Genomic DNA, 53,490 nt, shown 5'->3' on the forward strand with positions numbered 1-53,490 from the left:
AGTAATCGCCCGCTTTATTATGGGAGTGTCATCATGAAGGCCATGATCCTTGCAAGCCTGGGTTTCGCCACCATCGCCGTCCCCACGGTCGCCGAGGCACAGCGCTGGACCCCGATCGCGCAGCGCCAGGGCCAGTTGCAGCAGCGGATCGACCAGGGCATCCGCTCGGGCGCGCTCAACCGGCGCGAGGCGGGGCGGCTCCAGTCCGAACTGCGCGGCCTGAGCCAGCTCGAATATCGTTATCGCCGGTCGGGCGGTGGCCTGAGCGTCTCGGAGCGCAATGATCTGGACCGTCGCTATGCGATGCTGAGCCGTCAGGTCCGCTTCCAGAAGAACGATCGCAATTACCGCCGCTGATCGGTGACGGCCGCCCGGCTTGGCAAATTCGAGTTCGGAAGGTTCGGGCGCGGCGCATCGGGCCGCTCGATCGGGCGGCCGCTATCCTTCCATTTGTCCAGTATCTGGCCCGATGTGGCCAGCCGGTCGCTGATCCCCGTTTCGCGTGGCGGAGCGGGGGTCGGCGTTTCGCGAGTCTGGGCAGGGCGCGGCGGTACGGGCGTCGCGCCGGGCAGAGGCGGTACGGGCAGCGTCGCTGGCACGGGCGGCAGAACCTCGCTACTCGCCGTTTCAGTTGCCGGAGCAGGCGCGAGCACGGGAAGCACCTCTCCCCCCGCATAGGCGCGGCTCATCGCAGCGGCGGTGCCCCAATAGCCCTTCCAGCGATGGAAAAGATGCGCGCCGACCATGTCGGTCATCACCATGGCGCGGTTCCAGGCCGGGGCTACGGCAAAGGTATGGTAATGCGTCGCCAGCCCGACCGGCGCATAGACTCCGCCCGACAGCGCCGCCGCCGCGACCTGCGCCGCGCGCGACCAGCCGGTGACGGCGGGGGTACGGGACAGGGCGCCGTCGCAGGCGAAGCTGAACTGGCAATGCGCGCGCTCGACCCCCTGATAGACGACGCCGCATACCGTGGTGGGGAAGGCGGGATGCCGCGCGCGGTTGAGCACGACCTGCGCCACGGCGCGCTGCCCGTCGATGCTTTCGCCACCCGCTTCGTAATAGATGGCGGCGGTCAGGCATTGCATCGCGCGCGCGCGATCGATCGCGCCCGCGCGGCCCCATGCAAAGGGCCGGGCCGCCACCACGCCGCTATCGGCTAAGTTGGCCCCCGGCGGGATCGGCAAGGCAGGCAGGGCGACGGTGCCGGTGCTGCCGTCGATGGCGGGTAGGGCGTCGGCGACGGGAGCGGTGGCGGGTGTGGAGCGGCGTTGCGGCGTTGCGACGGCTACAGGCTTCGCCCGCCTGGCACCCTGGGCGGCCAGAATGAGGCCGAACGTCAGCATCAGGCCGAGCAGCGCCAGCCAGACCTGTATCATCCGCCTTACTGTCCGCTTCGCCACCCGCAATGTGGGGAATCCTCCAGCCCTGCCACTCTCGGGTTATGGTTATACCCGCGAGGGTTAAGGATTTTGCGTAGCGGCGGATCTGCCCCTCCACCATCCTTCGGATGGTCCCCCTCCCCAAGCAGAGCTTGGGGAGGAATGGGGGGTCAGCGTAGTTTCGGCGAGTCGAGATTGACCGAGGCGGCCGGGATCACCTCCACCTCGGGATGCGCCTGACGCAGCGCGGGCAGGAACTGTTTGGCGTCGCCGACCACGATGATGCTGGCCGCCTTGGGATCGAGAAGCGTGGCCGAAACCGACTCCACCGCCGCCGGGTCCACCGCCTGGACACGCGGGATATAGCGGCTCAGTTCCTCCAGCGGCACGCCTTGCAGCGTATAGTTGGCCAATATGTCGGCGATGCCGTCGGTCGTCTCGATCGTGCGGCCGAAATTGCCGACCAGTACCGCCTGCCGCGTCGCCAGTTCGTCCTGCGGCACGGGCGCGGTGCCCAGCTTGCGCATCTCGGCATCGATCAGTCCGACGACTTCGGCGGCCGAGGGGTTCTTGGTCTGGGTCCGCGCGGAGATCAGGCCGATGTCACGCCCCGTCGCCACCGAGCTGCCCGCGCCGTAAGCCAGCCCGCGCTTGATGCGGATTTCCTGGTTGAGCCGCGACGAGAAGCCGCCGCCCAGCACGGTATTCGCCACCGCCAGCGGGTAATAGCGGTCATCGGCGCGGCGGATGCCCGAACGAGCGACGACCACCCCCGCCTGTCCGGCATCGGGCATGTCGACGACGATGACGCGCGGCGCGGGGAAGGCGGGTTCGGGGGGCTTGGCCGTCGTCGTCGCGGCGGCTCCGGCGACCCGCCAATTGCCCAGATAGCGCTCGGCGACCTGTTGGGCCTGGGCGGGGGTCACGTCGCCGACCAGCAGCAGCGTCGCCTGACCCGGTTTCCAGCTGCGCGCATAGGCGGCGGTCAGGTCGGCACGGGTCAGCCCCTTCAGCGAAGCGGGCGTACCCGACAGCGGCTGGCCATAAGGACGCGCGCCATAGACCACGCGGTCGGCGACCATCGCCGACAGCTGTGCCGGATTCTGCATGGCGACGTTCAGGCTGTCGATCGACTGGGTGCGGGCGCGGTCGATCTCCTCCTGCTTGAAGGCGGGGTTGGTCGCGACATCGGCCAATATAGTCATCGCCGTGCCGAGCTGCGCCGAGGGGACGGTGAGGTCGATGGTCGCGCCGTCATCCGAGGCGCCCGCCGCAATTGATCCGCCCAGGCTTTCGACCGCGCGTGCGATCTCGGTCGCCGAGCGGGTCGTGGTGCCCTTGGTCATCAGCTCGGACGACAGGCTGCTCGCGCCCGCCTTGCCCACCGGATCGGTCGCCGCACCGCCCAGCGCCACCAGCGAGGCGGTGACGAGCGGCAAATCGTGCCGCTCGACCGTCACGACGCGCAGGCCGTTGGGCAGCGTAGTCGCGACCGGTTGCGGCAGGGTGGGGGCGATGGCCGCGCCGGGCGCCGGGGGCAGGATGCGCTGCCCCTCGGGGGCGGGCGTCACCACCTCGATATTGGCGGGCGGGGTCAGCGCCGCGGTCTGGACCGTCGGCGCGATCTCGATCGGCATCAGGCGGACATTCGCGGGGCGTTCGCTGTCGGGCAGGTAGCGGATGGTCGCGCCCTGGCTGTCCTTCAGATAGGCACGGGCGACGCGCTGGATATCGGCGGCCGTCACCTTCTGTACGGCGGCGATCTGTCGGTCGGCGGCGCTGGGGTCGCCGTCGACGATGACGCTGTTGGCGATCAGGTTGGCCTTGCCCTCGGCGGTTTCCCGCTGCTTGAGCGCGGCGGTCAGCAGTTCGTTCTTCGCCTCGGCCAGTTCGGTGGCGGAGACGGGGGCGTCACGCAGCCGGGCGACCTCCTTCTTCAGCGCCGCCTCGCCCTCGGCCACCGGCTTGCCGCTCGCCATCATCGCATAGAGGACGATGTTGCCGGTCGACTGCTTGGTGTCGAGAAAGGTCGCGGCCGACTGGGCCAGCTGGTCGCGGTACACCAGGTCCTCGTACAGCCGCGAGCTTTCGCCCGCCGACAGGATGGCGTTCAGCACCATCAGCGCGGGGGTATCGGCGCTGCGTTCGGGCGGGATGTGATAGCTGATCAGGACGGCGGGCAGCGGCGTGTTGGGCTCGTAGACGGTACGCGACACGGCTTGTGTCCGTGCCGGTTCCTGCACGGTGACGCGCGGGATCGCGGTAACGGGCCGCTTGATGTTCGCAAAATACTGGTCGACCCAGCGGTTCAGCTGCGCGGGGTCGAAATTGCCCGACACGACCAGCACCGCATTGTCGGGCCGGTAATAGGTGGCATGGAAGGCGCGGACGTCATCGATGCCCGCCGACTCCAGTTCCTCCAGGCTGCCGATGCCCGGCCGCGCATAGGGGTGCACGCTGTACGCCAGCTTGGGGTAATAGATGGAGAACAGCTTGCCGTATGGCTGGGCGAGGGTGCGCTGGCGCAGTTCCTCCTTCACCACGTCGCGTTCGCTGGCGAAGCTCTTGGGCTCGACGACCAGCGCGGCCATGCGGTCGGCTTCCGCGAACAGCAGGCGCTGCAGATGGTTGGCGGGCACCACCTCGAAATAATTGGTGTAGTCGTCGGCGGTGGAGGCGTTGTTATAGCCGCCGACATCTTCGGTCAGGCGATCCATCTGTTCGGGGACGAGGTTGCGCGTCGCCTTGAACATCAGATGCTCGAACATGTGCGCAAAGCCCGAGCGGCCCTTGGGATCGTCCTTCGACCCGACATCGTACCAGACCTGGACCGAGACGTTGGGCGTCGTCGTGTCGCGAATGGCATAGACGCGCAGGCCGTTGGGCAGGGTACGCGTGGTGAAGTCGATGGGCTTCACGCCTTCCGTGCGCGCCGGGCTCGGCGCGGTTTGCGCTCCTGCCAGCGAGGGAAGGGCGGCGACGCCGAGCAGAAGCGCGGCACGGAAAAGGCGCATGAAAACCCTCGTTTCAGTGGAAGCGGATTATTTGGACTTGTTGCGCGTGCCGTACAGCACCGCCGCCGCGATCGCGGCCGAACCGATGCCGACGCCCAGGCCGATCTTGCCCATCGGCCAGTTGCGCGTCTTTTCCTTGATCGACGTGGCGGTCGCCTCGGCGGCGGCGACGGCGTGATCCTTGGCCTCCTTGGCGGCGGCGAGGATTTCGTTGGGGGCGTCTTCGCTATGATCGGTCATGCTACTCTCCTACTCGACCCGAATTATTGACCGGCAGCGTAGCGCGCCCGGAAGTCGTCCGCAAAGGCCGTGAGGCGGCCTTCGGCGATGGCGGCGCGCAGATCGGCCATCATCTGCTGATAGAACCAGATATTATGCTCGGTCATCAGCATCGCGCCCAGGATTTCGCCCGCGCGGACCAGATGGTGGAGATAGGCCCGGCTCCAGGTCGCACAGACCGGGCAGCCACAGACGGGGTCGAGCGGGCCCTGATCCTCGGCGAAGCGCGCATTGCGGATGTTGATCGGACCCTGCCGCGTAAAGGCCTGCCCCGTGCGGCCCGAGCGGGTCGGCAGCACGCAGTCGAACATGTCCACGCCGCGCTCGACCGCGCCGACGATATCGGTCGGCTTGCCCACGCCCATCAGGTAACGCGGCTTTTCGACCGGCAGCTGGCCTGGCGCGAAGTCGAGGCAGCCGAACATCGCCTCCTGCCCCTCACCGACCGCGAGGCCACCGATCGCATAGCCGTCGAACCCGATGTCGATCAGCGCATCGGCGGAGGATTTGCGGAATCCCTCGTCCAGCGCACCCTGCTGGATGCCGAAGATCGCATTGTCCTCGGCATGTTGTCCGCCCGCGTCGAAGGCGTCGCGACTGCGCTTCGCCCAGCGCATCGAGCGTTCCATCGCGCTCGCCTGCACCTCGCGCGTCGAAGTCGTCGGGACAAGTTCGTCGAATGCCATGACGATGTTGGAGCCGAGCAGCCGCTGGATCTCGATCGAGCGTTCGGGGCTGAGCAGGTGTCGGGTGCCGTCGAGATGGCTCTTGAACGCCACGCCGTCCTCGGACCGCTTGGTCAGCTCGGCCAGGCTCATCACCTGATAGCCGCCCGAATCGGTCAGGATCGGCCGGTCCCAGCCCATGAAGCCGTGCAGGCCCCCCAACCGGTTCACCCGCTCGGCCCCTGGGCGCAGCATCAGGTGATAGGTGTTGCCCAGGATGATGTCCGCGCCGCTCGCGCGCACGTCGCCGGGCTTCATCGCCTTGACGGTCGCGGCGGTGCCGACGGGCATGAAGGCGGGGGTGCGGATCTCGCCCCGCTTCATGGCGATGGTGCCGGTGCGGGCGCGGCCGTCAGTGGCGTGGATGGCGAACGAAAAGCGGGGGGAGAAGCGGGCGGTCATTTTCTGTCTCGGGGCCGAAGCGGGCCGGTCGGGCCGTTGGCGTCAACGGGGGTGGTACGGATGGTCAGCGCCTCGGCGCGGCTGATCGCGCCGTCCTGGTCGCGATCGAAGCGCGAGAACAGGCGCGAGAAATGGGCCTGAAGTTCGGCCAGGGTGATGCGGTTGTCGCTGTTCTTGTCGACATCGAACGGGCTGGGCAGCGCGTTGCGATCCCCCAGCCAGCGCTCGGCCCAGTCGGCGAACTGGAGATAGCCGATCGATCCCTGATGCGTGGTGTCGATCGCGTCATAGCTACGCTTGACGCCCGCCTCCATCTCTGCGCGGCTGGTCTTGCCGTCGCCGTCGCTGTCGAGCGTCGCGATCATCATCGCCACCGGCTCGACCACCATGGTCGCGGGCGTCTGCGCGAAGGGTTTGGGGCGTGCGGTGACGACGACCGTATTGTCCGCGCCCGGCGTCGATTGCAGCAGAAGAGCGAGTAACAACATGGCCATGGACGCGGTAACGGATCAGGGCGGGCGGAGGCAACATGATAACGCCGCCCCCCCCGTTATCGCGCAGGTCAGCGGCCGGCTTCGGCCTTTATGACCGACGACGTCCGATGCGCCGGCATGAGCCATCGCCGAACGGCGCGGGTCAACGGCCCCTCGACGAACAGATGGACCAGGATACCCAGCGCGATCGCCGCGATGACCGAGAGCAGATGCGCCAGGCCGCCATGATGGGCGAGGACCGGCAGGACCCGGCTCGCCTGACCATAGGCCAGGGTGACGGCCTCGAACCCGAACTGCTGAAACAGATAGATGGAGAAGGACGCATTGCCGAGCAGGATGAGCCAGCGACTGTGCGGGACCCAGCACAGACGTTCGATGATGAGGGCCATTCCGACCACGGCGATGGCGATGGGGGCGAAGCCGAGGCGATCGTCCCAATAGCCCCAGATCGAGGAGAGGATGACCAGCGCTGCCAGCCAGGTGATCGTTTCCCGCCATGCCCGGCGCTGGAGTGTCGCCCCGAACAGGCGGCCCAGCATCGCTCCCGCCAGGAACTCCAGGATGATGGGATTGGTGTAGGTCTGCCAGACCGGCGCGCCGTGCGAGACGCCATAGCCCAATATGACGAACGCCAGGAACACGAGGCTCAGCACCATGATTCGCCGATGCGGCGGGGCCAGCAGGGTGACGGCGAACAGGGCGTAGAAGAACATCTCGAAATTGAGAGTCCAGCCCAGATACACCATCGGGTAGATGCCCGGCATGGCCGCATTATGCGTCGGAATGAAAAGCAGCGATTTGAGCAGGAATAGCGGACTGGCGATCGCGCCGTGGAAATGCAGGCCGACGGCGACGATGAGGTATGCCGTCAAGGTCGCGACATAATAAAGCGGAAGGATGCGCGTCGCGCGGTCCAGCAGAAAACGGCCCGGCGTCACGGCTCGGGCATCCGTCATGATGACCATGATAAAGCCGCTGATGACGAAGAAGATATCCACGCCATGGCTGCCCATGGCGAATAAGGGGCCATGTCCGCGAAACTGGTGGAACACCACCACCCAGATCGCCGCGATGGCCCGGAGATATTGGATCGCCCATATAGGAGCGACCCGTGCTGTTGCCCCCTGGTTCGTCATGCTGTCGACATAGCATACGATTGCGCAGCTTTTTGTACGTATTGCCCGTACAATATCGCTTTAGCTCGATTCCGTTTCAGATCGGGCCAGACTCATGAAAAAATTTTCATGAATCGCGTTTCAAGGCGTCGGGGTCGCCGGAGTGTCGCCCTGACACCCCGGCAATTCGGAGAAAGTCCAGCCCCTCAGGCCGTCGGCAGCAGCAGTGATGCGTCGCCGTAGGAATAGAAGCGATACGCGTTCGCGATCGCATGGGCATAGGCCGCCTGCATCCGGTCCAGCCCCATCAGCGCCGAGACCAGCATGAACAGGGTCGAGCGCGGCAGATGGAAATTGGTCATCAGCCCGTCGATGCCGCGAAAGCGATAGCCTGGCGTGATGAAGATCGCGGTATCGCCCTCGAACGGACGGATCACGCCGTCTTCGCCCGCCGCGCTCTCGATCAGGCGCAGCGAGGTGGTGCCGACCGCGATCACCCGGCCGCCGCGTGCCTTGACGGCGTTCAGCCGGTCGGCGGTGGCGGCGTCGATGCGGCCCCATTCGGCGTGCATCTTGTGGTCGACCGTGTCCTCCGCCTTGACGGGCAGGAAGGTGCCCGCACCGACATGCAGGGTCAGCGTCGCATGCTCGATCCCCGCCCCGGCCAATGATTCCAGCAGTTCGGGCGTGAAGTGCAGCGCCGCCGTGGGCGCGGCGACCGCGCCCGGCTCGTTGGCGAACATGGTCTGATAGTCGTCGGCGTCCATTTCCGTGACGCCCCGCTTCTGCGCGATATAGGGGGGCAGGGGCATGGTGCCCGCCCGCTCCAGCAGCAGTTCGACGGGTTCCTCGCCCGCGAAGTCGAGTGCGAAGCTGCCATCCTCGGCCCGGTCGCGCGCGGTGGCGGAGACGCCCGCGCCGAAGTCGATCACGTCGCCGTCGCGCAACCGCTTGGCGTTGCGGATGAAGGCGCGCCAACGTCGCGTGCCTTCGCGCTTGTGCAAGGTCGCGCCGATCCGCGCCTCTCCCCGCACGCCTTCCAACTGGGCGGGAATGACGCGGGTGTCGTTGAACACCAGCAGGTCGCCCGCGCGCAAGGCAGCGGGCAGGTCGCTCACCCGCTGGTCACGGGTGGCGTCACCGTCGAGGACCAGCATCCGCGCCGAGTCGCGCGGGGATGCGGGGTATAGCGCGATCCGCTCGGGCGGCAGCGCGAAGTCGAACAGGTCTACGTTCACTTGGTGGCCGTTGCCGCCTTCTTGGCGGGAGCCGCCTTCGGGGCGGGGCGGCGCGCGGGGGTGATGGTGACGGGCTTGGGCGCCGCGCCCGGCAGGGTCACGGGCGCACCCAGATTGGGGGCGGGGGCCTGGGGCATCGGCACATAGGCCGGGGGATTGTCCGCCGCGACATAGGCGTGGACGATCCGGCTCGGGTTCGCGGGCGGCTCGCCCCGCTCGATCCGGTCGACATATTGCATGCCGTCGATCACCCGGCCGAACACCGTGTACTTCTTGTCGAGCGCGAAGCGCGGCTGGAAGACGATGTAGAACTGGCTGTTGGCGCTGTTGGGATCGTCGGCGCGCGCGGCGGCCACCGATCCGCGGACGTGCGGCAGATAGTTGAACTCCGAGGGCACGTTGGGCAGGTCCGAGCCGCCGGTGCCGTCGCCCTTGGGATCGCCGCCCTGCGCCATGAAGCCGTCGATCACGCGGTGGAAGACCAGGCCGTCATAGAAATGACGGCGGGTCAGCGTCTTGATCCGCTCGACCATCTTGGGCGCGACATCGGGGCGCAGCCAGATCGTCACGCGACCGCCGGTCGACAGGTCGAGCAGCCAGAGATTCTCCTTGTCGGTGACGGGCGGCGGGGTGGCGCGGCCGGTGACATTGTCCTCCAGAACCTGCGCGGCCTTGGCGGGGGAGGTGAATTTCGGCTGGGCCTGGGTCTGAGCTTGCGCCTGCGCCGGAACGGCGATCGGGCTGGCCATCAACATGGCAAGAGCGGCGAGAACGCGCATCATATCTCTACGACAAGGGAAGGAATGGGCAGGCTGTAGAGCAAATCGCCCCTTGCGCCAATCTGAACCTTTGGATGTCGTCATCCTCCCCGGAACGGGGAGGGGGACCATGCGCAGCATGGTGGAGGGGGCCGTCGGCTGGGGATGTCCTATGAGGAAGCCCCCCTCCGTCAGGGCTTCGCCCTGCCACCTCCCCGCGAGCGGGGAGGATATCAGGATCCCTTGCGGCCCAGTTTTTCGACGCGCTGCACGACGTCCTCGCATACGGCTGGGGTCACGAACTTGGCGATGTTGCCGCCGTACATGGCGATTTCCTTGACCAACCGGCTGGCGATGGGTTGCAACGCGACATCGGCCATCAGGAAGACGGTCTCGACCCGCGGATTGATCTGCTGGTTCATGCCCGCCATCTGATACTCATATTCGAAGTCGGCGACGGCGCGCAGACCCCGGACGATGACCTTCGCGCCCTCGCGCTCGGCGAAATCCATGAGCAGCGAATCGAAGGCGACGACATGAATCTCGCCCGCGACATCGGCGACCTCGCGCCGGACCATCTCCATCCGCTCGTCCAGCGTGAACATGGGCGATTTGGACGGGTTGGTGGTGACGCCGATCACCAGCCGATCGACCAGCTTCGCGCCGCGCCGGATGATATCCATATGGCCCAGCGTGACGGGATCGAAGGTGCCGGGATAGACGCCGATCCGGGTCATCGGTCGCGCTCCACCACATAGGCCGCGATGGCGCGGAGCAGATCGGCCTCGGGGCCATAGTCGCGTAGGTGCGCGATCGCCTGATCGACCAGCATCCGGCATTGTTCGCGGGCGCGCTCGACGCCTAGCAGGCTGAGGAAGGTCGCCTTGCCCGCATCCTGGTCCTTGCGCAGTTTCTTGCCCGCCGCCGCCTCGTCGCCCTCGGCGTCGAGCAGGTCGTCGGCGATCTGGAAGGCCAGCCCCAGGTCATGGGCATAGCCGCGCAGATGGGTGCGGCCCTCGGGCGGCACGCGGCCCAGGATCGCGCCCGCCTCCACCGCCGCGCAGATCAGCGCGCCGGTCTTCATTTGCTGAAGCCGGGTGACGGTGGCGAGGTCGAAGACCTGCCGCTCCGCCTCCAGGTCCATCTGCTGGCCGCCCGCCATGCCGCTGGGGCCGGAGGCGCGCGCCAGGTCGAGGATCAGCTCGGAACGGACGAAGGGGTCGGCATGAGTCGACGGATCGGCCAGAATCTCGAAGGCCAGCGCATGGAGGCAGTCGCCCGCCAGAATCGCCGTCGCCTCGTCGAACGCCTTGTGCACGGTCGGCTTGCCGCGCCGCATATCGTCGTCGTCCATCGCGGGCAGATCGTCATGGATCAGCGAATAGACGTGGATCGCCTCCAGCGCGGTCGCCACCCATCCCGCGCAATCACGGTCGACCGCGAACAGATGCGCGGTGGCGAAGACCAGCAGCGGGCGCAGCCGCTTGCCCCCGCCGATCGCGGCATGGCGCATCGCGGCATAGAGCGAGGCGCGCGGATCGCCCGGATCGGCGAGCAGCTCGGCAAAGCGGCGGTCGATATCGTCTGCGACTTCGGCCAGGGCCTCGGGCAGGGTGGTGGCGGCGAGCGTCACCCTCAACCCGCCTGAAACGGGCGGGTGCCCGCGGCCTTGCCCTCGGCGTCGAGACGGATCGCCTCGATCCGGGCCTGGGCGGCGTCGAGCCGTTCGGCGCAGCGTTGTCGCAGACGATCGCCGCGCTCATAGAGGCGGATCGATTCGTCGAGCGTCGCTTCGCCGCTTTCCAGTCGGCCGACGATCCTCTCCAATTCCTTGAGGGCGTCCTCGAACGTCAGTTCTTCGATGGGCGTATCCATGACGCCGCTATGCGTCACGCCCGGCGGGTTCGCAAGCAGCGTCGCGCTTAGCGCAGGCGGTTGACGGTCCAGGTGTAGAGAAACGATACACCGAACAGGCCCAGATCGAGCGCGGCCTGCACCCGGCGGGGCGAGCGGTCGGTGAGGTCGTGGGTGATGAGGCGGACATCGGCCGTGGGATGGCGATAGGCCAGCGCGATCAGCGCCAGCACCAGTCCAGCCATCATGATCCGCCGTTCGCGCACAGTCCCCTCCCCTTGCGCACCGTCTTACGATGCGGGCGGATCGCGGGCAATAGGCCGCTCGGCGGTGGCGCAAGGGGGATCGGGACACCCCAGCAGGCGCGGTCGCGCCCGCCGTCCTTGGCGGCGAACAGGGCCTGATCCGCCTCGCGGTACAACAGGCGCCAGTCCGATTCGTCGGCAATCGGGCCGGTGCACAGGCCGAAACTGGCGGTGACGGTCAGCCCCGAGGGATAGCTGGTGCCGCGCAGCCGGGCGAGCAGCGTCTCGGGGTCGGGCGCGCGTTCGGCATCGGCCAGCAGCGCGAACTCCTCGCCGCCGATCCGGGCGACCAGCATGTCGAGGCCCACCGCCTCGCCCAACGTCCGGGCGAAGATGCGCAGCACCTCGTCGCCGCCGTCATGGCCCAGCGTGTCGTTGATCCGCTTGAAATGATCGATATCCGCCAGGATCAGCGTCTGCGGCCCGCTGCGTCCGATCGCCTGTTCCAGGAAGGCGCGGCGATTGAACAGCCCGGTCAGCGGATCGGTATCGGCCAGGCGCCGCGCCACCCGCTCGTCGGCGCGCGCCAGATCGCGCTCGCGGCTGAGCAGATAGATGCGATAGGCGACGCCCAGGCTGGCGATCAGCGCCTCGACGCCCATCGACAACACGGTCGACTGGTCGATCCAGGGCCGCCACTCGATCAGGTGCAACGCATTGAGCACCCGGAACATCGCCAGCCCGATCGGCGTCCCCCAGGCGATGGCGAAGGCCCAGAGGAAATTGCTCCGCCGCCGCCAGGCCCGCGCCAGCACCGCGATCAGGAAGATCAGCAGCACCATGAAGCCCATCAGCACCGCCTGATCCAGCGCGATGATCCAGCGCGGGGCGAGCAGGGCGAAAGCGATGTTGGGAATGGCGATCAGGATGAAACAGATCACCGCCATGCGGTCGAGCCAGCCTGCGAACACCTTTCGTTCGAAGAAATGGCGCGAGAAGATGACCAGGGTCATCGCCACCCCGCCCAGCATGATCGCGTTCCATCGATGCCGCTCGTTATTGTCGAGCCAAGGCAGCCACTGGCCGATCAGCCCCGAGGAAGACAGGGTATAGCCGGTGATGAAGAACAGCAGCAGGCAATAGACCGGCTGGAGCGGCTGGCGGAGCGCTGGCCACAGGGCCATGTTATATACCGCCAGGCCGACCACGACGCCGATGATGACGCCATAGATCAGCCCGAGCGAGGATTCGACCGCCAGCATGTCGGCATGGATACCGATCCGGGCGCCGCGCACGACGCCGCGCATATTGGCCGCCCCATGCGCCTCCCACAGGATCCGCACGGGCCGGGTACCCTCATGGGGCAGGGGCACCGCGATCATCGGGCCGAGCAGCAGATAGGGGGCGGTCGTCGCGCTGGTGAAGGCGACGGTACGGATCTTCCCGTCGGCATACAGGATATGCAGCGCCGTCGCGTCCTGCCAGGTGCTGGCGAAGCTGACGGCCAGGCGGTCGCGAAGGTCGCCCGACAGCGGCGGCAGCGGTTGCGACAGGACCCAGAAATCGCCGACGCCATAGGCGGACTGGTCACCGGTGCAGTCGAAACCGCGCGGCTGGGTCAGTTGGGTGCGGGCATCGTCGCCGGCGTGGATCGGGCGAATACAGGTCGTCAGGCTCTGGCCGACCTGGGCCTGGGCATCCGCCAACGGCCACAGAACTGCCAGCACCGCCAGCAGCAACGCGCCTATCGTGATCGGCCAAGCGCCCTTCATGTGGTCCATCTGTATGCGAAAGGCCGAAAATAGAGTTAACGGCGGCGTAACACAGATTGCATGTATCACCGCGCCTCATGGATGAGACAGCCTAAAATGCACATGAAAAGGGCCGGGTGTCTCCACCCGGCCCTTCTTCAATCGTCACCATTTCGGTGCAGTCGATCAGCTCGCGTCGATCGCGGCAGGCTTGCCACCCTTCTTGCGCGGCTTCTTGGGCGCGGCCGGTTCGATTGCGAAGGACAATGCGCCGTCCTTCATCTTCACCGTCACTTCGCCGCCATGGACCAGCTTGCCGAACAACAGTTCCTCGGCGAGCGGCTGCTTGATCTTCTCTTGGATCAGGCGGCCCATCGGACGCGCGCCATACAAACGGTCATAGCCCTTTTCGGTGAGCCAGTTCTTTGCCGCCTCGTCCAAGCTGATATGGACGTGACGGTCGGCCAGCTGGAGTTCGAGCTGGAGGATGAACTTGTCCACCACCCGCGCCACGACTTCGGGCGGCAGGTAACCGAAGGGCACGATCGCATCCAGGCGGTTGCGGAATTCCGGCGTGAACATCTTCTGCACCGCCTGCTCGTCCTCGCCCTCGCGGGTGAGGGTGCCGAAGCCGACCGTCTCGCGCGCCATGTCGGCGGCGCCCGCATTGGTCGTCATGATCAGGATCGTGTTGCGGAAATCGACCGTCTTGCCGTGGTGATCGGTCAGCTTCCCATTGTCCATCACCTGCAACAGGATGTTGAACAGATCGGGATGCGCCTTCTCGATCTCGTCGAGCAGCAGCACCGAATGCGGGTTCTGGTCGACCGCATCGGTCAGCAGACCGCCCTGATCATAACCGACATAGCCCGGAGGGGCACCGATCAGGCGGCTGACCGAGTGACGCTCCATATATTCGGACATGTCGAACCGCTGGAGCGGAATGCCCAGGATCGTCGCCAGCTGGCGCGCAACCTCGGTCTTGCCGACGCCGGTGGGGCCGGTGAACAGATAGTTGCCGATCGGCTTGTCCGGATCGCGAAGACCCGCCCGGCTGAGCTTGATCGCCGAGGACAGGTTCTCGATCGCGGCATTCTGGCCGAACACCACGCGCTTGAGGTCGGTCTCCAGCGTCTCCAGCTGCTGGCGGTCGTCGGTCGACACGCTCTTCGGCGGAATGCGCGCCATGGTGGCGATCACGGCCTCGATCTCCTTGGGCGTGATCGTCTTCTTGCGCTTGCTGACCGGCACCAGCATCTGCATCGCGCCGACCTCGTCGATCACGTCGATCGCCTTGTCGGGCAGCTTGCGGTCGTTGATGTAGCGCGCCGACAGCTCGACCGCCGACTTGATCGCATCGGGGGTGTACTTGACCTGATGGTGATCCTCGAACGCCGAGCGGAGCCCTGCCAGGATCTTGATCGTATCCTCGATCGTCGGTTCGTTCACGTCGATCTTCTGGAACCGGCGCAGCAGGGCGCGGTCCTTTTCGAAGTGATTGCGGAACTCCTTATAGGTGGTCGAGCCGATGCAGCGGATCGTGCCGCCCGACAAGGCGGGCTTGAGCAGGTTCGACGCATCCATCGCCCCGCCGCTGGTCGCGCCCGCGCCGATGACGGTATGGATCTCGTCGATGAAGAGCACCGCGTGGGGCAGCTTCTCCAGCTCGTTGACGACCGCCTTCAGCCGCTCCTCGAAGTCGCCGCGATACCGCGTGCCCGCCAGCAGCGCGCCCATGTCGAGCGAATAGATGACCGCGTTGAGCAGCACTTCGGGCACGTCGCCCTCGACGATCTTGCGCGCAAGGCCCTCGGCGATGGCGGTCTTGCCGACGCCGGGATCGCCCACATAGAGCGGATTGTTCTTCGACCGGCGGCACAGGATCTGGACGGTGCGGTCCACTTCGGGCCCGCGCCCGATCAGCGGATCGACCTTGCCGATCTTGGCCTTTTCGTTGAGGTCAACGGTGAACTGCTTGAGCGCGCTCTCCGCCTTGCCCTTCTCAGGCGCTTTGGCGGGCTTTTCCTCCTCGACGCCCTTGGGCGGGGTGGATTCGCTCGTCGCGCCGCCCTTGCCGACGCCGTGGCTGATGAAGCTGACGGCATCCAGGCGGCTCATGTCCTGCTGCTGCAAGAAATAGACGGCATAGGATTCACGCTCGGAGAACAGCGCGACCAGCACGTTCGCGCCGGTCACTTCGTCGCGGCCCGAGGACTGGACGTGCAGGATCGCGCGCTGGACCACGCGCTGGAACCCGCTGGTGGGGGAGGGGTCGGTCGCCGCCTCGACCTTCAGCGCGTCGAGTTCGGTGTCGAGATACTGGGCGACCGTCGCCTTCAGCTCGCCCGTGTCGACATGGCAGGCTTCCATCACCTTGGAAGCATGGTCGTCGTCGATCAGCGCGAGGAGGAGGTGCTCCAGCGTGGCATATTCGTGGCGCCGCACGGTCGCGGCTTCCAGCGCCTTGTGAAGCGTGGTCTCGAGCGCGGGGGCGAAAGATGGCATCTACGATACTCCTTCCGAAGCGTCACGGACTGACGCCTCGTTTCGACCAATGTCGGGACGGGGAGGCCCGGCATCAAGCGGGTGTAACGCGCGGCCGCTGAACAAAGCGTATCGCGCGAAACAAAAAACATTGTGCGAAGAAGAGGGGACCGCCTCGGTGCGTGTGCGCCGGGTGAGGCCCATCCGCGTCACCGCTTGAAGAGCGCGTCGGCGCTGGCGCGGTGGAGCGTGGCGCGCTCCATGTGGCGGCGGGTCCGCGCGATCTCCTGCTCCAGCACCGCGATCCGCGTCTCCAGCTCGGCGAGCGACAGCGGATCGAGATCGGTCTGGACCAGCGCGGCCAGGGCGTCGGGAAGGCGGATCGGAGAATCGTCCTGTTCCATAATGGGATGCAGCGTTGACCCGGTCGCCGCCGATGTCAATAACGGTGGGACGAGAGCCGATGATGGGGGATGGCAGCCGGTGCACGCATTTGGCGAGGGAATGGGGATCGGCGATATCCCGAAGACGATGACCGCCATCGACCCCGAAGAGGCGGGCGGTCCCGAGGTGCTGGTGCCTGTCCGGCGCCCGACGCCCCATCCGGGCGAGGGCGAGGTGCTGATCCGCGTCGCCGCCGCCGGGGTGAACCGGCCCGACGTCATGCAGCGCCAGGGTCTCTACCCGCCGCCGCCGGGCGCGCCCTCGATCCCGGGACTGGAGATCGCGGGCCAGGTCGTCGCGGTCGGTGAGGGCGTCGGGCCCGAGATGCTCGGCCAGCCGGTCTGCGCGCTGATCGGCGGCGGCGGCTATGCCGAATATGCGGTGGCGGTCGCCGACCATTGCCTGACGGTCCCGCATGGCCTGTCGATGGTCCAGGCCGCCGCGCTGCCCGAGACGCTGTTCACCGTGTGGACCAACGTCTTCGAGCGCGCCTATGCCGACCAGGGCGACACGCTGCTGGTGCATGGCGGGACCAGCGGCATCGGCACCATGGCGATCCGGCTGGGTCGCCTCTTCGGGCTGACCGTGATCGTCACGGCGGGCTCGGACGAGAAATGCGCGGCGGCCGAGAAGCTCGGCGCGGCCAAGGCGATCAACTACAAGGCGGTCGATTTTGTCGAGGCGGTGAAGGACTTCACCGAGGGGCGCGGCGTCGACATCGTGCTCGACATGGTCGGCGGCGATTATGTGCCGCGCAACCTGAAATGCCTGGCCGAGGATGGCCGCCACGTCTCGATCGCGGTGCAGCGCGGCGCCAAGGCGGAAATCCCGATCTGGGAGATCATGCGCCGCCGCCTGATCCTGACCGGCTCGACGCTGCGCGGGCGCAACCGGGATTTCAAGGCGATGGTCGCCGACGAATTGTCGCGGCTGGTCTGGCCGCATGTCGAGGAGGGGCGGTTGCGCCCGGTCATCGATCGCAGCTTCCCGCTGGCCGAAGCTGCCGAGGCGCATCGCCGGATGGAGGCGGGCGACCATCTGGGCAAGATCGTACTGACGATGGACGGGGCGGCGGACGGGGCGGCGGACGGGGCCGCAGCCGACTGACCAGGACGCCGGTCTTGATCCCGCTGCAAAAGATTGCAACGGATCGAACGACCGGATCGGCCGTCTCCCCGTGCCGAGTCCATGGGGGATGGCGATGGTGCAGCATGGTGGCCGGATCGGGCTGGTTTGCATGGGTCTGGCGGCCGGATTGGCGATGGCGGCTCCGGCCCGGGCGCAATCGGCGCGCGAGCTGCTGACCCAGGCGTCGTTCGGCGATTCCGACGAGGCGAGCGCGCTGCGCCGCGTTTCGAGTGCTTATACGGTGGCGGCCAACGCCCTGAAGCGGACGCCCGACGATCACGAGTCCCTGCTGATGCGCGCCACCGCGCTCGGCTACCGCGCCAAGCTGACCGGCAATCGCAGCGACGCGATCGCTGCCCGCCGCCAGTTCGAGGCGCTGGTGGCGCAGAATCCGCGCGATGCCGAGGCGCAACTGGCGCTGGGTGCCTGGCATATCGGCGCGGTCAAGAAACTGGGGGCGATCGTCGGCCGCGCGGCGCTGGGCGCGCAGCGAAGCGTCGGCTTTGCCTCGCTCGACCGGGCGATCGCACTGGGCGGTGACCGGGCATTGTTTCCGGGGCTGTCGGCGCTTTTGCGGCTGGAGCTGGACCCCCGCGATCCGCGCGGCCGGGCCCTGGCGGAGGCGGCGGTGCGCGCCGGGACGGTGACGCCGATCGACCGCATCCTGCAACGCGCCTGTGTCGCCGTCCTGGCCTCGCTGCGCGCCGGGGACGGGCCGAAGACGCGCGCGCTCGCCTCGCAATCGCTGCCTTTCGGGCGATTCGACGATGACAACTGACCGGCTGGACGCGGGCGTCGCCAACGTCTATCGCGCCACGTCCCGGCAGTTTGTGGCAGCGCACCTTGCTCTCGGGGACGGCTTTCATTAGATTTGTCGCAGCTACGGCCGCTCCGGTGAGGGGCGGCCCTTTTATTTTCCGACTGGAGTGATCCCCGTGGCCCAGCCGCTCATGCCCCATGCGACCGCTTCCTGGCTGGTCGACAACACGTCGCTCTCGTTCGAGCAGATCGCGGATTTCTGCGGCCTCCACATCCTGGAAGTCCAGGCGATCGCCGACGACACGGCGGCGACCAAGCTGACCGGCCGTGACCCTGTGCGTGCGCACGAGCTGACCCAGAGCGAGATCGAGAAGGCGCAGGCCAACCCCGATTACCGCATGAAGATGACCAAGGGCCCCGAGCAGGTCCGTCGCACCAAGGGCCCGCGCTACACGCCGGTCAGCAAGCGGCAGGACAAGCCGGACGGCATCGCCTGGATCATCCGCAACCATCCCGAAATCTCGGACGGCGCGATCTCGAACCTGATCGGCACGACGCGCACGACGATCGCCGCGATCCGGGACCGCAGCCACTGGAATATCGCCAACATCACCCCGAAGGACCCGGTGACCCTGGGCCTGACCACCCAGCGCGAGCTGGACTCGGCGGTGGCCAAGGCGGCCAAGGCGACCGGCGGCAATGCCGAGGCGCAGCCGACCGACACCCGCCTGGAAGGCGACCGCGAAGCCCTGCTCGCCTCGCTGCGCGCCGAGCGCGAGCAGCAGAGCCGCGACGTCGACTCGGTCGGCCATCATGACGACGTGATCGACCCGCACTCGCTGTTCCGCAGCTGAGCGCAGGCGACAGCCTGACGAAAAGGGGCGTCCACCTTGGCGGTGGACGCCCCTTTTGCATTTGGGGGAACGGCGTCTCCCCAGCCCCGTTGAACGGGGCCAAAGGAGACCATGCATGTCCGAGCAGGAAAAGCCCTTCGACCATGATCGCGGCCATAGCGGCCAAGCCTATCACCGCGACGATGAGCAGGCGATGGGGCGTGCCGAACCGTCGGGCAGCGTGACGACCACCCCGCCCGCACCGGGGGACGGCAACGCGGATACGTCGCTGCCGGACGACAATGGCAAGCGGGCCACCGTCGATCCGAAGACGGGCGAGGTGCATGGCACCGGGGCAGGGGCCGGTGGCGGCAACCGCGGTGACGAAATCGACGAAGTGGACCCCGCGACTCCGCCGGGCGTAGGGCCGCGCCCGGTGAACTGATCCCTATTCCTCCCCTCGCAGGGGAGGTGGCAGGCCGAAGGCCTGACGGAGGGGTGTCGCCGCTTGATAGGTCATGCTGTCATCGCAGCCGGTTACACCCCTCCACCAGCTTCGCTGGTTCCCCTCCCCTTGCAGGGGAGGAAGGGGCGCACGCAGAAGAAGTCACCGCAAACGCGGTGTCACACATCCAACAATGTCATGAAAAGTGGCAGGAGTGCACGGACTCGAACCGTGGGCCCTCGGTTTTGGAGACCGATGCTCTACCAACTGAGCTACACTCCTGCGAGGCGGCCGCCATTAGCCCGGCTCAGCCGCCGGGGCAATAGCCTGTTTCACAATTTTCGTGATCGGCGTCGCTGAAGCCAGGCAGCCTCTCCCGCGCCGACATTGACCATCGGCCGACTCCCGCGTATAGGCCGCCGCTGCACGAAGGGGATTTCTCGGGATTCGGGACTTATCCGTCGGGCAAGCTTGAACATTGCTGGATGCGAATAGGGCCGGGCGAAAGCCACGATGGCCCCTTTTTGTATTCCGAAGTGCTGTGATGGCTCCAGCAAAGTAACCTCATGGAAAGGTGAAGGCTTCAATGCCGACGATCAACCAGCTGGTCCGCAAGGGCCGCGAACTGCAGAAGGCCAAGTCCAAGGTCCCTGCAATGGAGCAGAACCCGCAGAAGCGCGGCGTTTGCACCCGTGTCTACACGACGACCCCGAAGAAGCCGAACTCGGCGCTTCGCAAGGTGGCCAAGGTCCGTCTGACCAACAGCCGCGAAGTCATTTCGTACATCCCGGGCGAAGGCCACAACCTGCAGGAGCACTCGGTCGTGCTCATCCGCGGCGGCCGTGTGCGCGACCTTCCCGGCGTGCGTTACCACGTGCTGCGCGGCGTTCTCGACACGCAGGGCGTGAAGGATCGCAAGCAGTCCCGCTCGAAGTACGGCGCGAAGCGTCCGAAGTAAGCCGGTCGGGCCTCAGCCGAGGCTCCTCGACCATCAAAGGCTGAAGTTTTGTAAGGAAATACGAGAATGGCTCGTCGTCGTCGTCCCGAAAAGCGGGAAATTCTGCCGGACCCCAAGTTCGGAGATGAGGTCCTGTCGAAGTTCATGAATTCGGTCATGCTGGACGGTAAGAAGTCCGTGGCCGAAGCCATCGTTTACGGTGCTCTGGAAACCGTCGAGACGCGCGCCAAGCGCGATCCGATCGGCGTCTTCCACGATGCGCTGAACAACATCAAGCCGGGCATCGAAGTCCGTTCGCGCCGCGTCGGCGGTGCGACCTACCAGGTTCCGGTCGAAGTCCGTCCGGAGCGTGCCCAGGCTCTGGCCATCCGTTGGCTGATCGGCGCGTCGCGCGCCCGTTCGGAGAACACGATGGCCGCCCGTCTGTCGGGTGAGCTGATGGACGCCGCGAACAACCGCGGCAACGCGGTCAAGAAGCGCGAAGATACGCACCGCATGGCGGAAGCGAATCGCGCCTTCTCGCACTACCGCTGGTAAGGGTCTTGCGGCGGACCGGATTTATTTCCGGTCTGCCGCAACCTTTTCAGGGTGCGGTGCCGGCGGTCTTCCGCTGGTCACGCAAACAGCCTATATAAGGGGGAGCCGGGCCAACCGGCTCCCCCCTACGCTTGAGGAAGATCGATCATGGCCCGCAGCCATCCGCTCGAGAAGTATCGCAACATCGGCATCATGGCGCACATCGATGCCGGCAAGACGACCACGACCGAGCGCATTCTTTATTACACCGGCAAGTCCTACAAGATCGGCGAAGTGCACGAAGGCACCGCCACCATGGACTGGATGGAGCAGGAGCAGGAGCGCGGCATCACGATCACGTCGGCCGCGACGACCTGTTTCTGGAACGACAACCGCATCAACATCATCGACACCCCCGGGCACGTCGACTTCACCATCGAAGTGGAGCGTTCGCTCCGCGTGCTCGACGGCGCGGTCGCCTGCTTCGACGGCGTGGCGGGTGTTGAGCCGCAGTCGGAAACCGTGTGGCGTCAGGCCGACAAGTACGGCGTGCCGCGCATGTGCTTCGTCAACAAGCTCGACCGCACCGGCGCCGACTTCTACTTCTGCGTGAACTCGATCATCGAGCGTCTCGGCGCGCGTCCGGCGGTCCTGTATCTGCCGATCGGCATCGAGGGCGGCTTCAAGGGTCTTGTCGACCTGGTCGAGAACCGCGCGATCATCTGGCTCGAAGAGTCGCTGGGCGCGAAGTTCGAATATCAGGACATTCCTGAGGAGCTGGCCGAGAAGGCCGCGAAGTATCGCAGCGACCTGATCGAAATGGCCGTCGAGCAGGACGACGCCGCGATGGAAGCGTATCTGGAAGGCAATGAGCCGACCGTCGCCGAACTCAAGGCGCTGATCCGCAAGGGCACGCTGGAAATGGCGTTCGTCCCCGTTGTCTGCGGTTCGGCCTTCAAGAACAAGGGCGTGCAGCCCCTGCTCGACGCGGTCATCGACTATCTGCCGTCGCCGCTCGACGTTCCGGCCATCAAGGGCGTGAAGCTCGACGGCGAAACGCCGGACGAGCGTCCTTCGTCGGACACCGAGCCCTTCTCGGCGCTGGCGTTCAAGATCATGAACGACCCGTTCGTCGGTTCGCTGACCTTCGCCCGCATCTATTCGGGCAAGCTCGAGACCTCGTCGCAGGTCCTGAACTCGGTCAAGGACAAGAAGGAAAAGATCGGCCGCATGCTGCTTATGCATGCGAACAGCCGTGAGGACATCCAGGAAGCCTATGCCGGCGACATCGTCGCGCTGGCGGGCCTCAAGGATACCACGACCGGTGACACGCTCTGCGCGCAGAACGCCCCGATCATCCTGGAGCGCATGGAATTCCCCGAGCCCGTGATCGAGCTGTCGGTGGAGCCGAAGACCAAGGCCGACCAGGAGAAGATGGGCGTCGCGCTCAATCGTCTCGCTCGCGAGGACCCCTCGTTCCGCGTGACCTCGGACGCCGAGTCGGGCCAGACCATCATCAAGGGCATGGGCGAGCTCCATCTCGAGATCCTGGTCGACCGCATGAAGCGCGAGTTCAAGGTCGAGGCGAACGTCGGTGCGCCGCAGGTGGCGTATCGCGAATACCTCAAGAAGCCGGTCGACATCGACTACACGCACAAGAAGCAGTCGGGCGGCACCGGCCAGTTCGGCCGCGTCAAGGTCAAGCTGACCCCGGGCGAGCGTGGTTCGGGCTTCGTCTTCAAGGACGAGATCAAGGGCGGTAACATTCCGAAGGAATATATCCCCGCGATCGAGAAGGGCTTCCGTGAGACCGCGGAAACCGGTTCGCTGGTCGGCTTCCCGATCATCGACTTCGAAGTCCTGCTGTATGACGGCGCGTACCACGACGTCGACTCGTCGGCGCTGGCGTTCGAAATCTGTGCCCGCGGCGCGATGCGCGAAGCGGCCCAGAAGTCGGGCATCACGCTGCTCGAGCCGGTCATGAAGGTCGAAGTCGTGACCCCGGAAGATTATCTGGGCGACGTCATCGGCGACATGAACAGCCGTCGTGGCCAGATCCAGGGCACCGACACGCGCGGCAACGCGCAGACGGTCGAGGCGATGGTCCCGCTGGCGAACATGTTCGGATATGTGAACGCGCTCCGCTCGTTCACCCAGGGCCGTGCGCAGTACTCGATGCAGTTCTCGCACTATGACGAAGTGCCGCAGAACGTTGCGGACGAGGTCAAGGCGAAGATGGCCTAAGCGTTTCCCGCGCCCCCGGGCAACCGGGGGTGCGGACACGCTAGGGGCTGGCAATCGCTTCAAACACCCGCTATGGGGCCGCGTTCGCGTGGCCTCGGATGCGGCACCGAATTCGATTCAGAAGGTAGGAAAATGGCAAAGGCAAAATTCGAGCGGAACAAGCCGCACCTCAACATCGGCACCATCGGCCACGTCGACCATGGCAAGACCTCGCTGACCGCAGCGATCACCAAGGTTCTGGCTGACAACGTCGCCGGCAACGCGGCGGTGGACTTCGCGAACATCGACAAGGCGCCGGAAGAGCGTGAGCGCGGCATCACCATCTCGACCGCGCACGTCGAGTATGAGACCGAAGCGCGCCACTATGCGCACGTCGACTGCCCGGGCCACGCCGACTATGTGAAGAACATGATCACCGGCGCGGCGCAGATGGACGGCGCGATCCTCGTCGTGTCGTCGACCGACGGCCCGATGCCGCAGACCCGCGAGCACATCCTGCTCGCCCGCCAGGTCGGCGTGCCCGCAATGGTCGTGTTCATGAACAAGGTCGACCTGGTCGACGACGAGGAAATCCTCGAGCTGGTCGAGCTGGAAATCCGCGAGCTGCTCAGCTCGTACGAATTCCCGGGCGACGACATCCCCGTCGTCAAGGGTTCGGCGACCTGCGCGCTGTCGGGTTCGAACGACAAGTTCGGCAAGGATGCCGTTCTCGAGCTGATGAAGCAGGTCGACGAATACATCCCGCAGCCCGAGCGTCCGCTCGACAAGCCGTTCATGATGCCGATCGAAGACGTGTTCTCGATCTCGGGTCGCGGCACCGTCGTCACCGGCCGCGTCGAGACCGGCATCGTCAAGGTTGGTGAAGAAGTCGAGATCGTCGGCATCAACAACACCCGCAAGACGACCGTCACCGGCGTTGAAATGTTCCGCAAGCTGCTCGACTCGGGCCAGGCCGGCGACAACATCGGCGCGCTGATCCGTGGCGTGGCGCGTGACGAAGTCGAGCGTGGTCAGGTTCTGGCCAAGCCGGGTTCGATCACCCCGCACACCGACTTCCAGTCGGAAGTGTACGTCCTGTCGAAGGAAGAAGGCGGCCGTCACACCCCGTTCTTCGCGAACTATCGTCCGCAGTTCTACTTCCGCACGACCGACGTCACCGGCACCGTCGAGCTGCCTGAGGGCACCGAGATGGTCATGCCGGGCGACAACGTCGCTCTGGGCGTGAAGCTGATCGCTCCGATCGCCATGGACATCGGTCAGCGCTTCACGATCCGTGAAGGCGGCCGTACCGTCGGCGCGGGCGTCGTCAGCTCGATCGACAAGTAAGTCTCGGGCGAAAGCCTGAAACTTCTTAGGAAAGGGCCGGCCCCGGCGACGGGGTCGGCCTTTTTCGTTTGTAGGTGGAAGATAACGATAACACCCTCACCCTTCCCACCCGCCTACGGCGGGCGGGCCCCTTCCCTCTCCCAGCGGGAGAGGGGGGAGGCGCGTCAGCGCCGGAAGGGTGAGGGTGTTCCGATTGGCCCCTCCGTTCAACTGAGCGAAATCGAAGTGCACGTCAGGCGGGCCGGTCAAAGCATGACCTTCGACGTCGCTCAGGCCAAATTGAGCGGGAGATTTGCGGCGTTTGTCGCCGGTTCCATCCCCTCCAACAAAAACCGGCATCCGCCCCTTGCGGCCCCCGGCCCATATGCGTATAGGCACACGCCTTGAGGGAATCGGCTGGCACCGGAAACACCGGAGTCGGCCTTTTGCTTTTAGTGAGGGCAGGGTGGTTCGCCGCTCCTGTCGTAACCCAGAGTTTGTTTCGGCCCAGGGTCGCCTTCACGGCGGATGGGCAAGTGCTTGGTCGGATAGCCGATCGCACTTGTCCTTCATCGTGACCGCGAGCCGAAAGCCCGCTCTTTCGCATCGGTAGGGATCATGGACAGCAATATCCGCATTCGTCTGAAGGCGTTCGACCATCGCGTGCTCGATCAGGCCACTGGCGACATCGCCGACACCGCGCGCCGCACCGGCGCCCTCATCCGCGGTCCGATCCCGCTTCCGACGCGCATCGAGAAGTTCACGGTCAACCGTGGTCCGCACATCGACAAGAAGTCGCGCGAGCAGTTCGAGGTCCGCACCTACAAGCGGATGCTGGACATCGTGCAGCCGACCCCGCAGACCGTCGATGCGCTGATGAAGCTCGACCTCGCGGCAGGTGTTGATGTCGAGATCAAGCTGGCGTAAGAGGGCCAGCGTTCCCGTGGTCGACGATTCCGTCCCACGGGATTTTGGCGTTTCCCGGTTCTGAAGCTACCAGGAAACGCGCCGAGGTCGCTCCCGCGATCCGGCACTCTTTAGGGATACCGCCCGGTGGTTTCGCGGAAGCGAGATGGTGCCGGGGCAGCGTCCCCCGTCTGACCGGCTTGCCGGTCGCCAGCCCGGGACGGGGGCTCGTTTCGCTTTAATCGGGCTGGATATGCCCCCCTTGAATGGTTCTTGGGGGCCTCTGTCGAGGAAGGAACAGGATCATGCGTACCGGCGTGATCGCGAAGAAGCTGGGGATGACCCGCCTGTTCCAGGACGATGGTCGGCACGTGCCGGTCACCGTCCTGGCGCTTGAAGGCGTACAGGTCGTCGCTCGCCGCGAGATGGATCGTGACGGCTACACCGCCGTCCAGCTTGGTGCAGGTGTCGCCAAGACCAAGAATGTTGCCAAGCCGCAGCGTGGCCACTTCGGCAAGGCCGAAGTCGAGCCCAAGCAGGTGCTGGTCGAGTTCCGCGTGAACGAAGACGGCCTGCTGGACGTCGGCGCGGAAATCTCCGCCGACCATTTCGTCCCCGGCCAGTATGTCGATATCCAGGGTCGTACCCAGGGTAAGGGCTTTGCCGGTGCGATGAAGCGCTGGAACTTCGGTGGTCTGCGCGCGACCCACGGCGTCTCGGTCTCGCACCGTTCGCATGGTTCGACCGGTAACCGTCAGGATCCGGGCCGCGTCTTCAAGAACAAGAAGATGGCCGGCCACATGGGCGACAAGAACCGCACGCAGCAGAACCTCGAAATCGTGTCGACCGACGTCGAGCGCGGCCTGATCTTCGTCAAGGGCTCGGTGCCCGGCTCGAAGGGTGGCTGGCTGATCGTCAAGGACGCGGTCAAGGTTTCGCGCCACGCGGACGCCCCGTTCCCCGCCAGCATCAAGGCGGCCGCCAACAACAATGCTTCTGCCGAGCCTGCTCCGGAAGCCACCGAGAGCCAGGAGGGCTAAGTCGTGAAGGTCAAGGTTCAATCCTTCGCCGGCACCGACGCCGCGGACATCGAGCTCAACGACGAGGTCTTCGGCCTCGATCCGCGCGCCGACATCCTGCACCGCGTTGTGACCTGGCAGCTGGAAAAGCGTCGCGCCACCGCGCGCGGCACCCGTGAGCGCGCCGATGTCGCGCGTTCGGGCAAGAAGCTCGGTCGTCAGAAGGGCGGCGGTGTCGCTCGTCACGGCGATCGCCGGGCCCCCGTCTTCATCGGCGGTGGTAAGGCGCACGGCGCCCGCGTCCGCGACTTCAACCCGGGTCTGAACAAGAAGGTTCGCGCCCTGGGTCTGAAGATGGCGCTGTCGAGCCATGCCAAGGCGGGTTCGCTGATCGTGATGAACGATCTGGCGGTCGCTGGTAACAAGACGAAGACACTGCAGGGCGATCTGGCGAAGCTCGGCTTCGGCAAGACCGCGCTGGTCATCGATGGCGACGCCGTCGAGACGTCGTTCGCACTGGCCGCAGGCAACCTGAAGGAAATCAACGTCCTTCCGGCCGCTGGCGCCAATGTCTACGACATTCTGAAGCATGACACCCTGGTGCTGACGCGCTCGGCTGTCGAAAAGCTGGAGGCCCGTTTCCATGGCTAAGCAGCAGAAGGCGGTCGATCCGCGTCATTACGACGTGATCGTTGCGCCGCACATCACCGAGAAAGCGACGCTCCTGAGCGAGCACAACGCCGTGGTGTTCAAGGTCGCCCCCGGTGCTACCAAGCCCGAGATCAAGGCGGCGGTGGAAGCGCTGTTCGACGTCAACGTCACCGGCGTGAACACCATCGTCCAGAAGGGCAAGACCAAGAAGTGGAAGGGCGCTCCGTACCAGCGCTCGGACATGAAGAAGGCGATCGTCACCCTCAAGGACGGTCAGTCCATTGACGTGACGACGGGGATCTGAGCCGATGGCACTCAAGCATTATAACCCGACGAGCCCGGCCCGCCGCGGCCTGATCCTCGTCGACCGCTCGGCGCTCTGGAAGGGCGCGCCCGTCAAGGCGCTCACCGAAGGCAAGCGCAAGACCGGCGGCCGCAACAACAAGGGCCATGTGACCAGCCGCGGTATCGCGGGCGGCCACAAGCAGCGCTATCGCTTCATCGACTTCAAGCGTCGCCAGTGGGACGTCGAGGGCACCGTGGAGCGGATCGAATATGATCCCAACCGCACCGCCTTCATCGCGCTCATCAACTATGGCACCGACGAAGCCGGCAAGGTCGACCAGTCCTACATCATCGCGCCCCAGCGTCTCGCTGTCGGCGACAAGGTGATCGCGGGCAAGAAGACCGACGTGAAGCCTGGCAACGCCATGGAACTGGGCCAGATGCCGGTCGGCACGATCGTCCACAACGTCGAGATGAAGCCCGGCAAGGGCGGTCAGATCGCACGTTCGGCCGGCACCTATGTGCAGGTCGTGGGCCGCGACAAGGGCATGGTCATCGTCCGTCTGAACTCGGGCGAGCAGCGCTACATCCATGCGAACTGCATGGCGACCGTCGGCGCGGTGTCGAACCCCGACAACGGCAACACCAACCTGGCGAAGGCTGGTCGCAACCGTTGGAAGGGCCATCGCCCGCTGACCCGGGGTGTTGCGAAGAACCCGGTCGACCACCCGCACGGCGGTGGTGAAGGCCGGACCTCGGGCGGCCGTCATCCGGTCACCCCGTGGGGCAAGCCGACGAAGGGTGCGCGCACTCGTCACAACAAGGCGACGGACAAGATGATCATCCGTAGCCGTCACGCCAAGAAGAAGGGCTAACACGTAATGGCTCGTTCCGTTTGGAAGGGTCCTTTCGTGGACCTCCATCTCCTGAAGAAGGCCGAAGTGGCTCAGGATGCTGGCAACCGTGCAGGTCCGATCAAGACCTGGTCGCGTCGCTCGACCATCCTGCCGTCGTTCGTCGGTCTGACCTTCAACGTCTACAACGGTCGCAAGTTCGTTCCCGTCTCGGTGAACGAGGACATGGTCGGCATGAAGCTCGGTGAATTCGCGCCCACGCGCTACTTCCCCGGCCACGCTGCCGACAAGAAGGGTAAGCGCTGATGTCGAAGCCCGCATCCCCCCGCAAGGTCGGTGACAAGGAAGCGCTGTCGGTCGGCACGCAGATCCGTGGTTCGGCGCAGAAGCTGAACCTGGTCGCGGCGCTCATCCGCGGCAAGAAGGTCGGCGACGCGATGAACATCCTCGCCTTCTCGACGAAGGCGATGGCCGTCGACGCGCGCAAGATCCTGGCCTCCGCGATCGCCAATGCCGAGAACAACCACAACCTCGACGTCGACTCGCTCGTCGTCGCAGAGGCGTCGGTCGGCAAGTCGATCACCATGAAGCGTTTCGCGACGCGCGGCCGTGGCAAGTCCACCCGCATCCTGAAGCCGTTTTCGCGGCTCCGCATCGTCGTCCGCGAGCAGGAAGAAGCATAATGGGTCAGAAGAGCAATCCGATCGGCCTGCGTCTCCAGATCAACCGTACCTGGGACAGCCGCTGGTTCGCCGAAGGCCATGACTATGGCCGCCTGCTGCTGGAGGATCTGAAGATCCGCCAGTTCATCATGAAGACGCTGCCCCAGGCCGCGATCTCGAAGGTCGTCATCGAGCGTCCGGCCAAGCTGTGCCGCATCTCGATCTTCGCGGCGCGTCCGGGCGTGATCATCGGCAAGAAGGGCGCCGACATCGAAAAGCTTCGCAAGAAGCTCGGTTCGATGACCTCGTCCGACGTGTCGCTGAACATCGTCGAGATCCGCAAGCCCGAGATCGACGCCAAGCTCGTCGCCCAGGGCGTGGCCGACCAGCTGGAGCGCCGTATCGCGTTCCGTCGCGCCATGAAGCGTGCGGTGCAGTCCGCGCTCCGTCTGGGCGCCGAAGGCATCCGTATCACCTGCGGCGGCCGTCTGGGCGGCGCGGAAATCGCGCGTACCGAATGGTATCGTGAAGGCCGCGTTCCGCTGCACACGCTGCGTGCGAACGTCGACTATGCCGAAGCGCAGGCGCACACCGCTTATGGTGTGTGCGGCGTGAAGGTGTGGATCTTCAAGGGCGAGATCCTGGGCCATGACCCCATGGCGCAGGACCGGCTGATGATGGAGGCTCAGACCTCCGGCGTGCGCCCGGCGCGCGACGATCATCGCCGCTAAGGATCAAAGAACATGCTGCAACCAAAGCGCACCAAGTTCCGCAAGGCCTTCAAGGGCCGCATCCACGGCGATGCGAAGGGCGGCACCAGCCTGAACTTCGGTTCCTATGGCCTGAAGGCCATGGAGCCGGAGCGTATCACGGCTCGCCAGATCGAGGCGGCTCGCCGCGCGATCACGCGTCACATCAAGCGTCAGGGTCGTCTCTGGATCCGCATCTTCCCGGACGTCCCCGTCTCGTCGAAGCCTGCCGAAGTCCGCATGGGCTCGGGTAAGGGTTCGCCGGAATTCTGGGCCGCCCGCGTGAAGCCGGGTCGCATCCTGTTCGAACTCGACGGTGTCGACGGCCCGCTGGCCGCCGAGGCATTCGAGCGCGCCGCGATGAAGCTGCCCATCAAGACCAAGGTCGTTGCCCGCCTGGGCGACACCTCGCACCTCGGAGGCGAGTAATGGCCAAGACTGAATATACCGGCCAGAGCGACGACCAGCTCGTCGAGGCGCTGGGCAACCTGAAGCGCGAGCAGTTCAACCTGCGCTTCCAGGCGGCCACGAGCCAGCTCGAAAAGCCCAGCCGGGTCAAGGAAGTCCGTCGCGACATCGCGCGGATCAAGACCATCCAGGCGCAGCGCACCGCTGCGGCTGCCAAGTAAGGACCGAGACACATGCCGAAGCGCGTGCTGACCGGGGTGATTGTCTCGGACAAGACCGACAAGACGGTCGTCGTCAATGTGGAGCGGAAGGTTAAGCACCCCCTCTACGGCAAGATCATCCGTCGGTCGAAGAAGTACCACGCCCATGACGAGGCGAACGAGTACAAGGCCGGTGAGACGGTGCGGATCGAAGAGACCGCCCCGATCTCGAAGCTGAAGACCTGGAAGGTCGTCGAGCGGGTCGATACCCACATGACGCCGGAACGGGCCTCGGCCGAGGGCTGAACCCTTTGACTTCGGGCCCCGTCCCTCCGGATCGGAGGGGCGGGGTTCGGATTTGAGGGCGCCCTTCGGGGCAAAGAGCGGATTGGTCGAAAGCGGCGGGGCGACTCGCTTGCCTTTCGAGCCAGGAGTGGCTATGGGGCCTCTCCCCCTGGCGCGGACACCCGCGCCGGGGGTCGTTTTTTAAGGCGGGGTAGGGTCGGTATCCTCCCCCAGAAGAGAGAAGGAAGCGGATCCATGATCCAGATGCAGTCCAATCTCGACGTCGCTGACAACAGCGGCGCGAAGCGGGTGCAGTGCATCAAGGTGCTGGGCGGCTCGAAGCGCCGTACGGCATCGGTCGGCGACATCATCGTCGTCAGCGTCAAGGAAGCGCAGCCGCGTGGCCGCGTGAAGAAGGGCGACGTTCACCGCGCGGTGATCGTGCGTACCGCCAAGGACATCCGTCGCGCCGACGGTTCGGTGATCCGTTTCGACGGTAACGCCGCCGTGCTGGTCAACAAGAACGAGGAGCCGATCGGCACCCGTATCTTTGGCCCGGTCGTGCGTGAGCTTCGCGGCAAGAAGCACATGAAGATCATCTCGCTGGCGCCGGAGGTTTTGTAATGGCCGCTGCACGCATCAAGAAGGGTGACAAGGTCATCGTCCTGTCCGGCAAGGACAAGGGCAAGACCGGCACCGTGTCGCTGGCGATGCCGAAGGACGGCAAGGTCGTCGTGGACGGCGTCAACATCGCCACCCGTCACCGCAAGCCCACCCAGGCGAACCCGCAGGGTGGCCTGGAGCGCACCGCTGCTCCGCTGCACATCTCGAAGGTTGCGCACGTGACCGCCGATGGCAAGCCGACCCGCGTCCGTTTCGAGACGCAGGATGGCAAGAAGGTCCGCGTGGCCGTCAAGACCGGGGAGAAGATCGATGGCTGATTACAAGCCCCGCATGAAGGCTATCTATGATGATAGCATCGTCAAGGCGATGACCGACAAGTTCGGTTACAAGAACGTCAACGAGATCCCCCGGATCGAGAAGATCGTGCTCAACATGGGCGTGGGCGAAGCGACGCAGGACAAGAAGCGCGTCGACCAGGCCGCCTCCGAGATGGAGCTGATCGCGGGTCAGAAGCCCGTCATCACCAAGGCGAAGAAGTCGATCGCGCAGTTCAAGCTGCGTGAAGGCATGCCGATCGGTGTGAAGGTCACGCTGCGTCGCGAGCGCATGTACGAGTTCCTGGACCGCTTCATCACGATCGCGCTGCCGCGCGTTCGCGACTTCCGCGGCCTGAACCCGAAGTCCTTCGACGGTCGCGGCAACTATGCCTGCGGCATCAAGGAACAGATCATCTTCCCCGAAATCAACTATGACCGCATCGACAAGGTGCGCGGCATGGATGTGATCGTGACCACCTCGGCGAAGACCGACGACGAAGCGCGCGAGCTGCTCCGTCTGTTCGGCTTCCCGTTCCCCAAGGAAGACGCTGCCGACGAGAAGAAGGCGGCGTAACCGGACTGCCCCCTCTCCACGCCGGGGAGGGGGTCCTTACAGAAAGAGCTTAAGTCCATGGCGAAACTGAGTTCAATCAATAAGAACGAGAAGCGTCGCGCTCTCGTCAAGAAGTATGCGGGCAAGTACGCGAAGCTGAAGGCGATCGCGAACGACCAGAGCCTCGATGAGACCGAGCGTCTGATCGCGCGCCTCAAGATGGCCGAGATCCCCCGCAACGGCAATCCGACCCGTATCCGCAACCGTTGCGAGATCACCGGTCGCCCGCGTGCGTATTACCGCAAGTTCCGTCTCGCTCGCGTCATGCTGCGTGAACTGGCCAACAAGGGCCAGATCCCCGGCGTCACCAAGTCGAGCTGGTAAGGACCATTTGAGATGGCAGTGACCGATCCCCTGGGTGACTTGCTCACCCGCATCCGCAACGGCCAGCGCGCGCGCAAGGACTCCGTCCTGACGCCTGCGTCGAAGCTGCGCGTCCGCGTGCTCGACGTGCTTCAGCGCGAGGGCTATATCCGTGGCTACAGCGAAGAGCAGATGGGCCCCGCGGCCGGCATCCGCATCGAGCTGAAGTATTTCGAAGGCCAGCCCGCGATCAAGCATGTCGCGCGCGTGTCGAAGCCCGGCCGCCGTATCTATTCGGGCGCGCAGGACCTTCCCCGCGTTCGCAACGGCCTGGGCATCACCATCGTATCGACGCCGCGTGGCGTTCTGTCGGACGCCGAAGCGCGTGAGCAGAACGTCGGTGGCGAAGTCCTGGCGGAGGTGTTCTGATGAGCCGCATCGGTAAGAAGGCGGTCCCGGTTCCGGCCGGCGTCACCGCGACCATCGCCGACAAGGTGCTGAGCGTGAAGGGTCCCAAGGGCACCCTCTCCATGCCGCTCGCCGACGAGATCACCTATGACGTCCAGGCGGACGCCATCGCGGTGCAGCCTGCCAACGCCACGAAGCGCGCGCGCGCCTTCTGGGGCATGCAGCGCACCATGGTGCAGAACCTCGTCACCGGCGTGACCGCAGGCTTCTCGAAGAAGCTGGTCATCACCGGCGTCGGCTACCGCGCCGCCGCGCAGGGCAAGACCCTGAAGCTGCAGCTCGGCTACAGCCACGACGTCAACATCGACGTGCCGGAAGGCCTCGAGGTGAAGACGCCGGACGCCACCACCGTCGAAATCAGCGGTGCGGACAAGCAGAAGGTCGGCCAGCTGGCCGCTGAGATCCGCCGCTGGCGCAAGCCCGAGCCGTATAAGGGCAAGGGCATCAAGTACGACGGCGAGTTCATCTTCCGCAAGGAAGGGAAGAAGAAGTAATGACCAAGGGTCTCTCTCTTTTCGAGAAGCGCCGTCGGCGCAACCGTACCGCGCTGCGTGCGCGTGCGGGCACCCGTCCGCGCCTGTCGGTGCATCGCTCGGGCAAGCACATCTATGCCCAGGTGATCGACGACGAGGCAGGTCGTACCGTGGCTTCGGCCTCGACGCTGGAGAAGGACGCACGCGGCCAGTCGGGCGCGAACGTCGCAGCGGCGACCGAAGTCGGCAAGCGCGTGGCCGAAATGGCCAAGGCCGCCGGCGTCACGCAGGTCGTTTTCGACCGTGGCGGCTTCCTGTTCCACGGTCGCGTCAAGGCGCTGGCCGAGGCGGCACGCGAAGCGGGATTGGAGTTCTAATATGGCTGACGAGAACAACGTGGCCGTTGCCGGTGCCGAAGGCGCCGCGCAGGACGCGACCCAGGGTCGTGGTCCCCGGGGCGGCCGTGGCCGTGGTCCGGGCGGTGGTGACCGCGGCCGTGGCGGCCGTGACGGCAACCGTGGTCGTCGCGACGACCGTCGCGGTGGACCTGAGGAGCAGGGCGAAGAGCTGATCGAAAAGCTCGTCCACATCAACCGCGTCTCGAAGACCGTGAAGGGCGGTAAGCGTTTCGGCTTCGCCGCGCTCGTCGTGGTCGGCGACGGCAAGGGACGTGCGGGCTTCGGTCATGGCAAGGCGCGCGAAGTGCCGGAAGCCATCTCGAAGGCGACGGCTGCCGCCAAGAAGGCGATGGTCCGCGTTCCGCTGAAGGACGGTCGCACGCTGCATCATGATGGCAACGGCCATTTCGGTGCGGGCCGCGTGACGGTGCGTTCGGCCCCGCAGGGTACCGGCATCATCGCCGGTGGTCCGATGCGCGCCATCTTCGAATCGCTCGGCGTTGCCGACGTGGTGACGAAGTCGGTTGGTACGTCGAACCCGTACAACATGATCCGTGCCACCTTCGAAGCGCTGGGCGACCAGACTTCGCCGAAGGCGGTGGCGCAGCGTCGTGGCAAGAAGATCGCCGACCTGCTGGGTCGCGGTCACGGTGCCACCCAGCAGACTGCCGAGGCGGAAGCCGCGGCCGTCGTGGAGTAAGCGACCATGGCTACCATCAAGATCAAGCAGACCGGTTCGCCGATCCGCCGCACCAAGGACCAGCGCGCGACCCTCGTCGGCCTGGGCCTGAACAAGATGCACAAGGTCTCCGAGCTTCAGGACAGCCCTGAAGTCCGCGGCATGATCCGCAAGGTGCAGCACATGGTTCAGGTGGTGGACTGAGGCTTGTCGTAAGACAGACTCACATCCGTCACATTGAACAGTGACAAACACGGGGAAGGGGGCTATGCGGCCCCCTTCCTTTTATCTAGCGGCCGCGATTCTCAACCATCACGGCCATGCGCGAAACAAGCGAAAGCGAGTGCAAATCATGAAGCTGAACGAACTTTTCGACAACCAGGGTGCCCGCAAGTCCAAGATCCGCGTCGGTCGCGGTATCGGTTCGGGCAAGGGCAAGACCGGTGGTCGCGGCGTCAAGGGTCAGAAGAGCCGTGAGGGCGTGTCCATCGCGGGCTTCGAGGGCGGTCAGATGCCGCTCCACATGCGTCTGCCGAAGCGTGGCTTCAACAACATCTTCGCCAAGGACTATGCCGAGGTGAACCTGGGCGCGATCCAGAAGGCGATCGACTCGGGCAAGCTGAAGACCGACGGCACGATCGACCACGCCGCGCTGAAGGCCGCTGGCCTGGCGCGTGGCGGCAAGGACGGCGTGCGTCTGCTCGGCAAGGGCGAGCTGACCACCAAGCTGTCGTTCGTCGTGCAGGGCGTGTCGGCTTCGGCGCGTGAAGCGGTCGAGAAGGCCGGTGGTTCGGTCGACGTGCCGCACGTCGTGCCCGCCGCCGAAAAGGCCGCCGCGAAGAAGGGCCAGGCCCGCGCCGCGAAGCTCGCCGCCAAGGCCTGAACCGGATAGGATCCGCCGCTGTCGAACGGCTTTGCGCCGGGGTGACAGCGGCGGATTTTGCATCCGGGTTAGACAAGCGCGTCTTCGCGCCTATATGAGCGGCGGGGCGGTTCAAAACGCATCCCGCCGTTTTTCGTTTCCAGGATAACGCAACAGCTATGGCATCCGCAGCCGACCAGATGGCGCAAAGCATCAGCCTGGCGAAATTCGCCAAGGCCACCGACCTCAAGAAGCGGCTGTGGTTCACCATCGGCGCGCTGATCGTCTTCCGCCTGCTCAGCTATGTCCCGCTGCCGGGCGTCGACCCGACCGCGCTGGGCCTGCTGAGCCAGAAGACCACGGGCGGCGTGCTCGACTTCTTCAACACCTTCTCGGGCGGTTCGCTCAGCCGCATGTCGCTGATCGCGCTGGGCGTGATGCCGTACATCACGGCGTCGATCGTCGTGCAGCTCGCGACCTCGCTGAGCCCGCAGCTCGCCGCCATCAAGAAGGAAGGCGAGAGCGGCCGCAAGAAGCTGAACCAGTATACCCGCTACGGCACCGTGCTGCTGACCGCGATCCAGGGCTATTTCATCGCCGTGGGTCTCGAGACGCTGGGCGCCAGCCAGGGCATCCAGGCGGTGATCGAGCCGGGCATGACCTTCCGCATCGCGGCGGTCATCTCGCTGATCGGCGGTACGATGTTCCTGATGTGGCTGGGTGAGCAGATCACCAGCCGCGGCATCGGCAACGGCGTGTCGCTGATCATCATGGCGGGCATCGTCGCGCATCTGCCGACCACGCTGGTCAACCTGCTTGAAGGCGGCCGGACCGGCAGCATCGATCCGGTCCGCCTGATCGGCATCATCGTCGCGGTCGTCGTCCTGATCCTCTTCATCTGCTTCATGGAGCGCGCGCAGCGCCGCATCCTGATCCAGTACCCGAAGCGCGCGACGCAGCGGGGCATGCAGGCCGATCGCAGCCACCTGCCGCTGAAGATCAACACGGCGGGCGTGATCCCTCCGATCTTCGCCTCGTCGCTGCTGCTGATGCCGCTGACGATCTCGCAGTTTGCGGGCCAGCGCGTCGCGGGCGAGAGCCGCTGGGGCGACTTCATCATCAGCCTGAACCAGTATCTGCAGCACGGCAGCCCCGTGTACATGCTGCTCTACGGCGCGGGCATTATCTTCTTCTCGTTCTTCTACACCGCGGTTGTCTTCAACCCGGAGGAGACGGCGGACAATCTGAAGCGCTATGGCGGGTTCATCCCCGGCATCCGTCCGGGCAAGAACACCGAGACCTATCTCGACTATGTGCTGACCCGCATCACGGTGCTGGGCGCGGCCTATCTGACGATCATCTGTCTGCTGCCGGAATATCTGGTCTCGGCGCTCCAGATCCCCTTCTATCTGGGCGGCACCAGCCTGCTGATCGTCGTCAACGTGACGATGGACACGGTGACCCAGATCCAGAGCCACTTGCTGGCGCATCAATATGGCGATCTGATCAAGAAGGCGAAGCTGAAGGGCGGTCGCCTGCGCTGAGGCGCAGGCGGATTTCAGGGTAAAGAGGGGAGATAGACGTGGGCGTGAACATCATCCTGCTGGGACCGCCGGGCGCGGGCAAGGGAACCCAGGCGCAGCGGCTGGTGGCCAATCGCGGCATGGTGCAGCTGTCGACCGGCGACATGCTGCGCGCGGCGGTCAAGGCGGGCACCCCCGTCGGCCTCCAGGCCAAGGCGGTGATGGATGCGGGCGAGCTGGTGTCGGACGCGATCGTCTCGGCGCTGATCGGCGAGCGGCTGGACGCGGCCGAGGCGGAAGGCGGCGCGATCTTCGACGGCTATCCCCGGACGGAGGCGCAGGCCGAGGCGCTGGACGTGCTGCTGGCCGAGCGCGGCAAGTCGCTCGACCATGTCATCGAGCTGGCGGTGGACGAGGATGCGCTGGTCGAGCGCATTACGGGCCGCTTCACCTGCGCCTCGTGCGGGGCGGGCTATCACGACAGCTTCAAGCCGACTCAGGTCGAGGGCGTCTGCGACGTCTGCGGTTCGACCGAGTTCAAGCGTCGCCCCGACGACAATGCCGAGACGGTGCGCACGCGCATGGCCGAATACCGCGCCAAGACCGCGCCGATCCTGCCGCTCTATGAGGCGCGCGGCATCGTGACGCGGGTCGACGGCATGGCGGCGATGGATGCGGTCGGGGCGGAGATCGACACGATCCTCGATCGCTGATCCGAACCAAGGTGTTTGAAGAGGGGCGTTTCCGAAAGGAAGCGCCTCTTTTTCGTTTCGGGTGGGTGCGGGGCCATATGCAAAGCCCCTCTCCCGGCAGGGGGAGGGGTTGGGGAGGGGCAAGGGCCACAAGCCGAATGCTCGGTGAGACCCCGATGCCCTCCCCCATCCCCTCCCGCCTGCGGGAGGGGAGCGTCCCGAGGACAGCGCGGGCATCAAGGGGTGCCGCTGGTGCAAGGGCACCGATTCGCCGAACCCCTACGCCGCCTTGCAGGCATAGCCTCTCGCATCTGCCCGCTTCGGATCGTACACCCGCCCCATGACCGCGCTGATCGCCGACTATTACCGCCACCTCACGGTCGACCTGCGCCGTTCCGACCATACGGTGCGCGCCTATGTCGCGACGGCGGAACGGCTCTGCGGTTTCCTGTCGGCCCATTGGGGCGAGGCCGTCGACGGGCCTGCGCTGTCCCGCGTGACCGCCGCCGACCTGCGCGCCTTTCTGGCCGCGCGCCGGGGTGAGGGGCTGACCGCCGCCTCCACCGCGCGGGAATTGTCGGCGGTACGGACCTTCCTCCACTGGACCGGCGTCGAGCCGCCCCCGCTGAAAGGCCTCCGCCGCAAACGAAGCCTGCCGCGCCCCCAGTCCCCCGCCGACATCATGGCCCTGGGCGAGGACATGGCCGAGAATGCCGCCGAGCCATGGATCGCGGCACGCGACTGGGCGGTGCTGCTGCTGCTGTACGGCGCGGGGCTGCGCATCGGCGAGGCGATGGCGCTGACCGCCGATATCCTGCCGCTGGGCGAGACGATCCGCGTGCTGGGCAAGCGGGGCAAGACCCGGATCGTGCCGTTGCTGCCCGAATTGCGTAGCGCGATCGAGGACTATGCCCGCCAGTCGCCCTATCCGATGATCCCGGGCGAGCCGTTGTTCCGGGGGGCCAAGGGCGGGCCGCTATCGCCCGCGATCATCCGCCGCGCGGTGCAGGGCGCGCGCGAGCGATTGGGGCTTGGCGGACGGACGACGCCCCATGCGCTGCGCCACAGCTTCGCCACGCATCTGTTGGGGCGGGGTGCGGATTTGCGGCAGCTTCAGGAGTTGCTCGGCCATGCCAGTCTCAGCTCGACGCAAATCTATACGGCGGTCGACGCCGCGCATCTGCTCGACATCTACCGCACCGCGCATCCGCGTGCTTAGCGCTTGACTGCTTTGGGGCATGACCTGATAGTTTCCAGGCCATCGGATGTTGGAGTGGTTCCATGCCATTGGGCCCGACCTGCCCTTGTTGCCATGCCAGAGTGCCGTTCGGGCGAACGCAGATCGAAGTGGGAAAGGCCTTTGTCTGCCGAAGCTGTGGCACCCAGCTGGTGATGTCGCGATGGCAATCCTTCCTGATCGCCTTTCCCATCATTGCCGTCTACATGATCGTACGGCCGGCCCTGCGGTCCATGGACCTGGCATTCTGGCTCTTGTCGCTGGTCATGGTGGCCGCCGTGGCTGGCGTAAGTTGGCTTTTCATGAAGCCGCGACCTGTCGAGAGCGACAAGGCGGAGGCGGGCTAGGCGTCCGGCCTAGCGTTCCCCGCGTGGCTTCCAAGTGAAGACGCGCCAGAGATAGCCGCCGACCATCAGCACCGTCATCGCGATGGCGGCGGGGCCGACATAGCGGTTGATCGCCTCGAAATTGGCACCCAGCCACAGGCCCGCATAGGCGAGGATCGCGTTCCAGATCGTGCTGCCCGCAAAGGTCCAGATCAGGAACTTGGCCAGCGGCATCCGCGTGATCCCGGCAGGCAGCGAGATCATCGTGCGGAAGGCGGGCATGAAGCGGAACACGAACACCACCCATCCGCCATGCCGCACGAAGAACAGGTGCAACCGCTCGACGTCGCGCCACTCCATCGTCAGCCAGCGGCCATATTTGTCGACGAAGGGGCGGAACCGCTCATAGCCGATATAGCGGCCGACCGCGTACCACGCGTAATTGCCGATCGTGGTCCCGGCCGTACCCCACAGGATCAGCGGGATCATCGCCATGTCGCCGCGCGCGACCGCCATGCCGCCCAGGCCCATAATGACCTCGGACGGGATGGGCGGCACGATATTTTCCAGCGCCATCAGCAGGAAAATACCGAAATAGCCGCCCCAGGCGATGAGGTTGAGGATGAAATCGGTCATGGGTGAAGGGATGTACCGATGAAGGGAAGGGCGGTTCCCCCTAAAGCTGCCCGGAGGGGAGGGAAAGAGGCCGGGCCGCCCGCTGGCGACACTTGACGACGGGGGCGGCTTGCGCGAACCCGACGCGATGGCCGACACCCCGCAAAAATCACCTGAAACGTCGCCGGAGAAGTCGGAGACGAAGGACACGTTGCGCTTCTTCCTGAAGCTGGCGCTGTTCGTCTTCATCCTGCGCAGCCTGATCGTCACGTCCTTCGTGATCCCGTCGGAATCGATGCTGCCGCGTCTGCTGATCGGCGACTATCTGTTCGTGACCAAGTGGAATTACGGCTATTCGCGCTGGTCCTTCCCTTTCGGCCTGCCGCTGCTGCCCGGCCGTATCCTGGGGCGCGACCCGGCACGCGGCGATGTGGTGGTGTTCCGCTCGCCCGAGCCGGACGACCATGACGTCATCAAGCGGGTGATCGGCCTGCCCGGCGACACGATCCAGGTGCGTGAGGGGCAGGTGTTCCTGAACGGCCTCGCGATCCCGAAACAGCGGATCGCCGACTTCATCCTGCCGCTGACCCCCAATTTCGATGCGAACAAGTGCGGGCCGTTCCTCGACACCGTCTCCGGCCAGCCGGTTTGCCGCTATCCCCGGTTCCGTGAGACGTTGCCGAACGGCAAAAGCTATGACGTGCTCGACCAGGGCAATTTCCCCGAGGCCGACGATACCGGCGTCTATACCGTTCCCGCCGATCACGTCTTTCTTATGGGGGACAATCGCGACGACTCGGCGGACAGCCGCTTCGCGCCGCCGCGCGGCATGGGCATGATCCCGATGAACCGGCTGGAGGGCCGCGCCGCCGTCACCTTCTTCTCGACCGACGGCTCGGCCGAATGGATCAAGCCCTGGACCTGGGTGTCGGCCGCGCGCTGGAACCGGATCGGAGAAGGGTTTTGAGCGCCGTCGATGACTGGCTCGCCGGAATCCTGGGGCGCGCGCCGAGCGATGCGGCCCCCTTCCACCGTGCGCTGACCCATGGCAGCCAGGCCGCCGAGAATTACGAGCGGCTGGAGTTTCTGGGCGACCGGGTGCTGGGGCTGATCATGGCCGAATGGCTGTGGGAGCAGTTCCCCGCCGAGCCCGAGGGGCAGTTGTCGCGCCGTCTCAACTCGCTGGTGACGGGCGCGGTCTGCGCCGATGTGGCACGCGACCTGGGCGTGCGCGAGCATCTGCGGCTGGGCAAGCAGGCGCGCGACGACGGCGCTTCTGATAGCGACAATGTGCTGGGCGACGTGATGGAGGCACTGATCGGTGCCTGGTATCGCGAGGCGGGGCTGGAAGCGGCGCGCGCCTTCATCCGCAAGGCGTGGGGCGACCGGGTGCATTCGCAGGGGAAAGCCCCGCAGCATCCGAAGTCGGCGCTTCAGGAATGGGCGGCCGCGCATAACCGCAAGGCGCCCGAATATGTGGTGGTGGACCGTTCGGGTCCGCACCATGCGCCGCGCTTCACCGTGGCGGTGCGGATCGGCCGTACGGCGGAAGTGACGGCGACCGGGGCCAACAAGCAGGAAGCCGAGACGGCGGCCGCGAAGGCGATGCTGGCGAAGTTGAAGGCTTGACGCGGGGGGGCTTCGGCTTCGCTTAGCCTGAGCGAAGTCGAAGGCCACGCCCCGACCTCGCCCAGCTACCGAACTTAACGCCCCTTGGCGGCCGCCGCTTCCTTCTTGGCCTGCACCTTGGCACGGTGATGGCCGATGGCGCAGCCCGCGGCGGCACCCAGCACCGCATGGCCCTTGCCGACGAAATGCCCGCCGACGCCGCCCACGGCCGCGCCCTTCAGGCACCCCTTGGCCGAGGCGGGGCCCGCGACGGTCAACAGCGCAGCGGCCGACAGGGCGGTGAGAAGGGTCTTCATAACGTCTCTCCTTGCACGCGAAATCGTGGCCGAAAAAATGCGCGCGAAGCCGTGGCCGTTCCGTGATCCGACCATTACATTCCGTCCATGTGGGCGGACCGTTGCGGGAAGGGGGCGGGACCTGTACCGCTGGCGGTCATGACTGAACAACGTTGCGGCCTCGTGGCCGTCGTCGGCGCGCCCAATGCCGGCAAATCCACCCTCGTCAATGCCCTGGTCGGCCAGAAGGTCGCGATCGTCAGCCCCAAGGCGCAGACGACTCGGGCCAAGCTGCTCGGCGTCGCGATCGAGGGGGATGCCCAGATCCTGCTGGTCGACACCCCCGGCATCTTCGAGCCCAAGCGCCGCCTGGACCGCGCGATGGTCGCCGCCGCCTGGGAAGGCGCGGAGGGCGCCGACATCCTGGCGCTGGTCGTCGACGGCAAGGGCGGCATCGGCCCCAAGATCCATGCCATCGCCGAGTCGATCGCCCACCGGCCCGAGCCGAAGCATCTGATCCTCAACAAGGTCGACATCGCCGACAAGGCGCGGCTGCTGACCCATGCGGAAAAGCTGAACGAGGTCGTGAAGTTCGACGAGACCTGGTTCATCTCGGCGCAGACGGGGGATGGCTTGCCGCAGCTGAAGACCCGGCTGGCTTCGCTGATGCCCGAGGGGCCGTGGCATTATCCCGAGGATCAGGTGTCCGACGCGACCGAGCGGGCCCTGGCGGCCGAGGTGACGCGCGAGCAGCTCTATCTCCAGCTTCACGCCGAACTGCCTTACGCCAGTGCGGTCGAGACCGAGGCGTATAAGGAGCGCGAGGACGGATCGGTCGAGATCCACCAGCAGATCCTGGTCGAACGCCCGACCCAGCGCGCCATCGTGCTGGGCAAGAACGGCGTGCGGATCAAGGAAATCGGCGCACGGTCGCGCGCGCAGTTGTCCGAGCTGCTGGGACAGAAAGTGCATCTGTACCTGCATGTGAAGGTCAAGCCGGGCTGGGACGAGGATCGCTCGGTCTACAAGGATATCGGGTTGGACTGGGTGGATTGATTTTTGGGGTTGGGGCTCGGTGAGACACCGTGGCCCTCCCCCATCCCCTCCCGCCTGCGGGAGGGGCGTGCCCGGCCATACGGCGGTGCGCTTCAACAGGCGCTGAGTTGGCGGATTGCGCTTGAGGTCCGCCAAGCAACGCACCCCTCCCGCAAGCGGGAGGGGATGGGGGAGGGCAGGGGCTAGGCCACGCCCTCGCCCAACCGCCCCAAAGCCCACTCCGCCGCCTCGACGACCACCGGATCGCTGTCCCCCAGCAACCCCCGCAACACCGGCACCAACTCCGCCGCCCCGCTATTCCCCGCCGCGATCGCGGCATTGCGCACCATCCGGTTGCGCCCGATCCGCTTGATCGGCGAGCCTGAAAACACCTGTCGGAACTCGGCATCGTCCAGCGACAGCAGGTCCCCCAACTCCGGCGCGGTCAGCTCGGCGCGGGGATGGAACGCCATGTTCGCCTGCGCTGCCGCCGCGAACTTGTTCCACGGGCACACCGCCAGACAGTCGTCGCAACCATAGATGCGGTTGCCCATCGCCACCCGAAACTCCTCCGGGATCGGCCCGGCATGTTCGATCGTCAGATAGGAAATGCATCGCCGCGCATCGAGCTGGTACGGTGCCGGAAACGCGTCGGTAGGGCAGGCCCGCTGACACGCGTCGCAGCGCCCGCAGGTGTCGCGCGCCACCGCGTCGGGCTCCAGCGCCAGCGTGGTGTAGATCGCGCCCAGGAACAGCCAGCTGCCATGATCGCGGCTGACCAGATTGGTGTGCTTGCCTTGCCAGCCCAGCCCGGCCGCCTCGGCCAGCGGCTTTTCCATCACCGGGGCGGTGTCGACGAAGACCTTCAGGTCGCACGCCGCCTCCTGCGCCAGCCAGCGGCCCAGCGCCTTCAACTGGCGCTTCACGACATCGTGATAGTCCGCCCCCTGCGCATAGACCGAAATGCGTCCGATCCGCCCTTGATCCGCCAGCCGCATCGGGTCTTCGGCGGGGGCATAGCTGACGCCGAGCGAGATGATGCTCCTCACCTCGGGCCACAGGCTGGCGGGGCTCTGCCGCTGGTGCGCGCGGTCGGCCATCCAGATCATCGATCCGTGACGTCCCTCGGCGAGCCATTGGTGCAGCCGCTCGACCGTCTTGGGGGCGGCATCGGCATGGGTGATGCCGATCGCGGCAAAGCCCAGTTCGGCCGCCTTTGCCTTGATCCGGGTTTCCAGCTTGTCTTGCGCCACATACGCCCGCTACCACAGGCGATCAGGGAGGGACAATCAGCGTGGATAATCAGTGGGCGGTCACCGCCTCGGGCCTTGCCAAGCGGTTCGGCGACCGGCGGGTCGTCGATGGCGTCGACATCGCCGTGCCGACGGGGGCGGTGTACGGCGTGCTGGGCCCCAATGGCGCGGGCAAGACGACGACGCTGCGCATGCTGCTGGGCATTATCGAACCCGATGAGGGACAGCGCAGCCTGCTCGGCCATGCCCATCCGCGCGATGCCAGCGATCTGGTCGGCTATCTGCCCGAGGAGCGTGGGCTCTATCCTGCGATGAAGGCGCGCGATGCGATCGTCTTCATGGGCGCGCTGCGCGGGCTGGACCGCGCGACCGGGCGGGTGCGGGCGGACGAGCTGCTCGAACAGGCCGGGCTCGGCCATGCCGCCGACAGCAAGATCCGCAAATTGTCCAAGGGCATGGCGCAGCTCGTCCAGCTGCTCGGCTCGGTCGTCCACCGCCCGAAGCTGCTGGTGCTGGACGAACCCTTTTCGGGACTGGATCCGGTCAACCAGGAACGGCTGGAGGCGCTGATCCTCGGCGAGCGCGACCGGGGGGCGACCATCCTGTTCTCCACCCATGTCATGGCCCATGCCGAGCGGCTGTGCGACCGGCTGGCGATCATCGCCGGGGGCCGCCGCCGGTTCGAGGGGACGGTGGACGATGCGCGGGGCACGCTGACCGCCCAAGTGCGCTATCGGCCGCGCGACCCGGAGCGGGTGCTGCCGGAACTGCTGCCCGCCGATGCGGTGCGCGAAGGCGCGGACTGGCGCTTCCCGATGCCCGAGCAGGGAATCGAGCCGATACTGGGCCGCCTGCTGACGGCGGGGGCGGGCATCCTGAACCTGTCGATCGAGCGGCCCAGCCTTCACGAAGCCTTTGTCCGCATCGTCGGCGAACAGGAGATGGCGGCATGAGCCAGACCCGCCGGTTGGTCCGCCAGACGATGACGATCGCACGCCGCGATTTCATCGCCACCGTCTTCACCCCCATCTTCCTGCTGTTCCTGTTCGCGCCGCTGATCATGGTGGCGTTCAGCACCATCGGTGCCCTGGGCGCGGCGCAGGCGGCGGACCATGGCGCCGACCGGGTGCGGATCGTCGCGATCGTGTCCGATGCGACGGCCACCGCTTTTGCCGCTGCCGACCGCCAGTCGCGCACGATCTTCCGCCGGGACGAGGAGCCGCCCGAGCTGGTGACGCTGCCCCCCGCACGCGATCCGGCCGCGCAGGCGCGCGCCGCGTTTGAGTCGCCCGACTATGACGCGACCGCCGTGCTCTATGGCCCGCTCGACCGGCCCACCATCCTGTACGGCGCACGTGGGCAGCGGGCGGCGGATTATCTGGCGGTGCTGGCGACCGGCGCGCTCTCGGCCGAGCGGCTGGGTGGCGAACTGCCCAAGGTCACCCCGCGCAAGCTGGCCTTCTCGCGCCAGCGCGCAACGCTGGGCGGACAGAATCAGACGGCGTCGCTGGCGGTCTTCGGTGTGTTCTTCCTGACCCTGTTCCTGGCGGGACAGGTCGTCGGGACCATGGCCGAGGAGCGGTCGAACAAGGTCATCGAGGTGCTCGCCGCCGCCGTGCCGCTGGAGGCGGTGTTCCTGGGCAAGCTGCTGGGCATGTTCGGGGTAGCGGTGCTGTTCATCGGCTTCTGGGGCACGGTGCTCGGTCAGGTGGCGAGCCTGTTGCCGCCCACCTTTGCCGGGATGGTCGGCGAATTGTCGCCTGCCGTGGGCCTGCCGATGTTCGTCATGCTGTTCGTCGCCTATTTCACCATGGCCTATCTGCTGCTCGGCTCGGTGTTCCTGACGATCGGAGCGCAGGCCTCGACCATGCGCGAGATTCAGATGCTCTCGCTGCCGATCACCATCATCCAAGTCGGCATGTTCACCCTGACCTTGAGCGGGCTGTCGCAACCGGGCAGCTGGCTGGCGCTGGTGGCCGAAGTGTTTCCGCTCTCCTCGCCCTTTGCGATGGCGGGCGTGGCGGCGGCGAGCGATGCGCTGTGGCCACATGCGGTGGCGCTGGCGTGGCAGGCCTTGTGGGTCGCGCTGTTCGTGACGCTGGGCGCGCGGCTGTTCCGGCGCGGCGTGCTGCAATCGGGCAGCACGCGACCCTTCTGGCGACGCAAGGGGGCGTAAGATTTTTCCTCCCCAAGCATAGCTTGGGGAGGGGGACCATCGCGCCAGCGATGGTGGAGGGGTAAGGGGACGCCAGCCCGCCCCTCCACCACCGGGCTGACGCCCGGCGGTCCCCCTCCCCATCGAAGATGGGGAGGATCGAAGGTGGGGCCTTATCGCGCTGGGATGTCCTCCCTATCTTGGGTCGATGACCGCATCCCCTTCCGATCGCCGCCATTTTCTCTCGTTGATGGGGCTTGGCACCTTAGGTGTCGGGCTGTCCGCCTGTGGCCGTCAGGCCGAGGCGGCGGAACGCTTTCCGGTTGCGATGAGCGATGCCGCGTGGAAACAGAAGCTCGGCTCGGCGGCCTATGACGTTCTGCGGCGCGAGGGCACCGAACGGCCCTATAGCAGCCCGCTCAACAACGAGCATCGCAGCGGCATCTTTTCCTGCAAGGGGTGCGCGCAGCCGCTGTTTTCGTCAAAGGCCAAGTTCGAGAGCGGTACCGGCTGGCCAAGCTTCTGGGCGCCCTTGCCGCGGGCGGTGGCGACGGAATCGGACCGGTCGCTGATGATGGAGCGGGTCGAGGTGCATTGCAGCCGCTGTGGCGGGCATCTGGGCCATGTCTTCGACGACGGGCCCAAGCCGACGGGCAAGCGTTACTGCATGAACGGCGTGGCGATGACGTTCCGGGCGGGGTGACGGCTGGTCCGTCGCTCCGGTGACGGTTCCCCTTGGCCTTCGGCTGCGCTCCACCACAGCCGTTCACGTGGAGCCAAGTCGAAGCGCACGTTCCGCGCTATGGGCTGGGCCTTGGCGCCCGGCAGGAAATTACTGGATCGGCGCTGCGAAGGTCAGGATGCCGTTGACACGGCCGCTGTCGCGCGAAGCGATCTGGGTGGCGGGCAGGTCGGCGACGCCGCTCTTGTGGCCCGAATAGATGAAACCCTTGGTCGGATAGGCCGACGTGCCCAGGCCGCCATTGGGGCCGTACCAGACCTTGACCATCGACCAGTCGTTGTTCGGCGAGACGTCGACGGCGCGGACGTCGCGCTCGATGCCGCCGCGACGCGACCAGTTGGCATGGGTCAGGAGGACTTCGCGGTCGCTGACGACCTTGCTGACCATGGCGACATGGCCGACGCGCATCCGGCTGGTGGATTCGAAGGCGAGGACCGAGCCCTGTTCCGGGGTGTGGCCGCGCTGATAGCGGCCTTCGGCCTGGCCCCACCAGGTGTTGGCGTTGCCGTGAAGATCGATGCCCGAGATTTCGCGGGCATAGGGGGCGCACTGCCAGAACTGCGCGGCAGCGGGGGTGGCCATCATCAGGCCGCACGTTGCCATCAGCGCGAATCGCACTGCGAATGCCTTGAACTTCACTGGACCCCCCGGTCGGAATGTCGGTGTGAGTGTCGATTAACCGGGGCTAAACATGTTGGAAAGCGCCGCCGGAACCATATCCGGTGAACGGTGTTCCGGCGGCGGTGACCTGAAAAATCGGCGGCGAAACGAGTTTTTCGTTCCTCGTTTCGCCGCGTTTCGCCGCCCGGATGGCTCGGTTTATCGCCCGAGCAGGCGATCCACCGTGACTTGCGTCACCGAATGATAGCCGGGACGCGCCTTGTCATAGATTCGCTTGGCCAGCGCCTGGCCCCATTCGCCCTGTCCCTGAAGCTGCTGGAACAGCGGCGCGACGAATTTGCGGCGGCCCTGCGAGGTCAGGAACTGCTCGGCCGAGGCCTCGGCGGGCGGATAGCGATTGGCGAGCGCGAGGCGAAGCCAGGCAAAGCGGATCTCGCTATTGCCCGTCTCGTTCCAGTGGAACCGTCCGTCGAGCGCGGCAAGGCGTTCGGCAGACAGCTGGCGGGGCAACTGGTCGAGGAAGCGGACATATTCCTGCGTCGTGACCTTGTCGGGCACCGCCGAGACGGGGCCACCGGCGGCGAACGCCTTGGCTGCCGCATCGATCGCGGGGAAGGCGTCGGAACGGACATGGACGGCGTTGGCGGGGATACCCGGCTGATAGACCCATTGGTCGACGCCGATCTTTGCGTCCTCGCCGGGCTTGAGCAAATTCTTGCGCAGATCGGCCAGGAAGCCCGCGCTGGTCTGCGGCTGGAAGGCATGGCGATCGAAATAGCCGCGCAAGTAAGCATCCCAGCGGGCGCGGCCGACGACAGACTCGATGGTGCGCAGGAAGGTCGCGCCCTTGTCATAGGCGATCTGGGTCATGCCGTCGTCGGGATCACGCTTGGCATCCAGATCGAGGTGCAGCTTGGCGTCGGGCGACTGCGGACCGCCAGCCTCTTTCACCGCATTCATCATGTCGGTCCAGGCCAGGTCGGCCTCCATGGCGGCGCGGCGCTTGCCGTACATCGACTCCATGATCCGGTTCTCGAAATAGCTGGTGAAGCCTTCGTTCAGCCAGAAATCGTCCCAGGTCGCGTTGGTGACGAGATTGCCCGACCAGCTATGCGCCAGCTCATGCGCGATCAGGCTGACGAGGCTGCGGTCCCCCGCCAGCACGGTCGGCGTCGCGAAGGTCAGCATGGGGTTCTCCATGCCGCCGAACGGGAAGCTGGGCGGCAGGACCAGCACGTCGTAGCGACCCCAGCGATAGGGGCCGTACAGCCCCTCGGCGGCGGTCACGAACTTGTCGAGCCCGGCAAACTCCCACGCCGATTTGTCGAGCATCGCGGGCTCGGTCCAGATGCCGGTGTTGGCGCTGAGCGGCTTGAACTTCAGGTCGCCGATGGCCAGCGCGATCAGATAGGGGGCGACCGGCTTGTCCATGCGATAGCGGGCGGTGTGGCGGCCGTCATTGCACGGCGTCTCGCCGGTCCGCTCGCCGCTCATCACGACGGTCAGCGCGCAGGGGGCGTTGACGGTGGCGTCCCAGGTCTGGCGGATGCCGGGCGAATCCTGCGTCGGGATCCAGCTGCGGTTGAGGATCGCCTCGCCCTGGCTGAACAGATAGGGCTGCTTCTTGCCCGCCGTCTGTTCGGGCGACAGCCATTGCAGCGCCTTGGCGCCGGGCGCCGAGGCATAGGCGATCTTGATCGTGCGATTGCCGTTCAGCGTGATGGTCAGCGGCGCGCCATGAACCTTGTCGACCGCGCCGACCGTGTAGGGCAGGGGGCGGTTCTGCGCGTCGGTGACGGTGACGATGCGCAAGCCGTTATCGTCGACGACCAGTTGCTTTGCATCGGGCCGGGCATCGACCGACAGGGTCGCGATCCCGCGCATCACATGGGTGTCGAAATCGGCATAGAGGTTCAGCGAGACATGGGTGACCCGCGCCTCGAGGGGCTGCGCATAGCTGTGGACGTCACGCGCATCGGCGCTGGTCAGGACCGGCGCGACGTTCGGGGCGGGGGATTGGGCGGCGAGCAGCATCGCCAGGGCGGCCAGGGACATGGGCACTCCGAATGGGACAGGATGATTGCACCATAGCCGGATTGCCGATGAATGGGAGGGCTCTGGACGCAGGGGCTTCGCATAACCAGTTAGGCGGCATGGACGAATTGACGCTGGCCGTGGTCGGGATCGACTTTCCCAATGAGGACAAGGCGCGGAGCAATCGGCGGTTCGAGCTGCTCGCCTCGGCCATCGGCGATCCGGTGAGCCTGCGACCCGAGCCGCGCAACCGCCATGATCCCCATGCGATCGCCGTCTTCAGCGCCCGCGATGTGCAGGTGGGTTATCTCTCCGCCGAGCGAGCGCCGCTGGTCGGTGCGCGGATGCGGCGTGGGGAGGACGTACAGGCGGTATATCAGGGGCTGAAAGGCTCGGTGGCCTATATCCGGGTGCGTTTCGGCGGCGGTACACCGACCATCCCCCGTGCGGTCGAGTCCATGCCGGAGAAAGAGGAGGATGATTTCTTCCCCGATCCCGACGGCCCCGAATGGGGGGCCTGAAGCGGGCCACAAAAAAGGGAGCCGAAACCGGCTCCCTTTCCGTCCGCCTGAGCGGTGAAGGCCCGGGCGGGGTTGCCCCCGCCCGCGACAATCAGTTGCTGTCCGCGCTGTCGTCCTTGACGACGGCGACGACGCCGATCGCGACGACGCCAGCAGCGATCAGAGCAGCCAGGATGCCGCCGCCGGCCAGCTTGTTGCCCTTGGCGGTCGGAGCCGAAGCGCGAACCGACTTCGAAACCGACAGGCTGGCAGCCGGGTTGGTCGGCGCAGCGGCGACCGGAGCAGCAACCAGAGCCGTGGCGGCGACAGCAGACAGGAACTTCATCATAATCAATCTCCCATGGCGAACGACCGCCAAGACGCGGTGGTGTTCATCGTCCCGATAGCGCAAAAGCATGGCCGGGTAAATTTGTTCCCGCACCGCATCATTTTTTAGATGAGGGCGTGGAACAAATGTCGCAGTCGCTAATCAGGGCACGATCGTTTCTGTGCCTAAATGATTGGGATCAGCGACGAATGGCGGCCGTTGCCAGTCCGGCGAAAATCAATGCTCCACCGCCTGCCCGCTGTGCCCAGGCTTGTGCCCGTGGCGAGCGCAACAGTCCGCCCGCGCTCGACGCCGCCCATGCATAGCAACCGTCGGTCAGCGCCAGCACCAGCACGAACGTCGCCACCAATATTCCGGCCTGGGACCAATAGGGGCGCTGCGGATCGATGAACTGCGGGGCGAAGGCAGCGAGGAACAGGATCGTCTTGGGGTGGAAGGTGCCGACGCCCAGATTGCCCAGAAAGGCGGCGCGCGGCGAAATCAGGCGCGGGCGAATCGCCACCGCATCGGCGTTGCGCGCGCGCCAGAGCCCGATGGCGCCGACCGTGATCAGATAGGCCGCACCCGCCCATTTCAGCAGCCCGAACAGAAAGGACGAGGCCGCCAGCACCGCGCCCATGCCCAGCAGGCTGGCGGTCGAGGCGGCCAGATTGCCGAGCATCAGCCCGCCGACCGAGGCAAAGGCGGTTCGCCGTCCGGATCCGATCGCATAGCCCAGGATCGCCGCGACGCCGGGACCGGGGATCAGCCCGATGACCAGGGTCGCCGCGACAAAGGCGAACCACAGGTCGGGGCGCATCAGCGTCCGCCGTCGCGCCGGGTCAGCGCCGCGACGCAGCTCGCCCGGTCGATCGAACTGCCATCGGGCTCGCGCGCGTCCAGATAGGTGACGCGCGGCTCGGCCCCGTCCTTGGGATAGAGATAGGCGTCGAGGACGCAGAAGCTGCCCAGGAACTGCAATTTGCGCGCGGCACCTTCGCGGACATCGGCATCGGGCGTGCCGAACAACTTGGTCAGCCCGGCGGCGTCCTGTCCGATCACCCGCTCCAGCCCGACATTGGTATAGGGAACGGGCACCGGGGCCATGCCGCCGCTGCGCACTGGCGCGGCAGTCTGCGGCACCGTACAGCCCGCCAGCAATGTCAGGCCCAGCAGCGGCAGCGCGATGAGGCGGGTCACGCCTGTCTCCTGTGAAAGAAATGAGTCGCCATGCTCGCCCCCAGGACGGGTGCGAGCAGATTAAGTCCCGGAACCACGAACAGGGTGGCGACGGCAAGCCCCAGCAGGAAGCGCGCAGGCCCGGTCGCCTTGCGCCAGCGACGCATGGCGGCGCGGTCCATGTGCCGCGCCGCCACCATGTCGCCCAGGTCGCGCGACAACAGCCAGGCATTGACCAGCAGGAACGCCGCCGCCGTGCCGACGCCGGTCACGAGCAGCACGATGTACAGGGGCAGCAGGATCAGATTGACCGCGATGACCCGCGCAGCCGAACCCAGACCCATGGCCGTGCCGCGTGCGAAGGAAACCGGCCTGCCGCTCGCCAGCGCATGCGGGTAATGCCGCGCCTCGACCGCCGCGACGATATCGTCGGCGAACACGCCCACCACCGCCACCGCGACCGCGCGAAAGGCCAGCCACAGCGCCATCAGTTCGACGACAAGGGTGAAGGCGGCCGACCATCCGTCCGCCTGTGCGCCCAGCCATCCGGTCAGCGCCGCGCGCATGCCGTACCACAAGGCGATGCCCGCCAGCGCGAAGACGCCCAGCGTCACGCCCAGCGAACGGATCAGCACCCGGCGGATCGCCGGATCGCCCAACTGGGCGAGCGACAGGAAAAAGGCGCGGATCATGGCTCTTCGATGGCGCGGGCGGCATGGGCAAGTCAATGCGGTACGGGGCCGTACGGCGGCTCCCTTGCGCGGGGGTAGCGTGCTGACTAGGGCGGCGACATCACAGCTTGTTTCCCGGAGTCCGTATCTTGACCAACCCCACTTACGACGTGGTGGCGATCGGCAATGCCATCGTCGACATTCTCAGCCCGGCCGAGGATGATTTCATCGCCGAGAACGGCATGACCAAGGGCGCGATGCAGCTCGTCTTTTCGCCGGAAGAAGCCGACGCGCTCTATGCCAAGATGGGTCCCGGTCGCGAGATTTCGGGCGGGTCGGCCGCCAACACGCTGGCGGGCATGGCCGCGCTGGGCGGCAAGACCGCCTTCATCGGCCAGGTCGCCGACGATCAGCTGGGCGAGGTATTCAGCCACGACATCCGTGCGGCGGGCGTCAAGTTCGACACGCCGGTGCGTCCCGGCCAGCCGACCACCGCACGCTGCATGATCTTCGTCAGCCCCGATGGCCAGCGGACGATGAACACCTTCCTCGGCGCCTCGCACTATCTGCCCGCCGAAGCGCTCGACAAGGCGCTGATCGCCGATGCGGCCTATCTGTATATCGAGGGCTATCTCTGGGATCCGGAAGAGCCGCGTGCCGCGATGCGCGCCGCCATCGGGGTCGCCCGCGCGGCGGGCCGCAAGATCGCCTTCACCGCCTCGGCCGAGTTCGTAATCGACCGCCACCGCGCCGATTTCCATGCACTGATCGACGGCGGCATGATCGACGTGATCTTCGCCAACGAGACCGAGATCGTTGCGCTGACCGAAACGGCGGATGTCGAGGCCGCGATCGCCTCGCTGAAGGACAAGGTCGAGACGCTGGTCGTCACGCTCGCCGAAAAGGGTGCGCTGGCGCAGCGCGGGGACGAGCGCGTGACCGTGCCCGCCCATCCGGTCGACAAGGTGGTCGACACCACCGGCGCGGGCGACCTGTTCGCGGCGGGCTTCCTCTATGGCCAGACGCATGGCCATGACCTGAAGGCCTCGCTGACGCTGGGCGCGGCCTGCGCGGCCGAGATCATCAGCCATTTCGGCGCCCGGCCCCAGGTCGACCTCAAGGCCCTGGCCGCCAGCCTCTAATCCCAATCCTCCCCAAGCCGTGCTTGGGGAGGGGGACCATCAGAAGGATGGTGGAGGGGCCAAGCCCCAAAGCAAAAGGCCCGGAGGATCGCTCCTCCGGGCCTTTTCTGTGTCTCCGCGAAAGCCGGATCAGCGATCGAGCGGCTTGGCGACCTCCGGCTGCATCGCGGGATCGTCCACCACATCGACGATGCCACGCCCGACATGGCTGCGCTTGCGGCTGTAGAGGAAGTAGATCGCGAGACCCACCGCGCCCCAGCCCGGCAGGACCAGGATCGCGACCAGCGGCAGCGAGAAGTACAGATACGCGCAACCGATCATCGCGGCGGGCGCGACGACGAACACGGCGGGGGTGCGGAACGGACGCTTGCGGGTCGGATCGGTCTTGCGCAGCACCATCACCG

The 53,490-nt window shown here is 66.1% G+C and carries 67 protein-coding genes and 1 tRNA gene (1 of these 68 only partly in view); 42 read left to right on the forward strand and 26 right to left on the reverse strand.

Going from position 1 to position 53,490, the window contains the following annotated elements; all coding sequences use genetic code 11:
* Window positions 1-33 precede the first annotated feature (33 nt).
* Window positions 34-357 carry a hypothetical protein gene (locus ACQR50_RS02610; protein ID WP_428969705.1) on the forward strand — a complete coding sequence of 108 codons (324 nt, stop codon included), beginning with the start codon at window positions 34-36 and terminating at the stop codon, window positions 355-357.
* Here ACQR50_RS02610 and ACQR50_RS02615 read toward each other — a convergent pair.
* From ACQR50_RS02615 to ACQR50_RS02685, 15 genes are all read right to left on the reverse strand, one after another.
* Window positions 345-1,379 (reverse strand): cell wall hydrolase, encoded by a 1,035-nt coding sequence (locus tag ACQR50_RS02615; protein ID WP_428969706.1) that lies wholly within the window; start codon window positions 1,377-1,379, stop codon window positions 345-347. The two genes, ACQR50_RS02610 and ACQR50_RS02615, sit on opposite strands and share 13 nt — an antisense overlap.
* 173 nt (window positions 1,380-1,552) lie before the next feature.
* Window positions 1,553-4,396, reverse strand: coding sequence for a M16 family metallopeptidase (locus ACQR50_RS02620; RefSeq protein ID WP_428969707.1), 2,844 nt, complete (start codon window positions 4,394-4,396; stop codon window positions 1,553-1,555).
* Window positions 4,397-4,423: 27 nt separating this feature from the next.
* On the reverse strand, window positions 4,424-4,636 hold the full coding sequence (locus ACQR50_RS02625) for a hypothetical protein (protein ID WP_184103594.1): 213 nt from the start codon (window positions 4,634-4,636) through the stop codon (window positions 4,424-4,426).
* 23 nt (window positions 4,637-4,659) lie between these two features.
* Window positions 4,660-5,802, reverse strand: a complete 1,143-nt coding sequence (tgt, locus tag ACQR50_RS02630) for a tRNA guanosine(34) transglycosylase Tgt (protein WP_428969708.1) — start codon at window positions 5,800-5,802, stop codon at window positions 4,660-4,662.
* Window positions 5,799-6,296 carry an EF-hand domain-containing protein gene (locus ACQR50_RS02635; protein ID WP_428969709.1) on the reverse strand — a complete coding sequence of 166 codons (498 nt, stop codon included), beginning with the start codon at window positions 6,294-6,296 and terminating at the stop codon, window positions 5,799-5,801. The genes tgt and ACQR50_RS02635 overlap by 4 nt, the downstream gene beginning before the upstream one ends.
* A 68-nt stretch (window positions 6,297-6,364) precedes the next feature.
* Window positions 6,365-7,432: an acyltransferase family protein gene (locus tag ACQR50_RS02640; protein ID WP_428969710.1), complete on the reverse strand. Its 1,068-nt coding sequence runs from the start codon at window positions 7,430-7,432 to the stop codon at window positions 6,365-6,367.
* A gap of 185 nt (window positions 7,433-7,617) precedes the next feature.
* Entirely contained in the window at window positions 7,618-8,649 is a 1,032-nt protein-coding gene (gene queA, locus ACQR50_RS02645; RefSeq protein WP_428969711.1) for a tRNA preQ1(34) S-adenosylmethionine ribosyltransferase-isomerase QueA, read from the reverse strand.
* Entirely contained in the window at window positions 8,646-9,428 is a 783-nt protein-coding gene (locus ACQR50_RS02650; protein ID WP_056431388.1) for a peptidylprolyl isomerase, read from the reverse strand. Before ACQR50_RS02650 ends, queA begins: the two co-directional genes overlap by 4 nt.
* A gap of 212 nt (window positions 9,429-9,640) precedes the next feature.
* Window positions 9,641-10,144, reverse strand: coding sequence for a pantetheine-phosphate adenylyltransferase (coaD, locus tag ACQR50_RS02655; RefSeq protein ID WP_428969712.1), 504 nt, complete (start codon window positions 10,142-10,144; stop codon window positions 9,641-9,643).
* Window positions 10,141-11,040: a polyprenyl synthetase family protein gene (locus tag ACQR50_RS02660; RefSeq protein WP_056430771.1), complete on the reverse strand. Its 900-nt coding sequence runs from the start codon at window positions 11,038-11,040 to the stop codon at window positions 10,141-10,143. The genes coaD and ACQR50_RS02660 overlap by 4 nt, the downstream gene beginning before the upstream one ends.
* 2 nt (window positions 11,041-11,042) lie before the next feature.
* The gene (locus tag ACQR50_RS02665) at window positions 11,043-11,282 is read right to left on the reverse strand and encodes an exodeoxyribonuclease VII small subunit (protein ID WP_007406073.1); all 240 of its coding nucleotides are present in this window, start codon (window positions 11,280-11,282) and stop codon (window positions 11,043-11,045) included.
* A 47-nt stretch (window positions 11,283-11,329) separates the two neighbouring features.
* A complete protein-coding gene (locus tag ACQR50_RS02670; protein ID WP_082442044.1) occupies window positions 11,330-11,509 on the reverse strand; it encodes a hypothetical protein in 180 nt (59 codons plus the stop codon).
* Window positions 11,506-13,287 carry a sensor domain-containing diguanylate cyclase gene (locus tag ACQR50_RS02675; protein ID WP_428969713.1) on the reverse strand — a complete coding sequence of 594 codons (1,782 nt, stop codon included), beginning with the start codon at window positions 13,285-13,287 and terminating at the stop codon, window positions 11,506-11,508. Before ACQR50_RS02675 ends, ACQR50_RS02670 begins: the two co-directional genes overlap by 4 nt.
* A 156-nt stretch (window positions 13,288-13,443) precedes the next feature.
* Window positions 13,444-15,762 (reverse strand): ATP-dependent Clp protease ATP-binding subunit ClpA, encoded by a 2,319-nt coding sequence (clpA, locus tag ACQR50_RS02680; RefSeq protein ID WP_428969714.1) that lies wholly within the window; start codon window positions 15,760-15,762, stop codon window positions 13,444-13,446.
* 188 nt (window positions 15,763-15,950) lie between these two features.
* Window positions 15,951-16,145 carry a DUF1192 domain-containing protein gene (locus ACQR50_RS02685; protein ID WP_056430762.1) on the reverse strand — a complete coding sequence of 65 codons (195 nt, stop codon included), beginning with the start codon at window positions 16,143-16,145 and terminating at the stop codon, window positions 15,951-15,953.
* 127 nt (window positions 16,146-16,272) lie between these two features.
* On the opposite strand from ACQR50_RS02685, the gene ACQR50_RS02690 reads away from it, so the two are divergent.
* The 4 genes from ACQR50_RS02690 (at window position 16,273) to ACQR50_RS02705 (ending at window position 19,350) form a co-directional block, all read left to right on the forward strand.
* On the forward strand, window positions 16,273-17,292 hold the full coding sequence (locus ACQR50_RS02690) for an NAD(P)H-quinone oxidoreductase (RefSeq protein ID WP_428969715.1): 1,020 nt from the start codon (window positions 16,273-16,275) through the stop codon (window positions 17,290-17,292).
* A 94-nt stretch (window positions 17,293-17,386) separates the two neighbouring features.
* Window positions 17,387-18,091: a hypothetical protein gene (locus ACQR50_RS02695; RefSeq protein WP_428969716.1), complete on the forward strand. Its 705-nt coding sequence runs from the start codon at window positions 17,387-17,389 to the stop codon at window positions 18,089-18,091.
* A 157-nt stretch (window positions 18,092-18,248) separates the two neighbouring features.
* On the forward strand, window positions 18,249-18,926 hold the full coding sequence (locus ACQR50_RS02700; protein ID WP_076717898.1) for a DUF1013 domain-containing protein: 678 nt from the start codon (window positions 18,249-18,251) through the stop codon (window positions 18,924-18,926).
* 115 nt (window positions 18,927-19,041) lie between these two features.
* Window positions 19,042-19,350, forward strand: a complete 309-nt coding sequence (locus tag ACQR50_RS02705) for a hypothetical protein (RefSeq protein WP_428969717.1) — start codon at window positions 19,042-19,044, stop codon at window positions 19,348-19,350.
* A 206-nt stretch (window positions 19,351-19,556) separates the two neighbouring features.
* Here the strand turns inward: ACQR50_RS02705 and ACQR50_RS02710 are convergent.
* A tRNA-Trp gene (locus ACQR50_RS02710) sits at window positions 19,557-19,632 on the reverse strand.
* Window positions 19,633-19,936: 304 nt separating this feature from the next.
* On the opposite strand from ACQR50_RS02710, the gene rpsL reads away from it, so the two are divergent.
* From rpsL to ACQR50_RS02855, 29 genes are all read left to right on the forward strand, one after another.
* The gene (gene rpsL / locus ACQR50_RS02715; RefSeq protein ID WP_007406072.1) at window positions 19,937-20,308 is read left to right on the forward strand and encodes a 30S ribosomal protein S12; all 372 of its coding nucleotides are present in this window, start codon (window positions 19,937-19,939) and stop codon (window positions 20,306-20,308) included.
* Window positions 20,309-20,374: 66 nt separating this feature from the next.
* Window positions 20,375-20,845, forward strand: a complete 471-nt coding sequence (gene rpsG / locus ACQR50_RS02720) for a 30S ribosomal protein S7 (protein ID WP_042491196.1) — start codon at window positions 20,375-20,377, stop codon at window positions 20,843-20,845.
* Window positions 20,846-20,992: 147 nt separating this feature from the next.
* Window positions 20,993-23,068 (forward strand): elongation factor G, encoded by a 2,076-nt coding sequence (gene fusA / locus ACQR50_RS02725; protein ID WP_058746474.1) that lies wholly within the window; start codon window positions 20,993-20,995, stop codon window positions 23,066-23,068.
* 132 nt (window positions 23,069-23,200) lie between these two features.
* Window positions 23,201-24,394, forward strand: a complete 1,194-nt coding sequence (tuf, locus tag ACQR50_RS02730) for an elongation factor Tu (RefSeq protein ID WP_056430753.1) — start codon at window positions 23,201-23,203, stop codon at window positions 24,392-24,394.
* Window positions 24,395-24,991: 597 nt separating this feature from the next.
* On the forward strand, window positions 24,992-25,300 hold the full coding sequence (rpsJ, locus tag ACQR50_RS02735) for a 30S ribosomal protein S10 (RefSeq protein WP_007406109.1): 309 nt from the start codon (window positions 24,992-24,994) through the stop codon (window positions 25,298-25,300).
* 284 nt (window positions 25,301-25,584) lie between these two features.
* On the forward strand, window positions 25,585-26,319 hold the full coding sequence (gene rplC, locus ACQR50_RS02740) for a 50S ribosomal protein L3 (protein ID WP_056430750.1): 735 nt from the start codon (window positions 25,585-25,587) through the stop codon (window positions 26,317-26,319).
* Window positions 26,320-26,322: 3 nt separating this feature from the next.
* The gene (gene rplD, locus ACQR50_RS02745; RefSeq protein WP_056430747.1) at window positions 26,323-26,949 is read left to right on the forward strand and encodes a 50S ribosomal protein L4; all 627 of its coding nucleotides are present in this window, start codon (window positions 26,323-26,325) and stop codon (window positions 26,947-26,949) included.
* Complete coding sequence (locus tag ACQR50_RS02750) at window positions 26,942-27,253, forward strand: 50S ribosomal protein L23 (RefSeq protein ID WP_042491181.1); 312 nt, start codon at window positions 26,942-26,944, stop codon at window positions 27,251-27,253. Before rplD ends, ACQR50_RS02750 begins: the two co-directional genes overlap by 8 nt.
* Before the next feature lie 4 nt (window positions 27,254-27,257).
* The gene (gene rplB / locus ACQR50_RS02755; protein WP_042491179.1) at window positions 27,258-28,109 is read left to right on the forward strand and encodes a 50S ribosomal protein L2; all 852 of its coding nucleotides are present in this window, start codon (window positions 27,258-27,260) and stop codon (window positions 28,107-28,109) included.
* Window positions 28,110-28,115: 6 nt separating this feature from the next.
* Entirely contained in the window at window positions 28,116-28,394 is a 279-nt protein-coding gene (rpsS, locus tag ACQR50_RS02760) for a 30S ribosomal protein S19 (RefSeq protein WP_037569384.1), read from the forward strand.
* A complete protein-coding gene (gene rplV / locus ACQR50_RS02765) occupies window positions 28,394-28,771 on the forward strand; it encodes a 50S ribosomal protein L22 (protein ID WP_042491177.1) in 378 nt (125 codons plus the stop codon). Before rpsS ends, rplV begins: the two co-directional genes overlap by 1 nt.
* On the forward strand, window positions 28,771-29,481 hold the full coding sequence (gene rpsC, locus ACQR50_RS02770) for a 30S ribosomal protein S3 (protein ID WP_056430744.1): 711 nt from the start codon (window positions 28,771-28,773) through the stop codon (window positions 29,479-29,481). Before rplV ends, rpsC begins: the two co-directional genes overlap by 1 nt.
* Window positions 29,482-29,493: 12 nt before the next feature.
* On the forward strand, window positions 29,494-29,928 hold the full coding sequence (rplP, locus tag ACQR50_RS02775; protein ID WP_007406071.1) for a 50S ribosomal protein L16: 435 nt from the start codon (window positions 29,494-29,496) through the stop codon (window positions 29,926-29,928).
* Window positions 29,928-30,128: a 50S ribosomal protein L29 gene (rpmC, locus tag ACQR50_RS02780; RefSeq protein WP_007406063.1), complete on the forward strand. Its 201-nt coding sequence runs from the start codon at window positions 29,928-29,930 to the stop codon at window positions 30,126-30,128. Before rplP ends, rpmC begins: the two co-directional genes overlap by 1 nt.
* Window positions 30,129-30,140: 12 nt before the next feature.
* A complete protein-coding gene (gene rpsQ, locus ACQR50_RS02785; RefSeq protein ID WP_056430742.1) occupies window positions 30,141-30,413 on the forward strand; it encodes a 30S ribosomal protein S17 in 273 nt (90 codons plus the stop codon).
* 234 nt (window positions 30,414-30,647) lie between these two features.
* Entirely contained in the window at window positions 30,648-31,016 is a 369-nt protein-coding gene (rplN, locus tag ACQR50_RS02790) for a 50S ribosomal protein L14 (protein WP_007406105.1), read from the forward strand.
* Window positions 31,016-31,333 (forward strand): 50S ribosomal protein L24, encoded by a 318-nt coding sequence (gene rplX / locus ACQR50_RS02795; protein ID WP_007406132.1) that lies wholly within the window; start codon window positions 31,016-31,018, stop codon window positions 31,331-31,333. The genes rplN and rplX overlap by 1 nt, the downstream gene beginning before the upstream one ends.
* On the forward strand, window positions 31,326-31,907 hold the full coding sequence (rplE, locus tag ACQR50_RS02800) for a 50S ribosomal protein L5 (RefSeq protein WP_042491169.1): 582 nt from the start codon (window positions 31,326-31,328) through the stop codon (window positions 31,905-31,907). The genes rplX and rplE overlap by 8 nt, the downstream gene beginning before the upstream one ends.
* Before the next feature lie 57 nt (window positions 31,908-31,964).
* The gene (rpsN, locus tag ACQR50_RS02805; protein ID WP_042491166.1) at window positions 31,965-32,270 is read left to right on the forward strand and encodes a 30S ribosomal protein S14; all 306 of its coding nucleotides are present in this window, start codon (window positions 31,965-31,967) and stop codon (window positions 32,268-32,270) included.
* Window positions 32,271-32,282: 12 nt separating this feature from the next.
* Window positions 32,283-32,678 (forward strand): 30S ribosomal protein S8, encoded by a 396-nt coding sequence (rpsH, locus tag ACQR50_RS02810; RefSeq protein WP_042491163.1) that lies wholly within the window; start codon window positions 32,283-32,285, stop codon window positions 32,676-32,678.
* Window positions 32,678-33,211: a 50S ribosomal protein L6 gene (gene rplF / locus ACQR50_RS02815; protein ID WP_042491159.1), complete on the forward strand. Its 534-nt coding sequence runs from the start codon at window positions 32,678-32,680 to the stop codon at window positions 33,209-33,211. Before rpsH ends, rplF begins: the two co-directional genes overlap by 1 nt.
* Complete coding sequence (rplR, locus tag ACQR50_RS02820; protein ID WP_056430739.1) at window positions 33,211-33,567, forward strand: 50S ribosomal protein L18; 357 nt, start codon at window positions 33,211-33,213, stop codon at window positions 33,565-33,567. The genes rplF and rplR overlap by 1 nt, the downstream gene beginning before the upstream one ends.
* 1 nt (window position 33,568) lies before the next feature.
* On the forward strand, window positions 33,569-34,288 hold the full coding sequence (rpsE, locus tag ACQR50_RS02825) for a 30S ribosomal protein S5 (protein ID WP_322540288.1): 720 nt from the start codon (window positions 33,569-33,571) through the stop codon (window positions 34,286-34,288).
* Window positions 34,289-34,294: 6 nt separating this feature from the next.
* Entirely contained in the window at window positions 34,295-34,471 is a 177-nt protein-coding gene (rpmD, locus tag ACQR50_RS02830; protein WP_042491154.1) for a 50S ribosomal protein L30, read from the forward strand.
* 148 nt (window positions 34,472-34,619) lie between these two features.
* Window positions 34,620-35,150: a 50S ribosomal protein L15 gene (rplO, locus tag ACQR50_RS02835; protein ID WP_058746469.1), complete on the forward strand. Its 531-nt coding sequence runs from the start codon at window positions 34,620-34,622 to the stop codon at window positions 35,148-35,150.
* A gap of 158 nt (window positions 35,151-35,308) precedes the next feature.
* Window positions 35,309-36,673 carry a preprotein translocase subunit SecY gene (secY, locus tag ACQR50_RS02840; RefSeq protein ID WP_056430733.1) on the forward strand — a complete coding sequence of 455 codons (1,365 nt, stop codon included), beginning with the start codon at window positions 35,309-35,311 and terminating at the stop codon, window positions 36,671-36,673.
* A 44-nt stretch (window positions 36,674-36,717) separates the two neighbouring features.
* Entirely contained in the window at window positions 36,718-37,365 is a 648-nt protein-coding gene (locus ACQR50_RS02845; RefSeq protein WP_428970627.1) for an adenylate kinase, read from the forward strand.
* A 319-nt stretch (window positions 37,366-37,684) separates the two neighbouring features.
* Window positions 37,685-38,563 (forward strand): tyrosine recombinase XerC, encoded by an 879-nt coding sequence (locus ACQR50_RS02850; protein WP_428969718.1) that lies wholly within the window; start codon window positions 37,685-37,687, stop codon window positions 38,561-38,563.
* A gap of 62 nt (window positions 38,564-38,625) precedes the next feature.
* Window positions 38,626-38,928 carry a hypothetical protein gene (locus ACQR50_RS02855; RefSeq protein WP_428969719.1) on the forward strand — a complete coding sequence of 101 codons (303 nt, stop codon included), beginning with the start codon at window positions 38,626-38,628 and terminating at the stop codon, window positions 38,926-38,928.
* Between the two features lie 9 nt (window positions 38,929-38,937).
* Here the strand turns inward: ACQR50_RS02855 and ACQR50_RS02860 are convergent, their stop codons facing one another.
* Window positions 38,938-39,543 (reverse strand): DedA family protein, encoded by a 606-nt coding sequence (locus tag ACQR50_RS02860; protein ID WP_056430728.1) that lies wholly within the window; start codon window positions 39,541-39,543, stop codon window positions 38,938-38,940.
* Between the two features lie 127 nt (window positions 39,544-39,670).
* Between ACQR50_RS02860 and lepB the strand changes: the two genes are divergently transcribed.
* The gene (gene lepB / locus ACQR50_RS02865; RefSeq protein WP_428970628.1) at window positions 39,671-40,489 is read left to right on the forward strand and encodes a signal peptidase I; all 819 of its coding nucleotides are present in this window, start codon (window positions 39,671-39,673) and stop codon (window positions 40,487-40,489) included.
* Complete coding sequence (gene rnc, locus ACQR50_RS02870) at window positions 40,444-41,151, forward strand: ribonuclease III (protein ID WP_294242694.1); 708 nt, start codon at window positions 40,444-40,446, stop codon at window positions 41,149-41,151. The genes lepB and rnc overlap by 46 nt, the downstream gene beginning before the upstream one ends.
* 74 nt (window positions 41,152-41,225) lie before the next feature.
* Here rnc and ACQR50_RS02875 read toward each other — a convergent pair whose 3' ends face one another.
* Window positions 41,226-41,447, reverse strand: coding sequence for a hypothetical protein (locus tag ACQR50_RS02875; protein ID WP_056430721.1), 222 nt, complete (start codon window positions 41,445-41,447; stop codon window positions 41,226-41,228).
* A 138-nt stretch (window positions 41,448-41,585) separates the two neighbouring features.
* Here ACQR50_RS02875 and era point away from each other — a divergent pair, with 138 nt between their 5' ends.
* Window positions 41,586-42,482 carry a GTPase Era gene (gene era, locus ACQR50_RS02880; protein ID WP_076714924.1) on the forward strand — a complete coding sequence of 299 codons (897 nt, stop codon included), beginning with the start codon at window positions 41,586-41,588 and terminating at the stop codon, window positions 42,480-42,482.
* Between the two features lie 182 nt (window positions 42,483-42,664).
* On the opposite strand, the gene queG is transcribed toward era, so the two are convergent.
* Complete coding sequence (gene queG / locus ACQR50_RS02885) at window positions 42,665-43,714, reverse strand: tRNA epoxyqueuosine(34) reductase QueG (protein ID WP_428969720.1); 1,050 nt, start codon at window positions 43,712-43,714, stop codon at window positions 42,665-42,667.
* A 41-nt stretch (window positions 43,715-43,755) separates the two neighbouring features.
* Between queG and ACQR50_RS02890 the strand changes: the two genes are divergently transcribed.
* The 3 genes from ACQR50_RS02890 to msrB all read left to right on the forward strand — a co-directional run bounded on the left by ACQR50_RS02890 (window position 43,756) and on the right by msrB (window position 46,572).
* Window positions 43,756-44,667: an ABC transporter ATP-binding protein gene (locus ACQR50_RS02890; protein ID WP_428969721.1), complete on the forward strand. Its 912-nt coding sequence runs from the start codon at window positions 43,756-43,758 to the stop codon at window positions 44,665-44,667.
* Entirely contained in the window at window positions 44,664-45,890 is a 1,227-nt protein-coding gene (locus tag ACQR50_RS02895) for an ABC transporter permease (RefSeq protein ID WP_428969722.1), read from the forward strand. The genes ACQR50_RS02890 and ACQR50_RS02895 overlap by 4 nt, the downstream gene beginning before the upstream one ends.
* 187 nt (window positions 45,891-46,077) lie before the next feature.
* Window positions 46,078-46,572 carry a peptide-methionine (R)-S-oxide reductase MsrB gene (msrB, locus tag ACQR50_RS02900; RefSeq protein ID WP_428969723.1) on the forward strand — a complete coding sequence of 165 codons (495 nt, stop codon included), beginning with the start codon at window positions 46,078-46,080 and terminating at the stop codon, window positions 46,570-46,572.
* 129 nt (window positions 46,573-46,701) lie between these two features.
* Here msrB and ACQR50_RS02905 read toward each other — a convergent pair whose 3' ends face one another.
* Together ACQR50_RS02905 and ACQR50_RS02910 are read right to left on the reverse strand one after the other, a co-directional pair.
* Window positions 46,702-47,196 (reverse strand): CHAP domain-containing protein, encoded by a 495-nt coding sequence (locus tag ACQR50_RS02905; protein ID WP_244489696.1) that lies wholly within the window; start codon window positions 47,194-47,196, stop codon window positions 46,702-46,704.
* Window positions 47,197-47,430: 234 nt separating this feature from the next.
* Window positions 47,431-49,287 (reverse strand): M1 family metallopeptidase, encoded by a 1,857-nt coding sequence (locus ACQR50_RS02910; protein ID WP_428969724.1) that lies wholly within the window; start codon window positions 49,285-49,287, stop codon window positions 47,431-47,433.
* Window positions 49,288-49,385: 98 nt separating this feature from the next.
* Between ACQR50_RS02910 and ACQR50_RS02915 the strand changes: the two genes are divergently transcribed.
* Window positions 49,386-49,787: an HIRAN domain-containing protein gene (locus ACQR50_RS02915; protein WP_428969725.1), complete on the forward strand. Its 402-nt coding sequence runs from the start codon at window positions 49,386-49,388 to the stop codon at window positions 49,785-49,787.
* 91 nt (window positions 49,788-49,878) lie between these two features.
* On the opposite strand, the gene ACQR50_RS02920 is transcribed toward ACQR50_RS02915, so the two are convergent.
* The 4 genes from ACQR50_RS02920 to ACQR50_RS02935 form a co-directional block, all read right to left on the reverse strand.
* Complete coding sequence (locus ACQR50_RS02920) at window positions 49,879-50,115, reverse strand: hypothetical protein (protein ID WP_056430701.1); 237 nt, start codon at window positions 50,113-50,115, stop codon at window positions 49,879-49,881.
* 178 nt (window positions 50,116-50,293) lie between these two features.
* On the reverse strand, window positions 50,294-50,914 hold the full coding sequence (locus ACQR50_RS02925; protein ID WP_428969726.1) for a LysE family translocator: 621 nt from the start codon (window positions 50,912-50,914) through the stop codon (window positions 50,294-50,296).
* Window positions 50,914-51,294, reverse strand: a complete 381-nt coding sequence (locus tag ACQR50_RS02930; RefSeq protein WP_428969727.1) for a hypothetical protein — start codon at window positions 51,292-51,294, stop codon at window positions 50,914-50,916. Before ACQR50_RS02930 ends, ACQR50_RS02925 begins: the two co-directional genes overlap by 1 nt.
* Window positions 51,291-51,965, reverse strand: coding sequence for an EI24 domain-containing protein (locus ACQR50_RS02935; protein ID WP_428969728.1), 675 nt, complete (start codon window positions 51,963-51,965; stop codon window positions 51,291-51,293). The genes ACQR50_RS02930 and ACQR50_RS02935 overlap by 4 nt, the downstream gene beginning before the upstream one ends.
* Window positions 51,966-52,093: 128 nt before the next feature.
* On the opposite strand from ACQR50_RS02935, the gene ACQR50_RS02940 reads away from it, so the two are divergent.
* Window positions 52,094-53,086 (forward strand): adenosine kinase, encoded by a 993-nt coding sequence (locus tag ACQR50_RS02940; protein ID WP_428969729.1) that lies wholly within the window; start codon window positions 52,094-52,096, stop codon window positions 53,084-53,086.
* A 129-nt stretch (window positions 53,087-53,215) separates the two neighbouring features.
* Here ACQR50_RS02940 and ACQR50_RS02945 read toward each other — a convergent pair whose 3' ends face one another.
* Window positions 53,216-53,490 carry the 3' portion of an amino acid permease gene (locus ACQR50_RS02945; protein ID WP_428969730.1) on the reverse strand. It continues 1,264 nt past the right edge of the window, so the window shows 275 of its 1,539 coding nt (coding positions 1,265-1,539); its start codon lies beyond the right edge, outside the window — the gene reads right to left on this strand; its stop codon occupies window positions 53,216-53,218.

The organism is Sphingomonas sp. Xoc002 (assembly GCF_050408055.1).
GTDB classification, from domain to species: Bacteria; Pseudomonadota; Alphaproteobacteria; order Sphingomonadales; family Sphingomonadaceae; genus Sphingomonas; species Sphingomonas yabuuchiae.

Coding starts and splice junctions, on each gene's coding strand:
- secY (WP_056430733.1), top strand. CDS start 35,309: ATGGCATCCGCAGCCGACCAGATGGCGCAAAGCATCAGCCTGGCGAAA.
- tuf (WP_056430753.1), top strand. CDS start 23,201: ATGGCAAAGGCAAAATTCGAGCGGAACAAGCCGCACCTCAACATCGGC.
- ACQR50_RS02615 (WP_428969706.1), bottom strand. CDS start 1,379: ATGATACAGGTCTGGCTGGCGCTGCTCGGCCTGATGCTGACGTTCGGC.
- ACQR50_RS02665 (WP_007406073.1), bottom strand. CDS start 11,282: ATGGATACGCCCATCGAAGAACTGACGTTCGAGGACGCCCTCAAGGAA.
- ACQR50_RS02650 (WP_056431388.1), bottom strand. CDS start 9,428: ATGCGCGTTCTCGCCGCTCTTGCCATGTTGATGGCCAGCCCGATCGCC.
- ACQR50_RS02935 (WP_428969728.1), bottom strand. CDS start 51,965: ATGATCCGCGCCTTTTTCCTGTCGCTCGCCCAGTTGGGCGATCCGGCG.
- rplE (WP_042491169.1), top strand. CDS start 31,326: ATGGCTGATTACAAGCCCCGCATGAAGGCTATCTATGATGATAGCATC.
- ACQR50_RS02695 (WP_428969716.1), top strand. CDS start 17,387: ATGGTGCAGCATGGTGGCCGGATCGGGCTGGTTTGCATGGGTCTGGCG.
- rplF (WP_042491159.1), top strand. CDS start 32,678: ATGAGCCGCATCGGTAAGAAGGCGGTCCCGGTTCCGGCCGGCGTCACC.
- rplN (WP_007406105.1), top strand. CDS start 30,648: ATGATCCAGATGCAGTCCAATCTCGACGTCGCTGACAACAGCGGCGCG.
- rplO (WP_058746469.1), top strand. CDS start 34,620: ATGAAGCTGAACGAACTTTTCGACAACCAGGGTGCCCGCAAGTCCAAG.
- ACQR50_RS02690 (WP_428969715.1), top strand. CDS start 16,273: ATGACCGCCATCGACCCCGAAGAGGCGGGCGGTCCCGAGGTGCTGGTG.
- ACQR50_RS02895 (WP_428969722.1), top strand. CDS start 44,664: ATGAGCCAGACCCGCCGGTTGGTCCGCCAGACGATGACGATCGCACGC.
- ACQR50_RS02685 (WP_056430762.1), bottom strand. CDS start 16,145: ATGGAACAGGACGATTCTCCGATCCGCCTTCCCGACGCCCTGGCCGCG.
- ACQR50_RS02860 (WP_056430728.1), bottom strand. CDS start 39,543: ATGACCGATTTCATCCTCAACCTCATCGCCTGGGGCGGCTATTTCGGT.
- rpsS (WP_037569384.1), top strand. CDS start 28,116: ATGGCTCGTTCCGTTTGGAAGGGTCCTTTCGTGGACCTCCATCTCCTG.
- ACQR50_RS02915 (WP_428969725.1), top strand. CDS start 49,386: ATGGACGAATTGACGCTGGCCGTGGTCGGGATCGACTTTCCCAATGAG.
- rpsE (WP_322540288.1), top strand. CDS start 33,569: ATGGCTGACGAGAACAACGTGGCCGTTGCCGGTGCCGAAGGCGCCGCG.
- rpmC (WP_007406063.1), top strand. CDS start 29,928: ATGGCCAAGACTGAATATACCGGCCAGAGCGACGACCAGCTCGTCGAG.
- rplC (WP_056430750.1), top strand. CDS start 25,585: ATGCGTACCGGCGTGATCGCGAAGAAGCTGGGGATGACCCGCCTGTTC.
- coaD (WP_428969712.1), bottom strand. CDS start 10,144: ATGACCCGGATCGGCGTCTATCCCGGCACCTTCGATCCCGTCACGCTG.
- ACQR50_RS02620 (WP_428969707.1), bottom strand. CDS start 4,396: ATGCGCCTTTTCCGTGCCGCGCTTCTGCTCGGCGTCGCCGCCCTTCCC.
- rplB (WP_042491179.1), top strand. CDS start 27,258: ATGGCACTCAAGCATTATAACCCGACGAGCCCGGCCCGCCGCGGCCTG.
- clpA (WP_428969714.1), bottom strand. CDS start 15,762: ATGCCATCTTTCGCCCCCGCGCTCGAGACCACGCTTCACAAGGCGCTG.
- ACQR50_RS02675 (WP_428969713.1), bottom strand. CDS start 13,287: ATGGACCACATGAAGGGCGCTTGGCCGATCACGATAGGCGCGTTGCTG.
- ACQR50_RS02610 (WP_428969705.1), top strand. CDS start 34: ATGAAGGCCATGATCCTTGCAAGCCTGGGTTTCGCCACCATCGCCGTC.
- ACQR50_RS02875 (WP_056430721.1), bottom strand. CDS start 41,447: ATGAAGACCCTTCTCACCGCCCTGTCGGCCGCTGCGCTGTTGACCGTC.
- ACQR50_RS02920 (WP_056430701.1), bottom strand. CDS start 50,115: ATGATGAAGTTCCTGTCTGCTGTCGCCGCCACGGCTCTGGTTGCTGCT.
- rpsJ (WP_007406109.1), top strand. CDS start 24,992: ATGGACAGCAATATCCGCATTCGTCTGAAGGCGTTCGACCATCGCGTG.
- ACQR50_RS02925 (WP_428969726.1), bottom strand. CDS start 50,914: ATGCGCCCCGACCTGTGGTTCGCCTTTGTCGCGGCGACCCTGGTCATC.
- ACQR50_RS02855 (WP_428969719.1), top strand. CDS start 38,626: ATGCCATTGGGCCCGACCTGCCCTTGTTGCCATGCCAGAGTGCCGTTC.
- rpsC (WP_056430744.1), top strand. CDS start 28,771: ATGGGTCAGAAGAGCAATCCGATCGGCCTGCGTCTCCAGATCAACCGT.
- era (WP_076714924.1), top strand. CDS start 41,586: ATGACTGAACAACGTTGCGGCCTCGTGGCCGTCGTCGGCGCGCCCAAT.
- rplX (WP_007406132.1), top strand. CDS start 31,016: ATGGCCGCTGCACGCATCAAGAAGGGTGACAAGGTCATCGTCCTGTCC.
- fusA (WP_058746474.1), top strand. CDS start 20,993: ATGGCCCGCAGCCATCCGCTCGAGAAGTATCGCAACATCGGCATCATG.
- ACQR50_RS02635 (WP_428969709.1), bottom strand. CDS start 6,296: ATGGCCATGTTGTTACTCGCTCTTCTGCTGCAATCGACGCCGGGCGCG.
- ACQR50_RS02705 (WP_428969717.1), top strand. CDS start 19,042: ATGTCCGAGCAGGAAAAGCCCTTCGACCATGATCGCGGCCATAGCGGC.
- ACQR50_RS02670 (WP_082442044.1), bottom strand. CDS start 11,509: ATGATGGCTGGACTGGTGCTGGCGCTGATCGCGCTGGCCTATCGCCAT.
- tgt (WP_428969708.1), bottom strand. CDS start 5,802: ATGACCGCCCGCTTCTCCCCCCGCTTTTCGTTCGCCATCCACGCCACT.
- rpsQ (WP_056430742.1), top strand. CDS start 30,141: ATGCCGAAGCGCGTGCTGACCGGGGTGATTGTCTCGGACAAGACCGAC.
- rpmD (WP_042491154.1), top strand. CDS start 34,295: ATGGCTACCATCAAGATCAAGCAGACCGGTTCGCCGATCCGCCGCACC.
- ACQR50_RS02905 (WP_244489696.1), bottom strand. CDS start 47,196: ATGATGGCCACCCCCGCTGCCGCGCAGTTCTGGCAGTGCGCCCCCTAT.
- rplR (WP_056430739.1), top strand. CDS start 33,211: ATGACCAAGGGTCTCTCTCTTTTCGAGAAGCGCCGTCGGCGCAACCGT.
- ACQR50_RS02910 (WP_428969724.1), bottom strand. CDS start 49,287: ATGTCCCTGGCCGCCCTGGCGATGCTGCTCGCCGCCCAATCCCCCGCC.
- rpsG (WP_042491196.1), top strand. CDS start 20,375: ATGGCTCGTCGTCGTCGTCCCGAAAAGCGGGAAATTCTGCCGGACCCC.
- rplP (WP_007406071.1), top strand. CDS start 29,494: ATGCTGCAACCAAAGCGCACCAAGTTCCGCAAGGCCTTCAAGGGCCGC.
- rpsN (WP_042491166.1), top strand. CDS start 31,965: ATGGCGAAACTGAGTTCAATCAATAAGAACGAGAAGCGTCGCGCTCTC.
- rplV (WP_042491177.1), top strand. CDS start 28,394: ATGTCGAAGCCCGCATCCCCCCGCAAGGTCGGTGACAAGGAAGCGCTG.
- msrB (WP_428969723.1), top strand. CDS start 46,078: ATGACCGCATCCCCTTCCGATCGCCGCCATTTTCTCTCGTTGATGGGG.
- rpsH (WP_042491163.1), top strand. CDS start 32,283: ATGGCAGTGACCGATCCCCTGGGTGACTTGCTCACCCGCATCCGCAAC.
- lepB (WP_428970628.1), top strand. CDS start 39,671: ATGGCCGACACCCCGCAAAAATCACCTGAAACGTCGCCGGAGAAGTCG.
- ACQR50_RS02625 (WP_184103594.1), bottom strand. CDS start 4,636: ATGACCGATCATAGCGAAGACGCCCCCAACGAAATCCTCGCCGCCGCC.
- ACQR50_RS02750 (WP_042491181.1), top strand. CDS start 26,942: ATGGCTAAGCAGCAGAAGGCGGTCGATCCGCGTCATTACGACGTGATC.
- ACQR50_RS02850 (WP_428969718.1), top strand. CDS start 37,685: ATGACCGCGCTGATCGCCGACTATTACCGCCACCTCACGGTCGACCTG.
- rpsL (WP_007406072.1), top strand. CDS start 19,937: ATGCCGACGATCAACCAGCTGGTCCGCAAGGGCCGCGAACTGCAGAAG.
- ACQR50_RS02640 (WP_428969710.1), bottom strand. CDS start 7,432: ATGACGAACCAGGGGGCAACAGCACGGGTCGCTCCTATATGGGCGATC.